Origin of the sequence: Marinobacterium arenosum, assembly GCF_019795155.1 — a bacterium.
In the GTDB taxonomy this organism is placed as follows: domain Bacteria; phylum Pseudomonadota; class Gammaproteobacteria; order Pseudomonadales; family Balneatricaceae; genus Marinobacterium_C; species Marinobacterium_C arenosum.
The window spans coordinates 115,344-173,014 of the sequence record NZ_JAILYN010000004.1 but is presented as its reverse complement, the minus strand read 5'-3'; the positions used below and the strand labels follow the sequence as shown (position 1 = coordinate 173,014).

Sequence of the window (57,671 nt, the reverse complement as noted above, 5' to 3'; positions counted from 1 at the left end):
GCTGGATCAGCCGGATATCCGGCTTGGCCAGCGGTTGCCGGGTCGGGTCGGCACGGTCGATCGAGGCGCGCACCCAGCTGCCGTCACGCAGCAGGTTGGCGAACAGTTGCAGCTGGCCGGTGGTGCGGCTCAGCTCGCCATTGATGCGCAGCTCCGGCAGCGCGGTTTCGGCGCAGGCGCGGGCGACGATCGCCTCGCGGCGCTGTTCCAGCTGTTCGGCGATGCAGTCCAGCAACAGTGCCCGCTGGCGGTCGCTCAGCTGGCTGTAGGGCAGGAAGGCGGCAGCCGCGGCCTCGGCGGCAGCGGCCACCTCCTGATCGCCGTTTTCCGGGAACAGGCCCGGCAGCGGCTGGTTAAGGCGCGGGTCCTGCGCCTGGAAGCCCTCTGGGCTGCTGATCGGCTGGCCGGCGATAAAGGCGGCGCCCGTGATGGCGGTCATGCGGATCTCCTTCTGATTTTGATTTTTTGCGGCTTATCTGGTGGTTTATTTGGCTGCTTATTTGACTTCGAAGCCGTGTGCGTAGGGATCGTCGTTATCGACCCAGATGGTGTTGTGGCCGTAGACCTGCGCCCAGCCCTGTACGCTGGGCAGGATGGCGTCGTACGCGCCAACCCGGCTGGCGGCCTCGATACGGCCCTCGAACAGGCTGCCGATAATGCTCTCGTGGACGAACGCGTCGCCGACATTCAGTTTGCCTTTGGCGTACCACTGCGCCATCCGGGCGCTGGTGCCGGTGCCGCAGGGCGAGCGGTCGATGGCGCGGTCGCCGTAGAACACCGCGTTGCGGGCGTGGGCGCCGGGCTGGCGCGGATCGCCGGTCCAGAGCACGTGGGACACGCCGCATACCGTCGGATCGTCGGGATGAATACACTCGACTGCCTGGTCGACCGCCTGGCGCACCAGCGGGCTCAACTGCAGGATCTGATCGGCGCTGTAGTGTTCCAGGCCGGCAAAGTTCCGCTGTGGGTCGACGATGGCGTAGAAGTTGCCGCCGTAGGCGACATCCACCACCAGTTCCCCCATCTGCGGCACCTCGACCACCACCTCGCTGTGGGCCAGGTAGGCGGCGACATTGAAGATCCGCACCCGCTCCACCTTGGCGCCGTTCTGCTGGTATTCGATGCGGATCTGCCCGGCCGGTACATCGAGAATCAGCTGGCCCGGGGTGCGTGGAATGATCAGTGCGTTCTCGATCGCCGCGGTGACGGTGCCGATGGTGCCGTGACCGCACATCGGCAGGCAGCCGCTGGTTTCGATAAACAGCACCGAGGCGTCGGCCTCCGCCGAGCAGGGCGGATAGAGGATCGAGCCGGACATCATCGAGTGGCCGCGCGGCTCGAACATCAACGCCTGCCGGATCCAGTCATGGTGCTGCAGGAAGTCCTGCCGCTTCTCGCTCATGGTGCGGCCCTTCAGCATCGGGTAGCCGCCGGCGACCAGTCGCACCGGGTTGCCGCAGGTGTGGGCATCGATGCAGAAAAACGTGCCTTCTCTCATTCCGATCTCCTGTTGTTCTTGTTTTCTCACGGTGATGGGCCTTGCTTGAAGTTTGTACAATTATCACTGATTGTATATTTTATACAATAATTTTGAGCGACAATGGAACCAAAAAAGATGAAACGACCGGACACGGATATAGCGGTGGTGGGGGCCGGGGTGGTCGGCCTCTGTTGTGCGATTGCGCTGCAAAGGGCCGGCTACCGGGTGGTCCTGATCGACCGGGACGGCGTCGGCGAGGGCTGCTCCAAGGGCAATGCTGGCCACTTCGCCACCGAGCAGGTGTTGCCGCTGGCGACGCCAGGGTTGCTGGGCAAGATTCCGGGCATGCTGCTCGATCCGCTGGGCCCGGTGTCGATCCGCTGGTCCTACCTGCACCGGATCGCCCCCTGGCTGATCCGCTTCATGCTGAATACCCGCCAGCGACCGTTTGCCGCCGGCGCCCAGGCGCTGCAATCGCTGAACCAGGGGGCGTTGGCGGCCTGGCAGCGGTTGCTCGAGGAGGTTGACGCTACGGATATGCTGCGGGTTGAAGGCTCGTTGCTGGTGTTCGAGCAGCAACAGACGCTGCAGGGCTACCAGCCTACGCTGGCACAACTGCGCCAACATGGCGTTCAGGCGCAGCTATTGTCTGGCGACCAGGTACGCGAACTGGAACCGCAGCTGGCGGGCCGGATCGAGCACGGGGTGCTGTTCCCCGAGACCGGCCACACCGCCAACCCCTATCGGTTGTGCCAGCGGTTGGCGAGCTATTTCCGCCAGCTGGGCGGCCAGTTTCTACAGCAGGAGGTGCAGGCGGTACAGCTGACCGACCAAGGCTGCCGGTTGCGGTTGGCCGACGGCGACTGGCAGCTGCCGCAACTGTTGCTGACCACCGGAGCCTGGTCGAAACCCTTTGTGCAGCAACTGACCGGTCGTTCTCTGCCGCTGGATACCGAACGCGGTTACCACCTGATGCTGCCGGCAGCGGCCGATCAGCTGCGGATCCCGGTAACCTCCGCCGAGCGGTGTTTCATCATGACGCCGATGGAGGAGGGCTTGCGGCTGGCCGGTACCGTCGAGTTCGGCGGCCTGCACAAGCCGGCCAATATGAAACGGGCCGAGATGCTGTTGCTGCATGCCCGTGCGCTGCTGCCAACAGTCGATGAGCGTCCCGGCGAGCGCTGGATGGGGTTTCGGCCGTCGCTACCCGACTCGCTGCCGGTGATCGACCGGGCCGGGCCGCGCGGCCAGGTGTTGCTTGCCTTCGGCCATCAGCATCTGGGGCTGACCCAGGCCGCGCTGACCGCAGAGCTGGTGCTGGCCCTGCAGCAGCAGAAGGCCCCTGCGGTCGACCTGAGCCCATTCCGGCTTGGCCGTTTTTCTTGACTAGCAGGTCAATTTTACTGTCGAGCCGATCTGCGGCTGACAGCTCTTGAGAGCTAAAAAATTTTACAAAATGTATATTGTATAAAATATACATTGGTTCTAGAGTGACAACTGTTCGAATTTCAGCCGCTGCCAACCGGTGGCGGTAACCACAACCTCCGGAGGTTTATGCGAGATGAAAAAAACAATAAAAGCGCTCTCTGCCCTGTCCCTTGGCTTTCTGCTGGCCAACCCCGCCCAGTCGGCTGATCGGCTGACCGTGGTGTCCTGGGGGGGCGCCTTCACCAAGAGTCAGGTCGAGGCCTACCACAAGCCGTTTACCGCCAAGACCGGTATTGAGATCCTGTCGGAAGATTTCAGCGGTGGCCTGGCGGAGATCAAGGCGCAGGTCGAGGCCGGTAAGGTGACCTGGGACCTGGTGTCGCTGGATAAGCCGGATATCGTGCGTGGCTGTGCCGAAGGGTTGCTGGAACCGTTCAACCCGTCGCTGCTGCTGGCTGGTGAGGACGGTACCCCGGCGAAGCAGGACTTCGTTCGTGGCGCGCTGCATGAGTGCGCCATCTCGTCGATCGTGGTATCCAATATTTTGGCCTTCGATGAGAGCCGCTTCCCGCAGGGCGCGGCCCCGAGCAAGCTGACCGACCTGTTCGACCTGAGCAAGTTTCCTGGCCGGCGGGCATTGCAGAAACAGCCGCAGGGCAACCTCGAGTGGGCGTTGATGGCCGACGGTGTTGCGCCCGAGCAGGTCTACCCGCTGCTGGAGACCCGCGAGGGGCGTGACCGAGCGTTCCGCAAGCTGGACAGCATCAAGGACAATGTCATCTGGTGGACCACCGGCGCCCAGCCGCCACAGATGTTGGCCGATGGCGAGGTGGTGATGTCGTCGGCGTTTAATGGCCGGATCTACAATGCCCAGAAGAAAGAGGGCAAGCCGTTCCGCATCATCTGGGATCATCAGATCGGTTACATGAACGGCTGGGCGATTCCGAAAGGCAGCCCCAACAAGGCCAAGGCGTTGGAGTTCATCCAGTTCTCCTCCGGCACCACTCCGCTGGCTGAACAGGCCAAGTGGACCGCCTACGGTCCGACCCGCGTCTCCTCCACCAAGATTCTGGATGCCGAGCTGGTCGCCAGCCTGCCGACCGCACCGGCCAACTTCAAAAACGCTTTCCTGTTCAATGATGAATGGTGGACCGACTACGCCGACGAGCTGAACGAAGAGTTCAACACCTGGCTGGCCAACTAAAGGACTATCGGCCGGCGCGATATGTAACGTCGATCGAGCTTCGACCGGCGTCAAGCGGGTTGCCGCCAGGCGGCAGCCCGCATTCGGCACGCCAGTGTGCCGCACGCCGGTTTTGGTGGCGTGCGGTTTTTTACTGTCTAGCCGCTTCGGCCCTCAACCCATGTCCCAATATTCAAAAAATAAGGAGAAGCAGATGCGGATTATCGATGCGCAACAGGTAGCAGGCGTGATGGCGTTCGATGGCCTGATCGGCGCCCTGCGCGAGGCCTTCGCCGGCAGCTTCGGCATGCCGCAGCGCCAGCTCTACCCGCTCGATCCGCAACATGGCCATGGCGATGCCTTCGCCGTGCTGCCGGCCTGGAACGAGCAGCTGGTCGGGGTGAAGGCGTTCACCTACTACCCGGACAATCCGGCCCGAGGTCTGCCGACTCTGGCATCAAAGATCTTGCTGTTCAAACGCGATAGTGGTGCACCGCTGGCGCTGGTGGACGGTACCGAGGTGACCTATTGGCGTACCGCCGCTGCCTCGGCCCTGGCGGCGGACTACCTGGCCCGGCCGGATACCCGCCGGCTGCTGCTGTGTGGCACCGGCAAACTGGCACCCTATATGGCGCTGGCCCACGCCCAGGTTCGCGGCATCGATGAGGTGATGATCTGGGGACGGGATGCAGAAAAGGCGAAGCTGACGCTGCAGCAGATCCAGGCCCGCCGGCCGGGTCTGCGCTGTCGTCTGGTCGAGGATCTGCCTGCCGCCACTGCCGAGGCCGATATCATCAGCTGCGCCACCGGTGCCGCTGTACCGCTGATCCTGGGGGACTGGGTACAGCCCGGCTGCCATGTGGACCTGGTCGGCAACCATGCCGCCGACCGGCGCGAATGCGACAGCACACTGGTGGAACGCAGCCGGGTGTTCGTCGACAGCCGCAGCAATGTGCTGAACGAGGCCGGCGAACTGTTGATCCCGATCGCCGAAGGACGTTTCAGCGTTGCGGGTGTGGCGGCGGAACTGGCCGAACTCTGTGCCGGCAGACGGGCTGGGCGGCAGAGCGATAACGAGATCACGCTCTATAAATCGGTCGGCACCGCGTTGGCCGATCTGGCGGCCGCGCATTGGGTGGTCCGGCAGTTGGCCGAATAGCAAAGGGATCAATCAATAGAAATCAATTAATAGACATGAAAAAGGCCGCTATGCGGCCTTTTTCCAGTGAGAGCGGGTTGGGCGGTTCAGTACAGCGCCTTCTCGTCCTTGACCACCTCTTTGAGCACCTGCAGGAACAGGCGGTCGGCATCACTGTGCTCGGCCGGGATCTTGACGCTGGTGGTGGCGGACAGCTCGTCGGCGATCTTCACATCGGCGTGGTCCTCACCGATATATTTGCGGGCGATCTCCAACGCCTTCGGAGAGATTTCCGGGTCTACCAGCACCTTGCGGATAAAGCCCATCAGCTCTTTGATAACCCGTTCTTTATTTTTAATTTCGGCAACGCTCATTATTCGTCTCCTGATAAAAATCAGCTGCGATCACTATAACCGGTTGCGGCGCTGACTGCATCAGCCAGCGATGTGGCGCGCGACTTTCGGGCGACGTCAAAGGTTATTGGTGGCAGTTTTGTTCAATTGTTGGCCGGTTGCTCAGCAAAGCCATTTGCCAAGCAGGGGTATTTGGCCGGATAAGGCGAAATATAAGGCTTTTTAATGAGTATTTACGGCCTTTACTCGGTTGATCAAATTTTATCAAGATGCGAGAATTTCGTGCTTACTTTTTCGACCTGAGGCCAGTAGGTTACCCCGAACGCCTGCGGAGCGGACATTGGAACTGTCCCGCCGTTCAGATCAGGTCTGCCGGCTGAGCGATCCTCAGCTCTGGCAAGCACCCGAACGTCAGCCGCTTTTTTGTTCATTTCCAGGAAAAGTAACGTATAGGGTCGAGTGTCACCCACACTCGGCTGCGGGCTGCGTTCACCGTTGCAGAAACTGAGAACTGTTAGGCCTCCAGTGTACTGCTGGGGCTAAATAGAGGGTTAAACAGTGGAATTACTTTCAGGCGCAGAAATGGTTATACGCGCGCTCAGAGATGAGGGCGTGAAGTACATCTATGGCTATCCGGGTGGCGCACTACTGCACGTCTACGATGCCATCTTCCAGCAGGATGATGTACAGCACATTCTGGTACGCCACGAACAGGCTGCAACTCATATGGCGGATGCTTACGCGCGTGCCACCGGCAAGGCCGGTGTTGCGCTGGTGACATCCGGACCGGGTGCGACGAACGCCGTGACAGGTATTGCCACGGCGTACATGGATTCCATCCCGATGGTGGTAATCACCGGCCAGGTTATGTCTTTCCTGATCGGTGAAGATGCGTTCCAGGAGACCGATATGATCGGTATCTCCCGGCCGATCGTGAAGCACAGCTTCAGTGTTCAGCATCCGGAAGAGATTCCGGCCACTATCAAGAAGGCGTTCCATATCGCGCAGACCGGTCGTCCTGGGCCGGTCGTGGTGGATATTCCGAAGGATATGACAACGCCGACCGAACGGTACGAATATGAGTATCCGAAGAGCGTCAAGCTGCGCTCTTACAATCCAGTCAACCGTGGCCACAGTGGTCAGATCAAGAAAGCGGTGGACCTGCTGTTGTCGGCCCGGCGGCCGGTGATCTACAGCGGCGGCGGCATCATCATGGGCGACGCCCACGAAGAGCTGACCGAGCTGGCGCAGGCGCTGAACTACCCGGTGACCAACACCCTGATGGGGCTGGGCGGTTATCCGGGCATGGACCGCCAGTTCATCGGCATGCTGGGCATGCACGGCAGCTACGAAGCCAACATGGCGATGCACCACAGCGATGTGATCCTGGCGGTGGGCGCGCGCTTCGACGACCGTGTTACCAACGCCGTCGACAAGTTCTGTCCGACCTCCAAGATCATCCATGTGGATATCGATCCGGCGTCGATCTCCAAGACCGTCTCGGTCGACATCCCGATCGTCGGGCCGGCCAAGGAAGTGCTGAAGGAGATGATCCAGCTGGTCAAATCCGCCAAGGAACAGCCGGACGCCGAGGCCAACAAGCTGTGGTGGGAGCAGATCGACGAGTGGCGCGCCCGCCACGGCGGCCGCTATCGCACCGACGACTCCGAGCTGATGAAACCGCAGCAGGTGATCGAGACGCTGTGCGACGTCACCAACGGCGATGCCTTCGTCTGCTCCGACGTCGGTCAGCACCAGATGTTCGCGGCTCAGTACTACAAGTTCAACAAACCCAAGCGTTGGATCAACTCCGGCGGCCTCGGCACCATGGGCTTCGGCCTGCCGGCGGCGATGGGCGTTAAGCTGAACTTCCCGGATGCCGACGTGGCCTGCGTCACCGGCGAGGGCAGTATCCAGATGAATATCCAGGAGCTGTCCACCTGCAGTCAGTACGACATGCCGGTGAAGATCCTCTGTCTGAACAACCAGTCGCTGGGTATGGTGCGCCAGTGGCAGGACATGAACTACGAGTCCCGCCACAGCCAGTCCTACATGCGTTCGTTGCCGGATTTCGTCAAGCTGGTGGAATCCTACGGCCATGTCGGTATGAAGGTGGACAAGTTCTCCGACCTGGAAGCGGCGATGAAGGAAGCGTTCGCGCTGAAGGATCGCCTGGTGTTCATGGATATCGCGGTCGACCCGTTCGAGCACGTCTACCCGATGCAGGTACCGCGTGGTTCCATGCGTGACATGTGGCTGACCAAGACGGAGAGAACTTAAGGATGCGCCATATCATTTCAGTTCTGATGGAAAACGAACCGGGTGCGCTGTCCCGCGTTGTGGGCCTGTTCTCCCAGCGTAACTTCAACATCGAGTCGCTGAACGTAGCGCCGACCGAAGACTCCACCCTGTCCCGTCTGACGGTAACCACCATCGGCGACGACCGGGTAGTGGAGCAGATCACCAAGCAGCTGAATAAGCTGATCGACGTGGTCAAGGTGGTCGATCTGACCGAAGGCGATCACATCGAGCGCGAGCTGATGATGATCAAGCTGAAGGCCAACAGTGGTTCGGCCCGCGAGGAGATCAAGCGTACCGCCGATATCTTCCGCGGCCAGATCATCGACGCCACGCCGAACATCTTCACGGTGCAGCTGATCGGCTCCAGCGACAAGCTGGACGCGTTTATCACCGCACTGACCGGCACCACGGTGTTGGAGGTGGTCCGCTCCGGTGTCTCCGGCATCAGCCGCGGCGAGAAGGTATTGAGCCTGTAAGGGCTACACGCTTGTCGCTACAAGCGGCACGTTCACCAAAATGCCGGTCGGGGAAACCCGCCCGGCATTTTTTATGCCCCTTCGGGGAGCTGCAAGAGTAAAGCTGCAAGCTTTACGCCGCAGACCCCACTTGGGACAGGCTTTGGTGGAAGGCGTGGTAGATTTGGTAATGGTGATCGTGGCTGAACCGGCCCGGACGGAGCCGCTTTCGGTAACTCATGTAGGAGCGGATTTATCCGCGACCAGAGGTGGTTTCCGTCAATGACATACCCGGTCGCCCGCAGCGCTCAAGGGGCATACCAAATGGGCTGCTACGAGATAGAGACTGTCGGGTAAGACTTAGAAGAAACAAAAAAACCGGAGCCACAGGCTCCGGTTTTTTCGTTTGCCAACCCCTTGGCGGGAGTTGTGATCTATTCGATCGGAGAAGGCTTAGTTCTTCTCTTTGTCGACCAGCTTGTTGGCAGCGATCCACGGCATCATGCCGCGCAGCTGTTCGCCTACCTGCTCGATACCGTGTGCCGCGTTGTTGCGACGGCGAGCGGTCATGGACGGGTAGTTGGTCTGACCTTCGGTGATGAACATCTTGGCGTATTCGCCGTCCTGGATGCGCTTCAGCGCGTTGCGCATCGCTTCGCGGGACTGTTCGTTGATCACTTCCGGACCGGTTACGTACTCACCGTACTCCGCATTGTTGGAGATCGAGTAGTTCATGTTGGCGATGCCGCCTTCGTACATCAGGTCGACGATCAGCTTCAGTTCGTGCAGACACTCGAAGTAAGCCATCTCCGGCGCGTAACCGGCTTCAACCAGGGTTTCGAAACCGGCTTTAACCAGCTCGACACAGCCGCCGCACAGGACCGCCTGCTCACCGAACAGGTCGGTTTCGGTCTCGTCCTTGAAGGTGGTCTCGATGATACCGGTACGACCACCGCCAACGCCGGAAGCGTAGGACAGGGCAACGTTCTTCGCGTTACCGGATGCGTCCTGGAAGATCGCGATCAGGTCCGGGATACCGCCGCCTTTGACGAACTCGGAGCGTACGGTGTGACCCGGCGCCTTCGGCGCGATCATGATCACGTCCAGGTCGGCACGCGGTTCGATCTGGTTGTAGTGGATGGAGAAACCGTGTGCGAATGCCAGGGTCGCGCCCTGCTTGATGTTCGGCTCGATCTCGTTCTTGTACAGCTGGCCCTGGAACTCGTCCGGAGTCAGGATCATCACCAGGTCGGCGGAAGCAACGGCTTCGGCAACGTCGGCAACTTTCAGGCCGGCGGATTCAGCTTTGGCGCGGGAGGAGGAGCCGGCACGCAGGCCGACAGTCACGTCCACGCCGGAATCCTTCAGGTTGCACGCGTGCGCGTGGCCCTGGGAGCCGTAACCGATGATGGAAACTTTCTTGCCCTGGATGATGGAGAGATCGCAATCTTTGTCGTAATAAACCTGCATGGTTCTATCCCGGATTTAAGCGTTAATAGGTGGGACCCGACGGATCGGCGCCGAGTCGATGGGCTAACGATAGGCGATCCGGGTTGTTGCGTAAAATGATATATATGCAATGTAGTGTCCCGATTTACGCATCGTAGTATTATCTGAGAAACCAGCGGTGACGAGTGGACAGTTCATAGTCAACAGTGGAGGTGCTCGGCGACTTCTCAATGTGGCTGCTGCCTTGCTGGGCCCGTGACTGTGCACTGGAAACTGTTAACTCAACACTGGTAACTCCCCTATGGATATCCGCACCCTGAAGCAGTTCCTGACCCTGGCCGACACCCTGCATTTCGGCCGTGCCAGCGAGCTGAGCCATGTCAGCTCGTCGGCGTTGAGCCGCTCGATCAAGCAGTTGGAGGAGACGCTCGGGGTGGCGCTGTTCGAACGCGACAATCGCACCGTGACGTTGACCCGCGAAGGGGAGAAATTCCAGGCCTATGCCCGTGATGCGGTGGACGGCTGGGAGGCGATCCGCAACGAGTTGATGGCCGGCACCGGCGAGCTGCATGGCGAGATCAGCATGTATTGCTCGGTAACCGCCAGCTACAGCTTCCTGTATGAGATGCTCAGCCAGTTCCGCAGTCTGTACCCGCGCATCGAGATCAAGCTGCACACCGGCGACCCGGAGCACGCCATCGCCCGGATCCAGGCCGGCCAGGAGGATATCAGCATCGCCGCCCGGCCGGAGCAGCTGGCGGCCGATATCGCCTTCAAGCCGATCGCCGAGTCGCCGCTGCTGTTTATCGCCCCACTGGCCGAGCCCACCCTGGACGCCTTGTTGAGTGGGCCTTTGACCGCCGAGTACTGGGCCCGTATCCCGATGATCCTGTCCGAGTCCGGCGTGTCGCGCCAGCGGCTGGATCGCTGGTTCCGCAGCCAGGGGATCAAGCCGACCATCTATGCCCAGGTGGCCGGCAACGAGGCGATCGTCAGCATGGTCAGCCTCGGTTTCGGTGTCGGCGTGGTGCCAAAGATCGTGCTGGACAACAGCCCGCTGGCCGAGCGGGTGCGGGTGCTGGACGTACAACCACAGCTGGAGCCGTACCAGGTTGGCCTGTTTGCGCTGGAGAAAAAACTGAAAAGCCCGCTGATCAGCGCGTTCTGGTCGCAGCTACCGGAGGGTGAGGAGGTTACCCATCGCTAGTCAACACCGGGGCCGCCGGCCCGGGATTGCTCGGTCGGCGCATGAAACGGCAACAGCAGCATGCCGTCGAGCCGGTCGACCCGGCGCGGGTCCGGCTCGTCCGGCAGGCCGATTTGCATCCCCCGGTGGCCGTCCTTCGGCTGGGCGGCATAGCTGCCGAACAGCCGGTCCCAGATACTGAGGTTGAAACCGAAGTTACGGTGCATCTCATTGAGATGGATGGAGTGGTGCACCCGGTGCATATCGGGCGTCACCAGCAGCCGTCGCAGCCCGTTATCCAGCGCTGGTGGCAGCTGCACATTGCCGTGATTGAACATCGCCATGCCGTTGAGGATCAGCTCGAACAGCAGCACCGCCAGCAGCGGTGGGCCGAGCAGCAGGATCGCCGCCGACTTGATCAGCATCGACAACAGGATCTCCAGCGGATGGAAACGCAGCCCGGTGGTCAGGTCGTAGTCCAGGTCGGCGTGGTGTACCCGGTGCAGCCGCCATAGCCAGGGCAGTTGGTGGAATAAGCGGTGCTGCCAGTAGATCAGCAGGTCCAGCGCGGTGACCGACAGCAGCAGCGCCAGCCACAGCGGCAGCTCGACATGGTTCAGCAACCCCCAGCCGTGTATTTGCGCCCAGGCGGCCACGCCGACAGCCGCCGCGGGGAATAGCAACCGCAGCAGCAGCGAGTTCAGCAACACCAGCGCCAGGTTATTGCTCCAGCGCCGCCAGCGGGTCAACCGCAGGGTTCGGCAGGGCGTACGCCACTCCCAGCCCGCCATCGCCATGAAAACGCCGAAAAACATCCCGAGGCGCAGTGTCGCCTCGTGCGCCAGTAACCACTGCTCCATCTGTTCCACCTGTTGCTTCAACCACCGGTTGGAAACCGTTTATAGAGTCATGGTTCCATCAATGTGGGCTAAAAGAAACAGCGTGCAGTAGGGGAAGCTGCAGGAACGCAGCCACAGTTGCTTGCAGCTTGGTGAGAGAATGAAGAAAAGCGCCCCGGCGGATGGCCGGGGCGTTGTCTCTATAAGATATCAAGCAGTAGCCGGGGCGTGCTCCGGATGGGTGTTGTGGACATGGTGCTTGTCGTCCACATGCTTGATACCCAGGTTGGCGAAGAACGCCACCACCAGCAGGCCCGCCATCGCGTACATGGTGGTGTTGTACAGGCTGGAGGTCGGGTCCACGGTGCCCGGCGGGGCGATCTCCATCAGTTTGCCGATAGTGACGGTGTTGGTGGCGATCAGCGTCTGTAGCTGGTCCAGCCCGGCGCCGAAGGCCTGCTGGAACTGCTGCGGGTCCACCTTGGCGGCCAGCGAGTGCAGCGCATCTTCCAGCGATAGCTGGCGCAGGTGGGTGATGGCGAACGGCCCCAGTACCCCGGCGGTGCTCCAGGCGGTCAGCAGTCGGCCGTGGATGCCGCCGACATGCAGGGTGCCGAAGATGTCGGCCAGGTAAGCGGGAATGGTGGCGAAACCGCCGCCGTACATGGTGAAGATGGTCATGGTGGCGCCGTAGAACAGCACCAGCCACATCACCGACGGGGCGACGCTGACCTGAGTGGCGACATAGGGTATCGACAGGTAGAGCAGCATCCCCAGCAGGAAGAAGCAGTGGTAGGTGTTCTTGCGGCCGATAAAGTCCGACATCGAGGCCCAGAAGAAGCGGCCGACCATGTTGAACACACTGATCATCAACACGTAGGTGGCGGCGAAGCCGGCGTCGACGATGCCCGGCAGGGTCGAACCGAAGATCTCGGTCATCATCGTCTTGGCGACCCCGATCACGCCGATGCCGGCGGTCACGTTCAGGCAGAGCACCAACCACATGCGATAGAACTGCGGGGTTCTCAGCGCCTGGTCGATATGTACGTGGTTGTCGCTGATCATCTTCTTCTTGGATTTTTCATCGGTCGGCGGGGTCCAGCCGGCCGGTGCCCAGCCGCTCGGCGGTACCCGGTAGGAGAACGCGGCGACGGTCATGATCAGGAAATAGACGATGCCCAGGGTCAGGAACACGCTGGCCACTCCGGTATCGCCGGTACCCACCACATAGACCCCCTCCGGGCCCGGAATCGGCATCTTGGCCATGTCGGCGGCGCTCGCCACCACCACTTCGACCTTCTGGCCCGCCACTTCGGCGTAGCGGCGGCCGGCCTCGGTCACCAGCCTGATATCGGCCAGCTTGCCGAGGTACTGCGGGGCTTCATAGAACACCGACAGCAGCCAGGTTTTCAGCGGCGCACCGATCATCGCGCCGCCGCCGAAGCCCATGATCGCCATGCCGGTGGCCATACCGCGCCGGTCCGGGAACCAGCGGATCAGGGTACTGACCGGTGATACGTAGGCCAGCCCGAGGCCGCAGCCGCCGATGGCGCCGTAGCCGAGATAGACCAGCCAAAGCTGGTGGTAGGCGATCCCCAGGCTGCCGATCAGGAAACCGCCGCCCCAGCAGATCGCGGCTAGGAAGCCGACCATCCGCGGACCGACCTCCTCCAGCCACTTACCGCCGATGGCGGCCGCCAGGCCGAGGAACACGATGGCGGTCGAGAAGATCCAGACCACCGAACTGAGCGTCCAGTCGTCGGCGGCGCTGGCCACCACGCCGATCTGCTTGACCAGCGGCGGGTTGAAGATGCTCCAGGCGTAGACCGATCCGATACAGAGATGGATCGCGATGGATGCGGGCGGTACCAGCCAGCGGTTGAAGCCCGGCTTGGCGACGATGCGATCCTTCATCAGAAAGGCCAAGGGCCCTGCAGACTCAGACATATGACTCCACTCCTAATCTTATTGTTGTTATCCAGGCGGCCGCGCATCGCGCACGGCCGTGGGATACCAGAGCAAGTCATGGGCCAGTCAGGAAAACTCTTTTTTTAATAAGGGGTTGGCTGGAAAGAGCGGCGTCCTACCTATTGGCAGCGGGTCAAAGTGACCCGCTGTTTTCGGCCGGTTGGGTCATTTTGGCCCGCTCGGTTTTTTGGGTTTCGTCGACTTTGTCAGCTTCGCCGGCCTGTTGCAGCCAGAGATAGAAGCAGCTGCCGTGGCCGGGCCGGGAGCGCACGTCGATCTCGGCATCCATCTGCTGCAGTAATGAGTAGCTGACCGACAGCCCCAGGCCGGTGCCGCCCTGGCTCTGGCTGTAGAAGGGGTCGAAGATCCGCTCCAGCTGCGCGGCGGCGATGCCGCAGCCGTTGTCCCGTACCGTCAGCAGCAGGCCCCGGTCGCGCCAGTTGCGACTGCGGATGGCCAAACTGCCGCCGGGCTCCATAGCATTGACCGCGTTGACGATCAGGTTGATCAGCACCTGCTGCAGCGACTGACGGTGGCCAAGCACCGGCCGCGAGGCACGCAGATCCAGTCGTAATGCGATCCGTTTTCGGGCCAGGTCATGCTTGACCAGCGCCCGGGTGTCCTCGACCACCCGGTTGGCATCCAGCGCCGACAGCGGCGCGCGGTAATCGCCGGGTCGCGAGAACTGCAGCAGGTTGTTGATGATCGCCCGGATCCGTTCCACCTGCTCGACGATCAGTTGCGCCTCCGCCGCCACCGGTTGGCCGGCCTCGCCCAGTTCGCTCATCATCAGGTCCAGGTAGCCGAGGATCACCGCGGTCGGGTTGTTGATCTCGTGGGCGATGCCGGCGGTCAGCTGGCCGATCGCCGCCAGCTTGCCTTTGGCCACCAGTTGCTCGCGGGTGCGCTGCAGCAGGGCGATATGGCGGCGCAGCTGCTCGGTGCGCTCGGCCACCTTCAGTTCCAGCTGCTCGGCCGCCGCCTGGATCTGGTCGTGCTGCCGTTCCAGCTGGTCGAGCATTTGGTTGAATTGCCGCGCCAGCATGGTCAGCTCGTCGCCGTCGGCTGGCGGCACCATTCGCAACCGGCGACCGGCGCGGATGTCGGTGATCACCGCCGCCATCGCCTCGATCGGCCGGAAGATCGCCCGGGCGCCGCGCAGCGCCAGCAGTACGCAGCCCGCCAGTAGCAGCGTGAACAGTGCCAGCAGCTGCCACAGCCAGCGGTACAGCTCCGCCTTGAACGGCGCTTCCGAGAAGCCGCTGTACAGCATGCCGACCCGCCGACCATGGACGTCGCTGATCGGCGCATAGCCGGAGATATACCAGTCGCTGACCACGAAGGCGCGGTCGAGCCAGCGTTCGCCCCGTTCCAGCACCTGGGCGCGTACCTCGGCAGAGACCCGGGTGCCCAACGCGCGCCGTTGCGGCTGCTGGCGGTGCGGCACGTTGGTGCTGATCCGTACATCGTCGAGGAACAGCGTCACGGTGCCCAGACTGCCGGCCAGCAGCGAGCCCTCGCCGTACACGGTCTCCTTCAGCCGGTCGACGAAATTGATGTTGCGGTTCATCAGCAGGCCGGCGGTCAGCAGGGCGCTGACCCGGCCACGGCTATCCAGCAGCGGATAGACAACGTGCAGCAGCATGCCACGGTCTTCGACGGTACGCCGGCTCGGTTTGGCATGTTCGGTGGCGATCAGCGGCAGCCGGGCCTGCTCGGCCAGATCAGGTGACAGTTGCTGCAGTTGGAGCTGCGAAAACAGTTCGATCCCGCTACCGCGCTCACCGCGCAGCGCCGCATCAATCAGCGGGCCGGCCGGATACCGGCAGTCGTCCGGCGCCAGCAGATCACAGCGGCGCCGGTCCAGCAGGCGGACGTAATCAAAGCCCTGCTGTTGGCGTAGCCGTTCCAGCTGGAGTGCCAGTTCGCTGACCGCCAGCGCCGAGCGGTGCTGCTGCAGCAGCGTCAGTTGCTGGCGCAGAGGTTGTGCTTCGGCCGCCAGTGCCAGTTGCAGCAGGAAACGCTCGTGGGTGGCCTGGAAACTGGACAGGGCCACCGCCAGGTCGGTGTTGGCCTTCATCAGCAGCTGGCGGTAGCCCAGTTCGCTGCTCCACAGCCAGGCCATCAGGCTGACCACCGGCAGTACCAGCAGCAGCGGCAACAGCGCCAGCCGCAGCAGCCGCTTACGGATACTGTGCGGTAGTTGCTCAGCCATCACTGCGGCGCTGCAGTTTGCGGTCCAGCGTCTTGCGGCCGATGCCGAGCTGCTCGGCGGCGCGGCTCTTGTTGCCCTGCTGCCGTGCCAATACCCGCTCGATATGGTGCCGCTCGACCTGGGACAGCGACCAGTCCGGCGGATAGCCGCTTCGCGGTTCGGCGGTCGAGCGGCTGTCAGCTTGGGGCGACAGCATCTGATGGGGCAGGCTGCCGAGCAGCATGCAGCGCTCCAGCAGGTTGCGCAGTTCGCGCACGTTGCCGGGCCAATGGTACTGCTGCAGCGCCTGGATATCCGGTTGGCTCAACGGCAGCGGCGGCAGGCCGAGTTCCTGGGCCAACTGGCCGCCCAGGTACTGCGCCAATGGGGCGATATCCTCGCATCGCTGGCGTAACGGCGGCAGTTGCAGCGGCAGCACATTGAGGCGGTAGAACAAGTCGGCGCGAAATTCGCCCTGCTCGACCGCCTGCTGTAGCGAGCGGTTGCTGGCTGCAACGATCCGCACATCCACCGTGCGGGCCTGCTCGGAGCCGACCGGACGGATCTTGCCCTCCTCCAGTACCCGCAACAGCTTGGCCTGCATCAGTAGTGGCATCTCCGCCAGTTCGTCCAGGAACAGGGTGCCGCCGTCGGCGTAGCTGAATAGCCCCTGGCGGGGTTGGCCGGCGCCGGTGAAGGCGCCCTTGGTATGGCCGAACAGCTCCGATTCGATCAATTCGGCGGCGACGGCGCCGCAGTTCAGCGGTACGAACGGTCCCTTGCGGCCGCTGAGCTGGTGCAGCGCGGCGGCGACCAGCTCCTTGCCGGTGCCGGTTTCGCCCTCGATCAGTACCGCCGAGCGGGTCGGCGCCACCCGCGCCACCAGTTCGCGCAACTGGCCGATCTGCGGGCTTTCGCCGATCATCATCCGCTGATCGGCGAGCTGCGGCAGACGGCGTCGGTAGATATAGTTCTCGCGTGCCAGTTGCAGCCGCTCGAAGCAGCGACGCACCGCCGCCAGCATCTGCTCCAGCCGGAAAGGTTTGAGAATGAAGTCGCTGGCGCCCAGGCGGACCGCTTGCAAGGCGTTGTCCAGCTCGGCGAAGCCGGTCATGAAGATCAATTCGCTGCCGACGCCCTGTTCGTCCAGAGCACGGGCCCAGTCGATGCCGGATTGCCCCGGCATGCAGATATCGACGATCAGCAGATCGAAGTGCCGTCGCCGACGCAGTTGCTCGGCCTCCTCGCTGGAGCGGGCGATCGCCACCTGGGCGTAGTGCCGGCTGAGTGCCCGGCAGAGGAAATCGCAGATGCCGGCTTCATCGTCGACGATCAGGATGGAGAACGGCGCCAGTTCCGGGTCGCCGGCGGCGACTGCGCCTTCGGGGTGCTTATCCATAGCCAATCCATATCTTAGGAACCTGCGAACAAGTCCCTTATGTTCTCTGCGGGCGCTAGAACGGCCAGATGCGCGAAAGGCAGCGTAGCGGAATGACGCGTCCTTTCCAAGCTGCCTGACAAAGCAGATGGCCGTTATAGAGCCCGCCCTCCGGGGCTTTCGGTGGTCCGGCACCCGGGCGATCAGAGCTCTGTGTTAACGATTTTCGCCGGACAACCAGTACGCCTGTAATCGTTGCCTTGATCTCTGACCGCTCCGAAAGCCAGAGGCCCAAGGGACTTGTTCGCAGGTTCCCTTATTGCTGGACTGGGCCTACTCTAACATCGGCGACGGCCATCGCCCCTGCGTCTTTTGGCGAGTTTTTTGTAAGTTTTTTGGTAACTCTTTTGCTGAAACTTATTGAATGGGGCGGTGAAGGACCGCCGTCCGGGGTGGAGCGGCGGCCATGGCGGGACGTTGCTAAGACAAGCGGTCAGTGGCTGGCGATCAGCCGCTGCACCATCGCCTCCGGGCCTTCCGGCAGGCCAGTTTCGCTGAACAGGATCCGTCCCTGTTCGTCAAGCACGACGAACTTGTTGCTGTGCGCCATCTCGCCGTTGGCGATTTTCTTGTATTTGATATCCAGCGCCATCGCCAGCGAACGCACATCCTCTGCGGAGCCGCGCAGCAGCTCCCAGCGGGACAGGTCCAGGCCGCGTTTGTCGGCGAACTGGCGCAGCACTTCGGCGCTGTCCTGTTCCGGCGTCAGCGACACCAGCACGAAGCCGACTTTGTCCTGCCAGTCTGCCGGCAGCGCTTTCTCCATCAGTTGCAGGTCGGCAACCAGCGCCGGGCAGACATGCAGGCAGTTGGTGTAGATCATCGCCACCACCTGGCGCTTGCCCTGTAGCTGGGGCAGCATGAAGTGCTGGGCGGATTCGTCCTGCCAGTGGCTGTCCAGCAGGTACAGCGAATTATCCGGCAGTTCGGCCTGAGCACCACCGCTGACCAGCAGGCCGGCGAGCAACAGTTTCTTGAACAGTTTCATCATTCGTTCTCCTTAACATCGATATCGGCTGCGCAACGGAAGCCCAGGTTCTGCAGCGTGAAGCGTGCCTGCAGGCTGGAGCGGAATCCGAAGCGCATAAAGGCGGCATAGTCGCTGGGATCGGCGGCCCCGGCGGCCCCTGCACCGCAGAAGAATTTCTGGTCGATCACGCTGTCACCGCGAGACTCGCCGGTTACCAGCGTGGCATTGAAATCCTCGGTCCACTCCCAGATCAGGCCATGCATGTCCTGGACCCCCCAGAAATTGGCCGGTTGCTGGCCCACCGGGCGTAGCCCGGCGCTGCCGGGGCGGGCGTACCAATCGAGGATGCGCTGGTTATAGCCCGGTTCTCGGCTACCGTTGGCAGCGGTCTCGCTGGCGCGAGCGGCAAACTCCCACTCGGCGACGGTCGGCAGCCGTTTATCCTGCCAGCGGCAGTAAGCCTGGGCGGCAAACCAGGACACCCGGCTGACCGGCTGTTGCAGCTGCTCAGCCGCCGGCTGCCGGCCTTGCGTGCCCGGCAGCCAGTGGGCCAGATACTGCGATTCAGCGAACAGCGACGCAATCCGCTCCGGCGCCCAGCGTGGATTCGCCTGCACGAACGTCAGGAACGCCTGGTTGGTGACCGGCCGCCGGTCCAGCTTGAACGGCGCCACCTCCACCAGCGGGCTATCGTCGCTGAGGTAGAGCGGCCGGTAACTGCCGGCCGGCAACGTTGTCATTTCGGCTGCGCTGGCCGCCATCGGCAGGGCGGCCAGGCAGAGCCACGCCAGGGCTTTCATCAGTGTTCAGCCGCGCCGGCCAACTGAACCTTGCTGCCTTCCTTGCGCCGCGTGGCGACCTGTTTCGGACTGATCTGGCCACCCTTGTTGTCCCAGCTGTTGAGCACGTAGGTCAGCACGTTGGCCACCTCGGCGTCGCTCATTCGCATTGCCGGCATCACGCTGTTGTATTTATTGCCGTTGACGGTGAGCTTGCCGCTCAGGCCATGCAATACGATGTCGATGGCGCGGGTCGGGTCGGCATTGAGGAAGTCGGAGTTGGCCAGCGGCGGGAACGCCGCCGGTACGCCAACCCCACCCGGCTGATGGCAGGCCTGGCAGTTCTGCTCGTACAGCCGTTGACCGAAGCGGATCTGTTCCGCCTTGTTGCTGGCCAGCTTCGGTGCCGGTGCGGCTTCGCTCAGCTCCTGAATGGTGGAGCCTTCCGGCAGATAGACGCTGTCGGCCTGCTTACCGGAGTAGGCGATCTTGTCCTCGGGACCATCCACTTTCATCATCCCCAGTGCGCCCTTGTTGAACGCCCGGAAGATCGAGTGGTCGACCAGGATGAAGTTGCCCGGCACATCCAGCTTGAATTCGGCGATAGCCGAACCACCGGCCGGTATCAGCGTGGTCTGCACGTTCTCGTTGACCGAGCTGCCCCCCTCCACCTGCACCTTGTCGAAGATCTCACCGATCACATGGAACGAGGACACCAGGTTCGGGCCGCCGTTGCCGACGTAGAGGCGTACGGTTTCGCCGACGTTGGCGGTCAGCGCATTGTCGCCGGTCAGGGCGCCGACCGAGCCGTTGAACACCACGTAGTCGGCGTCTTCATGGATCGCCTTCTCCATATCGAACGGCTGCAGCCCCTCTTCGCCGTACGCGCCCTTGGTGTAGAAGTCACCCTGCATCACGTAGTACTCGCGATCGACCGGTGGCAGCCCCTCCTCGGGCTCCACCAGGATCAGGCCGTACATGCCGTTGGCGATATGCATGCCGACCGGTGCGGTGGCGCAGTGGTAGACATAAAGGCCGGGATTCAGCGCCTTGAAGCTGAAGGTGGAGGTGTGGCCGGGCGCGGTGAAGGAGGAGACCGCACCACCGCCGGGGCCGGTCACCGCGTGCAGGTCGATATTGTGCGGCATCTTCGAGCTGGGGTGGTTGGACAGGTGGAATTCCACCTGGTCACCTTCCCGTACCCGGATGAATTTGCCGGGTACTGAACCGCCGAAGGTCCAGAAGTTGTACTCGACGCCATCGGACATTTTCATGACCTTTTCGACCGTCTCCAGCTTGACCACTACCTTCGCGGCATGGTCGCGGGTAATCGCCGGCGGCACCATCGGCGGGGTGGTCAGGTTGGCGTCGACAACCGGCAGATCGCCGGCAAGGGCATTAAAGGATAGCGCCAGCGACATTGCGGCACAGAGAGAGCGGAGCTTCATAGGAATCCCTCCCGATAGGAAAATTGGAAACTCCGGGGCAGTCTATGGCTCTACGACCAAGGTGCAAGATGACGATTGTCAATTAATGAATTTTAGGTACATGTTTTTTGATCCGGCGCAAATAATGGCGCCCTGATCGTCCGGCCGCTGGCAACCGTTAGTGGGCTCCCAGCAGCCAAAAAACTGGCATATGTCGTCAACGTGAAACGGGGCGGAAGGGGGGGGGCGAGCCTTCAGGCGTCGTCGAACAGTGCTTCGATCTCCGGCGACAGGTAGGGGCGGCCGCGCTCATTCAGTGCGGTGCCGATCACCAACCCCTCGACGCAGACTTTCTCGTCGGCCAGCCGGATTACCCGCTGGCGGAAGCCGAACTTCACCTTGCTGATCCGCTCCGCCTTGACCTCGACCACGAAGCGGTCGCCGCTTTTCAGTGAGGCCTTGTAGTCCAGTTCGGAACGGATCACCACCAGGTGGATCTGCTGTTCCGCCAGCGCGGCGAAATCGACGCCGCGCGACAGCAGGAACTCGTGGCGGGCATGTTCCAGGTAGTTGAAGTAGACGCCGTTATTGACGATGCCCTGCATATCCAGTTCATAGTCGCGGACTTTCTGTTCGATACGGAATACCTGGCTCATGCGTGTAGCGCTCCGGGGGCTGTGAATAACGGCTGGCAGTTATAGCACAACCGGTCGGTTCAGTCGGCCCGGAAATCGAAACCGTACTGGCGTTCGATCCAGCTCAGCGCCTCGCCGAGGCTGGTCACTTCGACGCTCGCCCGGGAGAAATCGTGGCTGCTGGCATCTGTCGAGCGCAGCGCGATGGTGGGCAGGCCGGCCGCGACGGCGGCGCTGACGCCCGCTTCGGTATCCTCCACCGCCACCGCCTGGTCGGCCGACAGCCCCATCGCCTTCAGTGCCTTCAGGTAGCCATCCGGCTGTGGCTTGTTGTGCGCTACGTCGTCACCGGTGACCACCTGCTCGAACAGTTCGCCCCAGTTATGGCCGCGGAGCGAGGCTTCCACGCAGTGGCGCTGCGAGCCGCTGACCAGCGCCAGCCGCAGCTGGCGGGCCTGCGTCCGCAGTACCCGGTCGGCGTCGGCCATCGCCGGGAAGAAGCTCTCGTTGAGGAAGCGGTCGTTCTGTTCCAGCTTGGCGGCCACCAGGGCGTCGACCGACACCGGCAGGTTGTGCATCCGGATGATTGTTTCGGCGTTCTGCTCGGCCGGTACGCCGAGCAGCTGCTGCCAGTACACCGTCTCGCTGATACTGACACCATAGGGTTCGATCGCCAGGTTCCATAGCGCCATGTGGGTGGCTTCGGAATCGACCAGGGTACCATCGTGGTCAAAGAGTATGGCCTGCAGCGACATCTCGGTATTCCTGTAGCTGATTGCGAAACGCGCACTCTACCACAGAACCGCGCCGGGCCGCCGGGCCGCCGGACCGCCGGGCCGCCGTTCAGCCGCGCAGATGGCGGTGCAGGAAACTGAGCGTGCGGGCCCAGGACAGCGCGGCGTCCTCCTGGTCATAGCGGGCGCCGGTCGGGTTGGCGAAAGCGTGGTCGGCTACGTACCAGTGCACGGTCAGCTCGGTCTTGTCGGCTTCGGCCATCGCCCGCTCGAAATCGCCCACCATGGCGGCATCGATTCGCGTGTCCAGGGTGCCGAAATGACCCAGCACCGGGCCGTACAGGCTGGTCAGTTGCTCGGCGCTGCGGCGCACGTCGCCGTAGTAGATCACCGTGGCATCGACCGGGGCGGCCAGCGCGGCATCCAGCGCCCAGCCGCCACCGAAGCACCAGCCCAGGGTCGCCACCCGGCCGTTGCTGCGCGAATGCTGGCGCAGCCAGTCGATCCAGCCGACCAGCGCTTCGGTGGCCCAGGTGGGATCCAGCGCCATGCGGAACTCGTTGGCTTTTTCGCGGCTGGTGGCCACCTTGCCCTGGTATAGATCGACCGCCAGGGCGATGAAGCCCTGCTCGGCCAGTTCGTTGGCAACCGCCTTGATCTGGTCGTTGAGTCCCCACCATTCATGGATCAACAGTACCGTCGGCGCCCGCTCGGTCGCATCGTCCGGCAGCGCCAGATAGGCCTGCGCCTGTTGGCCGGAGGGCAGCTCGATCCGGACCTGTTCGGTACGCTGGCCGGCGGCCCGGGCCAGTTGCGGGTCGGCCAGCACCACCGCCAGTGGCAGGCAGATCAACCCCTTCAGGAAATCGCGCCGGGTTTGCGACGAGAGGGTGGGGCGGGATGGTTGGTCGGACGAGCGGTTACAGGAGATCAGGTCGCACATGGTTGCGTCTCCGTGGTCTGTTCGGGCCGGTTAACAGGGGTAGTTCTGTTTCAGCACCCGGTAGAGCGTTTCGCGCAGTTCGCTGCCGTCGTCCGGTTGAGGTAGCCGATTGGCAACCTGGAGGATCAGCTCATGGCGCGACAGATGCTTGGGCAGGCAGAATTCAGCCATCGCGGTCGAATCCCAGGCGATATCCTCCTTGCCCAACCGGGTGCGGTAGACCCGCGACAGGAAGCCGGAGGGTTCGGCATCGGACGTTTTGATATTGCGCAGGATCGCGCCATTGGTGACCAGTACCCCGTCCAGGTAGCCATCGATATAGGCGTAGCAGGCCAGGCTGTCCGCTGCCACACGGCCGGATGCGGTCAGCGCCTGGCAGGATTGCAGTAATGTTGCGGGTGACTGCTGCGCTTGGGCGGTGGGGATCAGCATCCCACAGCCTGCCAGAACGGTTGCCGCGATCAGTTGCTTGGTCATGGTACTCCTCCTTTAGCTCCGTACCCGTCCTACCATAGCCTAGCAGTCCGTCGGTCTCTACCGCGACAACCTTGAACGCAGGGATTAAGATCGAGTTCGGACCGAATCAGAATAACGTCAAAGGAACCGACCATGAGCGATGTTCATCCGACCCGCTGCCACTGGGCACGTAATAACGACGAAGACTACCTGCGCTACCACGATGAGGAGTGGGGCGTGCCGGTGCATGACGACCGCAAGCACTTCGAGATGCTGATTCTGGAGGGGGCACAGGCCGGCCTGAGCTGGCAGACCATCCTCAACAAGCGGGAGGGCTATAGACGGGCGTTCAAGGCGTTCGATCCCGAGTCGGTCGCCGCAATGACGGACGAGGAGCTGGAAACGCTGCTCGGTGATGCCAGCATCGTGCGCAACCGGTTGAAGGTGTTCGGTGCCCGTAAGAATGCCCGCGCCTTCCTGGCGATCCAGCAGGAGTTCGGCAGTTTCGACACTTACGTCTGGCAGTTCGTCGGCGGCGCGCCGATTGTCAACCAGTGGCGCGAGATGGCCGAGGTACCGGCTACCACCGCCGTGAGCGATGCGTTGTCGAAGGATCTGAAGAAACGCGGCATGACCTTCGTTGGTTCCACAATCATGTATGCGTATATGCAGGCCACCGGGATGGTCAATGACCATCTGCTGGAGTGCTGGCGGTATCGTGATTGTTGTTGAGTCTTCCCCGGCCAGCTGACGGCTATCGGCAGGTGCGCATCGCGTGGTCCGGCATTCCGGCGATCCCCCTGTGTTATCTGTAACCAAGTTGGGGTTGCGCCTTCTGGCGCGTCAAGGCGGCCTTCGCCGGGCCAGGGGGGCGGCGGAAAGTTTATGACTGGCGTAGATGATTCCTGCTAAAGCGCATGAGCCGTAGAAATAAGATATCCACAGATGGCCAGTCTCGGCGGTAAACCCTCGTCCCCATGATTCGCTGCGCGGTTGATCTACAAGAGAACCACGGGGTTTTATTAAAAAGAGCTGTGGATAACTTTGTGAGTTACGGGTGTAAATCCGGGGGAGAGGCTGGGGTCAGCCTGGGATAACTTCTTCTTCAATACACCAGGCGGACATTTGTGGCCCTGCTGGTCTCTGGATGAAAATAGAATATGCCGTTCCCTCGAACTAACGGCTTGTGGGTAACTTATCGTCGTTGCTGTGCTGTGCTGTGCTGTGCTGTGCTGTGCTGTGCCGTGGCTACGTAGCAGAGTTTCAATGGCCGGTACCTCGACCGGCCATTGCGTCTGTTCAGGGTGTGAAACCTTACTGAAGCATCTGGAACAGCGCATCCTTCAACTGGACACGGCGGCGCTTCATCTGCTCAAAAGAATCGTTTGAGGTGGGGACACCGCGGGTTTCCAGACCCCGGATACTATGGTCGATGCGGTGATATTCGGCGGCCATCCGGGCGAACTCTTCGTTGCTGTGTTTCAGTTGCTGAATCCGTTCGCGATATTGCGGGAAGTCGTTGTAGAGACTGTGACTCAGCTCAGACATATGCACACTCCATCACAGTTGAGGTGAAGGGGATGTGACTGCTGAAAACGGCACGCGGGGTGCGCAGGGTTTCCAGGCACTGACCGACAGGCGGTATCCAGCTGCCGCCTGTTAAGTTTAGTTGCCAGGGCGGAGCGCTGCCATCGGGCGCTTGATGAGCCTGGCGGTAGCGCTCAGTCGTCGTATTCGCAGAACTCGATTCGACCGGTTTCCTGCAGGGCGGCTTTGCGCCACTGCTGGAATGCGGGCTGGGACAGCTGGCGCTCGACATAGCCGGTAGCTTCGGCGGACAACTCTACCGCGTAGGTGTGCAGACGACTGGCGACCGGCGCGAACATCGCATCGGCAATGCTGAACTCACCGAACAGCCAGGGGCCGTCGTAGCGGGCCAGGCAGTCGAGCCAGATCTGCTCGATCCGTCGGATATCGGCGTGGCATTGGTCGCTGACGGCGTGCTCCGCGCGCCGGCCGATCGGTCGACGCAGGTTCATCGACATCTCGCTGCGCAAGGCCGCGAAGCCGGAATGCATCTCGGCGCAGACCGCCCGGGCGTGGCCGCGTATCGCCAGGTCTGCCGGCCAGCCGCGACCGTCCAGATAGCGTTCGCTGAGGTATTCGCAGATCGCCAGTGAATCCCAGATCACGACGTCGCCGTCGTGCAGTACCGGTACCTTGCCGGACGGCGACAGCGCCGGCAGTTCAGCCGCCATCTGTGGGGTGAACAGCGCAATCGGAATCTCCTCGCAGGCCAGTCCGAAGTGCTGCATCAGCAGCCAGGGCCGCAGTGACCAGGAGGAGTAGTTCTTGTTGCCGATTACCAGTTTCAGATCAGCCATGCCAGAATCCTTCTTTGCGTTTATTTGGATGGCAGCCAGTGTCTGGCTTTTACCGCCAGGCGACAAACGAATAATCCTGAACCCTGGCTTCAATATCCTTGAACCCTCCACCGTAAAAGGAATGGACCATGAACACTGATCTGCTGCGTACCTTTATCGTGGTGGTGGATACCGGCAGCTATAACCGCGCCGCCCAACAGCTGTACCGTACGCCGTCAGCGATCAGCATGCAGATGAAACGACTGGAGGAGCAGGTCGGCAAACCGCTGTTCGAACAGCAGGGGCGTGAGCGGGTGTTGACTCGGCATGGCAAGCAGTTGGTCGGCTATGCCCGCCGCATCCTGTCACTGCAGCAGGAGGCGCTCAGCGTGCTGGAAGCCGGTGCCGGTCAGGAGCCGCTGCGACTCGGTTGCCCGGATGATTACGCGCAGGGCCTGCTGACCGATCTGCTGGAACTGATCTGGCAGCAGGCACCGGAGCTGCAGGTGCAGGTGGTCAGCGGGGCCTCAACCCAGCTGCGCCATCAACTGGATATGGGTGAGCTCGACCTGGCGCTGGTGACCCGTCGACCGGACAGCGATGAGGGTTTTCTGCTGCGTCAGGACCAGGGGGTCTGGTTGGCGGCGGCCGATTTTGACTGGTCGGCTGCCGATCCGCTGCCGCTGGCGCTGTACCCGCCGGATTGCAAGTTCATGAATGGCGCGCTGGATGGACTGGAGAAACAGGGCCGACGTTATCAGCTGAAGACCATTAGCGTCGGCTGCGGCATCCTGCTGGAGTTGGTGCGGCGCGGCATAGCGATTACGGCGATGGCTCGTATCAGTGCCCCTGCTGATCTGGTCGTGGCGCCGGCGGAGCAGCAGTTGCCGGAGCTACCGGCGATCGAGATCGTGCTGCTGGTCGGCGCCCAGCAGCACCCGTTTTTCAACAGTCACCGGTTGCAGGCACTGGCGGAGGTCGTCAATGCTGGCACCACGTAACATCCTGACCAATACTGAAAAGCCGGTTGATTGAAATGAACGTAGTAGCGGCTTTGCTAGTCAACCAGCTATGACCGGGATACCGTCGCTGGCCTGCGGCATTGTGGTCCCGGTATAAACTTCAGGTGTATCCCGCTGTACGTTGGGACCGGCGTTGTGCATATCCTGGGTATCGATTGACTTGGTCTGGAGAGGAGAACGGTGATGGAATTACGACAAGCACTGCGGACCTGGAATGGCAAAGAGCGTGCTTTCCTGCTCGAGCTGTATCGGCAGTATCGCGAGGAAGCCGATTTTATCGACCAGCTGTTGCATCTGCTGGAGCGCCATAGCGATTGCCAGCGCGCCGCCAGCTGGCTGCTGAAACATCACCTGGAGCAGAGCGCGCGCCTGGCGACCGAACAGGTGGATAGCCTGTTTCACTGTGCCGCCCGGCTGGTGGACTGGCAGAGCCGCCTGCACCTGTTGCAGATGATGCCGCGACTGGATCTGCCTGGGGCAAAGCGTGCACCGATCGAGAACTTCGTCCGCCAGTGCCTGACCGATCAGGCCCGTTTCGTGCGTGCCTGGGCTTATAACGGCTTCTATCTGCTGGCCAGCCTCTATCCGGAATTGCGGCCCGAGGTTGAGCGTTTCTGCCAGATGGCACTGCACGATGAACCGCCATCGGTAAGGGCCCGGGTCGGCGAGGTGTTGAAGCAGGGCTACTTCCAGTTCGCCTGAGCCGGTGATCCCAACATAATCTGCCGTCCAGCGTCGTTCGCATAGTTCACATACCCAGTAGGCCCGTAGGCGGCTGATCCCGCCAATGCTCGACATACCTCATTAATCGCGTTTATGGCGCAGCAATTTAATTTGCTTCCCAACTTGATTGCGTCCCGCTAATGTCGGCGCCTGCCCGATCTCCGTCCATCTTTTCTGGGAACGCCGATGTTGTCTCGAAATCTTGCCGTTGTCGGCCTGCTAATGGCGATGCTGCTGTGGGCCAGTTCTTTTATCGCCCTGAAGTTGGCCTTTCAGCACTACGATCCGATGGTGGTGATGTTCGGTCGTATGTTTGTGGCCAGCCTCTGTTTTCTGCTGTTTTTCAAGGCGATCGCCCGCTTCGAATATCGCGCCGGCGACTGGAAGTACCTGGCATTGATGGTGCTGTCGGAGCCCTGCTTCTATTTCGTCTTCGAGGCCAAGGCACTGCAGAACACCAGTGCCCAGCAGGCTGGCATGATTACCGCCTTGCTGCCGTTATTGGTGGGCATTGGTGCCTGGTTGTGGCTGAAGGAGCGGTTGAGCCGCCAGGCATGGATGGGCTTCGCATTGGCGGTGGCCGGCGCGGTTTGGCTGAGTGTGGCCGGCGAAAGTACCGCCGATGCGCCGAACCCCGTGCTGGGCAATTTCTACGAGTTCTGCGCCATGGTTTGCGCCACCGGCTATACCCTCTGCCTTAAACACCTGTCGGAGCGCTATTCGCCCTGGCTGCTGACGGCGCTGCAGTCGTTCTGCGGCAGCCTGTTCTTCCTGCCGATGATGGCGCTGCCGGATGTCAGCCTGCCCGAGGGCTGGGTACCGCAGGCACTGATCGCCATCGTCTATCTGGGCACGGTGGTCAATATCCTGGCCTACGGCCTGTACAACCTGTCGGTAGCCAGCATCCCGGCCAGCCAGGCCTCGGCTTTCGTCAATATGATTCCGGTGTTCACGCTGGGGTTGGCCTACCTGATCCTCGGCGAAACCCTGAACCTGAGCCAGTTGGCGGCGGCGGCGCTGGTCATCGGTGGCATCATCCTGAGCCAATGGCAGTTCCGCCCGGCAGAGGAGCGCGACAGCGAACTGACGGTAGCCTGACGCGGCAGGCTTAGCGGGTGTCGAGCGCCTGCAGCGCCTGTTGCAGGGTGCCGGCCACCGGGGCGTCCAGTTTCAAACTCAGCAGCGGATCTGCACGGGTCCGGCCCAGGGTCAGCGCGCAGATCGGCTTGTTCCATTCGGCGGCCCGGCGGCAGAAGCGAAAGCCGGAATAGACCATCAGTGAGGAGCCGACCACCAACAGGCCGTCGGCGCGCTGCAAGGCGTCCAGTGCCTGTTCCACCCGCAATCGTGGTACGTTGTCGCCGAAGAACACCACGTCCGGTTTCAGGATTCCGCCACAACCACTGCATACCGGTATCTGGAAGCGGCTGAAATCGATACCGTCCAGGTCGGCATCACCGTCCGGTGCGGCGGCGGCTTTCAGGCCATTGAAAGCCGGATTGAGGCGACTGGCGTGTTGCTGGATCTCATCGCGCGGATAGCAACAATCACAATCCATACAACGGACCCGGTCGGAGCGGCCATGCAGGTCGAGCACCCGTTCGCTGCCAGCCTGCTGATGCAGCCGGTCCACGTTCTGGGTGACCAGCAGCTCCACCCGCTGCAGCCGCTCCAGCTCTGCCAGCGAGTGGTGGGCCGGCCCCGGCTGCGCATCGCGGATCACCGGCCAGCCAACCAAGCTGCGGGCCCAGTAGCGCTGGCGCACCGGCGTCTGGCTCATAAAGGCCTGGTGTTGAACCGGTTGCGGGCGCTTCCAGTCGCCGTTGCGGTCACGGTAGTCGGGGATGCCGGAGTCGGTGCTGACGCCGGCACCGGTCAAAACCAGCAGGCGAGGGTGTCGGTCGATGAAGCGCGCCAGCGCCTGGCCGTCGGCCGCGGGTGAATCGGGCATCGCACAGTCCTGATAATAAATAACGTACGGGCAACTGCCTGATATTACGTCAGCCGGCGGGCACGGACCAGCGCCTCACACCTGCTCGATATCATAGAGCGCCAGTACCTGCAGTGGCCGGAAGACGATGATGTGCTGGTAATGGTGGCCCGGGTCCAATCGGTAGCTGGCGAAGCCGTCGACGCCATCTGGCAGCGTCATCTCGTTGAGTTGCTGGCAGAGGGTGTTAAGTGCACACTGGATTGGTTCCGGCCGGTGGGTGGCCAGCTGCAACAGACGATCGAAATCGGCCTTGTGCAGGATCGCCAGGTTCAGGCTCTGCTTGGGCTGGACGGTGATCAGGTAATGGCCGGGTTGATTCAGCGCCAGCGCGGGCGAGTGGCTCCACAGGCTGGTGTCGTTGCTGTAGATCCCGTGCTTGTAAAGCCGGGTTCGGCTGCCGTAGCTTTCGATCTGACCCTGCTTCAGTGCACGCTGGATCAGGGGCTCGAGTTCTGACTGTAGCGTTGCCCTGATACCCATACGTGATTCTCTTGGTACTACCCCTAACCATAGTTCAGCTGCGCTGCTTTGCGTTGGTTACTCGCGGCCGCCAGCCAGTCCGGCGGTGCCGGCTATTGTCATGGGAGCGCTCTGTTTAGGTCCATTCGGTCCCGTTACGCTGCCGCACAATTTTTTGCTATCCCAACTGATAGGTGGATGTAAACCATGAGCGGCTAGGGTTCGGAAAAGGCGGTCGAGAACTACGACATGATGGGGCCGATCAAGGCGGCGCTGGAGAGTTCCGTACGGTATTTATTCTCAGGACTGTGCGATGCCAAATTTATCAGCGGCTGGCGTCAGCACCGACTCCGGCAATGTCGAATATGTCGACGCCGGCCATCATATCGTCGCCTGAGCTAACCGTGCCCGTCTGCGCGTCCCGTATGGCGAGCAGCGCGAAGCCTGGAAGAGAACCATCAGGCAGGGGGGATCGGTAGTGGCGCGTTCGATGCCCCGCTCCCTGGGTTCACTGTTAACTTACAGCGGTTAACCGTCGACTCGGAAAAATCAAAAGGCGACCCGCAGGTCGCCTTTTTCAATACAATTTGTCAATGATAGATACAGATGGTTAATCAGATAGCCCCTGTTCCCTCGCCACGCACAGCGGCCTGAATGTACAGCAGCGCTTCCAGTTGGTTCAGTTGATCGGCGATCGCCTCGCAAGGGTCGGGTATCGCCTCTGTAGTTTCAGTCTGTTGAGCATTCGATCGTATCTGCGCCAACGTCGTTCGCAGTTCAGTTATACAATCACACATTGCCAGTTCAATGGTCGGCATCCTTATGGTGCTGTTCATCCAATCCCTCCATCGCCACCAAGCCCCACCCGCAGGCGGGGATTCGGTGGATCTGTCCTTTTGCAGCCGCAACAGGAGCTGGCTGCAGATATCAGCAAGTACAGCTTTATCCAAGGTAGGCCAGCCGTTGCCGACCTGCCAGTTGGCGGCTGATCTTTATTGTCAGCAAAGCAGCGTGGTTATTGAGGTTGCCGGCTTTTGGCGGTGATACGACAATCCACGACTGGCACTTCAGGAGGTCGCTTTGGCGCAGCATGAGGTGAGGATCTTTCAAACGCCCGTTTATGCTATCTGGCGATCGGTCAGCCGCTAGCGAAAACGCCGGCGAGGACTAAGCTGAACGGATCCCGTGTGGGCGCAGATGCGGCCGTGCGACTTCTTCAAAAGCAACAACAAGAACAAGACAAAAGGACACTATGAAGATGCAGATCTCCACCCCCCGCCCACGCCTGCTCAATGCCCTGATGCTGTCGGCGATCATCAGCGCGGCACCGATGACCCAGGCGGCCCAGGCGATCCTGGAAGGTGAACGCAGCCACCCGGTGGAAGCCCGCCAGGGGATGGTTGCCACCAGCCACCACCTGGCCACCGACGTGGCACTGGATGTATTGAAGAACGGCGGCAACGCCATCGACGCGGCGGTTACCGCCGGCTTTGCCTTGGCGGTAACCCAGCCGCGTTCCGGCAATATCGGTGGCGGCGGTTTCATGCTGGTCTCGCGTGAGCAGCAGGACGAGGTGGTCGCCATCGACTACCGTGAGAAAGCGCCGAAAGCCGCCTACGAGAAGATGTTCCAGGATGATGAGGGCAACGTGGTGCAGCAGCGCAGCCGTTTCTCCCACCTGTCGGCCGGGGTGCCGGGTACCGTAGCCGGCCTGGCGCTGGCACTGGAGAAGTACGGCACCATCAGCCTGCAGCAGGCGCTGGCGCCGGCGATCAAGCTGGCCGAAGAGGGCTTTATCGTGCCGCCGCGCTTCACCAAGGGGCTGGAAGCCAAGAAGGAGATGCTGCAGAAATGGCCGTCCAGCAAGGCGACCTTCTACAAGGCGGATGGCAGCGCCTACCAGCCGGGTGAACGGTTCAAGCAGCCGGACCTGGCTGCCACGCTGAAACGGATCTCCGAGCAGGGCGTCAAGGGCTTCTACGAGGGCAAGACCGCCCAGCTGATCGCCGATGACATGAAAAAGAACGGCGGCCTGATCACCCTGCAGGATCTGAAGGACTACCGGCCGCAGATCCGCACCCCGGTGCAGGGCAACTACCGCGGCTACGATATCTACTCGATGGCGCCGCCCAGTTCCGGCGGCACCCACGTGGTGCAGATCCTCAACACCCTGGAAGGCTACCCGATCGGCGAGTACGGCCATAATTCCGCCAAGAGCATCCACCTGATGGCCGAGGCGATGAAGCATGCCTATGCCGACCGCTCCAAGTACCTGGGCGATCCGGACTTCGTCGCGGTACCGGTCAACGGGCTGACCGACAAGAAGTATGCCGAACAGATCCGCAGTAAGATCGATCCGGCCAAGGCCACTCCGAGCGTCGAGATCCGGCCGGGCGACCCGACCGGTTACGAGAGCAACGAGACCACCCACTTCTCCATTGTGGATAAATACGGCAACGCGGTCTCCAACACCTACACCATCAACTTCAGCTACGGCTCCGGTATCGTGGTGCCGGGCGCCGGCTTCCTGCTCAACAATGAGATGGACGACTTCAGCGCCAAGCCGGGGGTACCCAACGCCTACGGCCTGATTGGCGGCGTTGCCAACAAGGTCGAGCCGGAGAAGCGGATGCTCAGCTCGATGTCGCCGACCATCGTCAAGAAGGATGGCAAGAACTTCATGGTTACCGGCAGCCCGGGTGGATCGCGGATCATCACCACCACTCTGCAGGTGGTGATGAATGTGATCGACCACGGTCTGAACATCCAGTCGGCAGTCTCGGCGCCGCGTATCCACCACCAGTGGCTGCCGGATGAGATCCGTATCGAACAGGGTGTCAGTCCGGATACCGTCAGTCTGCTGGAAGGGATGGGCCACAAGGTCAGCCGGAAACCCTCGATGGGCGCAATCCAGAGCATCCTGGTCGGTGAGGACGGGGTATTCTACGGCGCTGCCGACCCCCGCCGCAGCACCTCCTCCGCCAAGGGCCTCTAATCGCTCCTTTTATTGATAAGGCTTGAAACCCCGCATATCCGGCTGCGCGCCGGTATGCGGGGTTTCTTTTTTCAGACGGGAGCAAACAGTTTTGAGTTAACAGTGGTGCCGCTACTGCCATGAGGGGCTATATGCACAGGTTTCCACTGGCAAGCGTCACACTGTCCGGCATGATGACGATTGAACCGTAGCAGCCCACTCTGCGGGCGACCTGCTCCGGCAATCGATCAATGCTGATCGAAGCGCAGCTCGAACAGCCGATCCAGCAACCACTGGCCGCCGCTACCCAGCGAGCGGGTCTCGGTCCAGACCACATCCACCCCCTGCAGGGCCGCCACCGGCTGGTAGGCCAACTCCAGTCGTACCAGTTCACCAGCCGCCAGTTTGTCGGTGACCACTGCTTCCGGCAGCACCGACCAGCCCAACCCGGCGACCAGCAGCTCCAGGATGATATAGGGGCTTTCCGCGAACCAGCACTGCGGGCTTATCTGGTAGCGGGTATGGCTGCTGTCCTCCAGGCTGCGGCTGCGGGTGATCAGCTGGCGGTAACCACGCAGATCGGCATGGCTGACCGGTCCGCGACCTGCCAGCGGGTGGTGCCGGCTGCACACCGGCAGTAGTCGGGAGTGGCCGATACCGCGGAACATGAAGCCCTGCGGATAGTGCTCCTGCTCCATCATCAGGCCGATATCGGCCCGGTTCTCGCGCACCAGCACCGCCACATCGTTGGTGCCGGGGTCGAGCAGTTCCAGCTCGATATAGGGGAACTGATTCTCGAACTCGACCAGCAGGCCGAGCAGCGGCTGGATCGATACGCTCTGCTCGATGGCGATACAGAGCTTGGTCTCGGTGCCGGCATTGAGGGTGCCGGCCCGTGCCATGAAGGCGCGCTGGCTGCTGATCACCGCGCGGGCGGAGCTGAGCAGCGCCTCGCCCTGCGGGGTCAGTTTGGGGCTGCGGCTGCTGCGGTCGAACAACTGCACGCCGGTCTCGATCTCCAGGTTGTTGACCGCATTGCTGACCGCCGATTGCACCTTGCCCAGCCGGCGTGCCGCAGCGGAGAAGGAGCCCTGTTCGGCGGCGGCGACGAAGGCTTCCAGTTGGTCCAGACTCGACATTCAACCTATCTCCAAAATCGATAGAAACTAACTTTTATATATGCTGATTATAACTAGAATGCCCGCCATATTCTGGAGAGGGGGGGCATGAGATGGCCAACAAGATTGCTGTACGTACCAAATGGGACCGCATCCGCTACATGCTGACGTTCGAGGCGCTGCTGATTCTGATGTCGGCACCGACCATCGCCCATGTGCTGGAGCGCCAGACCCTGGATGTCGGCGCCATGGCACTGGTGCTGAGCCTCAAGGCGATGCTGATCAACCCGGTTTACAACTATCTGTTCGATATGCTCGATGTGCGCGCCGGGCGGGTCCCGACCGAGCGTTCACCGTTGGCTCGGGTAGCGCACGCGGTGGGATTCGAGAGCGTACTGACGCTGACCTCGCTGCCGATCGTGGTCTGGTGGCTGCAGGTGAGCTGGCTGCAGGCGCTGATGATGGATCTGGCGATCATCTCGTTCATCGTGGTCTACACCTACATCTTTACCTGGCTGTACGACCGGATCTTCCCGGTGGTACAGCCGGCTCGGGAAGCGGTGGATGAGCAGCAGCTCAGCGCCGCCTGAGAACGGTCGGGAAAACAAAAAACGGGCAGCCACTGGCTGCCCGTTTTTTTGAGTCCTTTTGTTTGAGGGCGCTCGCCGGAATACCGGACCATACTGTGAGCCCCGGCCGTTACCGGTTTGTGCCACCCGACGCGTGGAAGGCGCGCCCTCGCGGCGACAAGGGCAACGCCTGCGACGTTTGGTTTCGGTAGGGCCCTTACTGCGTCATATAGTTGGTCAGGAACTGGTCGAAGTCGATGGTATCGCCGGCTTCCAGTTCCGCCTGGGCTCGCAGCGAATCGCCGACCAGTCCGCTCAGGTGGGTCTGCTGTTTCTCGCTGATCTCCCGGTTCAGCAGGGTCGTGCGATGACGCTGGCTCTCGCGCAATACCAGCTCGGTATGGCTGATCCGTTCGTCGCGCAGCACGTTCAGCAGCTGGGCGGACGGGGTCTGTTCCGGGTCGGCCAGTTTGGCGCGTTGGCTAGCAACGGCGCTGCGGTAACGGTCGCAGCGGTGAACGTCGTCCAGCAGCTCCGCCACCTGTTCGGCGCGGTCGAGGATCTGGTGGCCCCAGTCCTGCAGGCTGATTTCACTATCCATTGTTTGCAGCATCAGGCCCGGTTCGCGGCCGCGGGTGGTGACCCGTTCGTGGTTTTCGCTGATCAGCTCGCACTCTTCGTTGCTGATATCACCATCTTCGTCGAACAGGCAACTGAGCAGGAACAGGTCGATGAAGTCGCTCTGCTCGCGGTCAATACCCAGCGGCAGGAACGGGTTGATATCGGTGTTGCGCACCTCGATATACTCGACGCCGCGGCTCATCAACGCGTGGATCGGTTTCTCGCCGGAGTGGGTGATCCGCTTGGGCCGGATATCGCTGTAGTACTCGTTCTCGATCTGCAGGATGTTGGCGTTCAGCTGGCGGTACTGGCCGTCCACCTTGATACCGATCCGTTCGTAACCCGGGTAGGGGGTCTGGATCGCCCGGTGCAGGCTGGCAGCGTAGGTCGGCAATTGGTTGAAGCAGATATTCAACGAGGCCTGGGCCTTGTTGGAGTATCCCAGATCGCTCATCCGTAGCGAGGTGGCGTAGGGCAGATACAGGGTATCGCTGTCCAGGGACTGCAGCTGGTGCGGCTTGTCGCCCATGAAGCTGGCGCTCAGCGCCGGCGATGCGCCGAACAGGTAGAGCAGCAGCCAGGAGTGGCGGCGGAAGTTGCGGATCAGCTTGAAGTAACCGGCGGAGCGGAAATCCTGCAGGCTGTCGTGGTTGCCGAGCCGTTGCTGGTAGAGCGGCCAGAGCGCTTCCGGCAGCGAGAAGTTGTAGTGGATGCCGGCGATGGTCTGCATCATCTTGCCGTAACGGTGTTGCAGACCGACCCGGTAGATATGTTTCATCCGGCCGATATTGGAGCTGCCGTAACGGGCGATCGGGATCGCCTCCTCACCGGGAATTGGGCAGGGCATGCTGGCGCACCAGAGCTCCTCGTCGCCCAGCTGGCGCAGCGTGAAGCTGTGCAGGTCGGCCAGGAACTCCAGCGCCTCGTCGACATGGGTAAATGCCGGCGTGATGAACTCCAGCAGCGCTTCCGAGTAGTCGGTGGTGATATGGTCGTGGGTCAGCGCCGAACCCAGTGAGATGGGATGGGGGGTCTGCGCCAGACGAGCGGAGGCGTCGACCCGCAGGCCCTCCTTCTCGATCCCGTGCAGGATCCCTTTCAACAGCGGTGCATGGCCACCATTACGCAGCCATGCCAGTGTGTTTTCGAGTGCCGCAGACAAAATACCCAATCCTTCTCTGGCGGATGTAAGGCGGCCAATTATAGAGCAGCCGCCACTAAATTACTGTGCTGAAAACGGCAACAGTGCCGTACAGAACGTCAACCGAGCCCGGCTTCCTTAAGTTTGGCAGCCAGGCTGTTGTTTGCCGGGCCCTGCCGCTCGCCTTTGGCGGCGGGCTTGCGGCCCGGTTTTGGCCGGTCCTGGCTGCGACGGTCGGCTGGCGGTCGCTCGCCATCCGATGCGGCCTTTTTCATGGTCAGGCTGATGCGGCGGCGGTTCTGGTCTACTTCCAGCACCCGCACCTGGACGATATCGCCGGCCTTGACCAGCTCGCGTGGATCGCTGACGAAGCGGTCGGCCAGCTGTGATATATGCACCAGACCGTCCTGGTGTACGCCGATATCGACGAAGGCGCCGAAGTTGGTGACGTTGGTGACCACCCCCTCCAGCGCCATGCCCGGCGCCAGGTCAGCCAGGGTCTCGACGCCGTCGGCGAATTGCGCCGCCCGGAACTCCGGGCGCGGGTCGCGGCCCGGCTTCTCCAGTTCGTTAAGCACATCCGTGACGGTGTACTGGCCGAATTGTTCCGCCAGGGCCAGCTTCAGTGCCTGCTGGACTTGCTGCAACCGCTGCCGGTCGCCGACCAGCTCGGCCAGGGTACAGTTCAGTTGCTCGGCCAGCCGCGCCACCAGCGGGTAGGATTCCGGGTGTACCGCCGAGTTGTCGAGCGGGTTGTCGCCGTCCTGAATGCGCAGGAAGCCGGCGCACTGCTCGAATGCCTTGGGGCCGAGCCGGGCCACTTTCAGCAGCTGCTTGCGATCTTGGAAACGGCCGTGCTGGTCGCGGTAGGCGACAATATTGGCGGCGGTGGCGCGGTTCAGCCCGGCCACCTGGCTGAGCAGTTCTGCCGAAGCGGTGTTGACGTCCACGCCGACATGGTTGACGCAATCCTCGACCACCGCCGCCAGGCTGTCCGCCAGCCGATTCTGGTCGACATCGTGCTGGTACTGGCCGACCCCGATCGCCTTGGCCTCGATCTTGACCAGCTCGGCCAGCGGATCCTGCAGCCGGCGGGCGATCGAGACCGCGCCGCGCAGGCTGACGTCCAGTTGCGGGAACTCGGCGGCGGCGGTCTCCGAGGCGGAGTAGACCGAGGCGCCGGCCTCGCTGACCATCACCGCGGTCAGCTGCTGCGCCGGCAGCTGTTTGACCAGTTCGCGGGCCAGCTGTTCGGTCTCCCGCGAGGCGGTGCCGTTGCCGATGCTGATCAGTTCGACCCGGTGCTTCTTGGTCAGCGCCGTCAGCGTGGCCAGCGACTGGTCCCACTGTTTCTTCGGCACGTGTGGATAGATGGTGGCGGTATCGAGCAGTTTGCCGGTGGCATCCACCACCGCCACCTTGACACCGGTGCGCAGGCCGGGGTCCAGCCCCAGGGTGGCGCGCGGGCCGGCCGGCGCAGCCAGTAGCAGGTCCTTCAGGTTATCGGCGAACACTTTGATCGCCTCCTGTTCAGCCTGCTCGCGCAACTGCTTGATCAGGTCGTTTTCCAGCTGCGGTTGCAGCTTCTGTTTCCAGCACTGCTCAGCGCAGTCCAGCAACCAGCGACCCTGCAATCGCCAGTGACGGCCGATCCGCGTACTGCCCTCCTGCTCCAGCCCCTCCGGCGGCAGCAGGCTGTAGCGCAGGATCCCCTCCTGGTGGCCGCGCAGAATCGCCAATGCCCGATGCGACGGTACCTTGCGCAGTGGCTCGCGGTAGTCGAAATAGTCGCGGAACTTGCTGTTGTCGTCCGCCTTGCCGCGTGCTGCGCGCACCTGCAGCTCGCCTTGCTGTTGCAGCCAGCGGCGCAGGTTGCCGAGCAGTTCGGCATCTTCGGCGAACCGCTCGATCAGGATCTGGCGGGCACCCTCCAGTGCGTCTTCCGTGCTGGCGATATCGCCTTGCACGAACGGCTTGGCCACCTGCTGCGGGTTGGCTGACGGCTCCTGGAGCAGCCGTTCTGCCAGCGGTTCCAGCCCGGCCTCGCGGGCCTTTTCGGCTTTGCTGCGCCGCTTCGGTCGGTAGGGCAGGTAGAGATCCTCCAGCCGGCCCTTGCTGTCGGCAGCCAGGATCTGCTGTTCCAACTGGGTGGTCAGCTTACCCTGTTCGCGAATGCTGTTGAGCACCGTGTCGCGTCGGGCATTCAGCTCGCGCAGGTAGCCGAGCCGCTCGGCCAGGGTGCGCAGCTGGCCATCATCCAGTGCGCCGGTAACCTCTTTGCGGTAACGGGCGATGAACGGCACGCTGGCGCCCTCGTCGAGCAGCCGGATAGTGGCTTCGACCTGCTGCGGTCGGACCTGCAGCTCGCTGGCGATCTGGTGTTCGATAGACATGGAAACTCCGGAACAGACGGCGGGAAATGATGGCAACGCTAGATCTGTGCTGATGGTAGCACAGCGTTGCCTTGGCGCCGAAAAGCGTCCATCGCGGCGCACGGTCCGGCGGTCAGCCGGGGCTTGGCGGGTTCTTCTGCTGCTGCCAGGCCAGGGCCTTGGCGTACTGGTCGCGCAGGTACTCGATCAGTTGGTCGAGGGTGGTGCTGGCCACTTCGATCTGCTGTGCCTCTATGGCGTCATACAGCTGTTGATGCAGTTCGACGATCTGCTGCCGGTCGCGGAAGCGGTTGGCCACCATATTGGTCAGTGGCTGCAGCGCTTCGATCACGGTGTACATGTTGAACTGCAGGATCGGGTTGCCGCAGCCGTCGACGATGGCGCGGTGGAAGCGGATATCGGAGGCGCAGAACGCCTCGTCGCTGATCTCGCTGCGCTGGTTGTCCAGTTCCTCTTGCATGATCGCCAACTGTTCCGGTGTACGCCGCTGCACCGCCAGTTTCAGGCAGAGCTGCTCCATCTCGCGGCGTGCCTCGACGATCGCCGCCAGATCGAATTCGCCCAGGGTCACCATCAGCGTGGCGGCATTGGTCAGCGCGCTGCTCAGCTCCTCGCGCGACGGCTTCTTGACGAAGGTGCCGCCGGTGGGGCCGCGCTGCGAGCGGATCAGGTTCTGCGCCGCCAACCGTTTCAGTGCCTCGCGAATGGTCGGCCGGGATACCGAGAAGCGCTGGGCGAGCTCCTCCTCGGTGGGTAGCCGTTCATCCACTTTCAGTCGCCCCTGCAGGATCGCGTCGCGGATGTTTTCCGAGATCTGCTTGGCCAGGCTCTGGGTGACCAGTTTCTCGTATTTGATAGCCATAGGTCGGGACACTGCGCTCTGGAAATTCGGGTGAGCGTTAACTCTACCACAGCCTGTGATCTATCGATAAATATATATTTGTTTGACAAATATGGAATTTGCCCGTTAGTTTAAAAAACGAACAATGGCAGGGCCATATCAACCTGCTGCCCAGACCTTAGCGAAACCGCAGGAGAAGCAAGCGTGACTCAACAGACTTTTAAAGCGTTACTGCTGCGCCAGGACGAGCAGAACCAGACCCAGGCCGCCATCGAACAACTGACCCTGGCCGACCTGCCGGACGAGGAGGTGCTGGTGGCGGTCGATTACTCCAGTCTCAATTACAAGGATGGCCTGGCGGTGACCGGCACCGGCAAGATCGTGTTGAACTGGCCGATGGTGCCAGGCATCGATCTGACCGGCAGCGTACTGGAATCGGCCAATCCGGAGTTCAAGGCCGGCGACAAGGTGGTGCTGACCGGCTGGAGCGTCGGCGAGAAATACTGGGGCGGTTACAGCCAGCGTCAGCGGCTGAAGGCGGACTGGCTGGTGCCGCTGCCGGAGGGGCTGGACGGCCGCCAGGCGATGGCGATCGGTACCGCCGGGCTGACCGCCATGCTGTGCGTGATGGCGCTGGAAGAGGGCGGCGTCCGCCCGGACAGCGGGCCGGTGGTGGTCACCGGCGCCGCCGGCGGGGTCGGCTCGGTGGCGGTGGCCTTGCTGGCCCGGTTGGGTTACCAGGTGGCGGCGGTGACCGGCCGCGAATCGACCCACGCCTATCTGCGTGAGCTGGGTGCCGGCGAGATCCTCAGCCGCGAGGAGATGGCCGCCAAACCGCGCCCGCTGGAGAAACAGCGCTGGGCCGGCGCGATCGATACCGTCGGCGGCGAGATGCTGGCCCGGTTGCTGGCCGAAACCAACTACGGCGGCACGGTGGCCGCCTGCGGCCTGGCCGGTGACTTCCGCCTGCCGAGCACGGTGATGCCGTTCATCCTGCGCAATGTGCGGCTGCAGGGGGTGGATTCGGTGCTCTGTCCGAAACCGCGCCGCATCGAGGCCTGGAACCGGCTGGCCAAGCAGCTGCCATTGGCGATGCTGGAGCAGATCACCCAGGTGGTGCCGCTGGAGCAGGTGCCGCAGCAGGCCCGGCAGATCATCGACGGCCAGGTGCAGGGCCGGGTGGTGGTGGATTTGAAGTGATGAGTTATGAGTGAACAGAGTATTGAGGGGACAGTTAACAGATAAAAGTTAACAGAGGGATCATACCCCGCTGCTATTCGCAGGCTTTGCGCCTCGCGTGGTGATGGCGGGACAGCGGATAGTTTTAAGTAATCGGTTAACAGAGGTGGCGTTTTGCGCGCTGCCCGTTGCTGGCTGCTGATCCTTGCAAAGCTATTTGCATAGATGCGTTGGATCCTGAACGACAGTTAGGACGGTCAGCGGGCTAGGTAGCCCGCTGTACACTGTCAACTTCCCACTGTTAACTGCAAAACTGTTAACTCACCTCTAGCACTTGCATCGAGTTGGTGCCGCCTTCGTTGCCCAGTGAGGCGCCGCGGGTAAGCAGCACCCGGTCGCCGCTGTCCAGCTGGCCCTGGTCCTTCAGCATGCTGAGCACCGCCTCGTTGAGCTGCTTTTCGTCCACCGAGGTGGCGTCGAAGAACAGCGGCTCGACACCGCGATACAGCGCCATTCGGCGCAGCGTGCGTTCGTTGCGGGTCAATGCGTAGATCGGCAGGCCGGAGCGGATACGGGACATCCACAGCGGAGTGGAGCCGGATTCGGTCAGGCAGATGATCGCCTTGACGCCGACCAGGTGGTTGGCGGTGTACATCGCCGAGCGGGCGATGGTTTCGTCGATCCGCTCGCAGCGTTGGGTGATGCCGGTCGGGGCCGGCCGCGACAGCAGGTGTTTCTCGGCGCCCTGGCAGATCCGGGTCATCGCCTGTACCACCTCGACCGGGTGGTTGCCGGCGGCGGTTTCGGCCGACAGCATCACCGCGTCGGTGCCGTCGAGAATCGCATTGGCGACGTCGAACACCTCGGCGCGGGTCGGCATCGGGTTCTGGATCATGGTCTCCATCATCTGGGTGGCGGTGATCACTACCCGGTTCAGCTCGCGGGCGCGCTTGATGATGTGCTTCTGCACACCGATCAATTCGGCGTCGCCGATCTCCACCCCGAGATCGCCGCGGGCCACCATCACCCCGTCACAGGCCCGGATGATCTCATCCAGCGCCTCCGGGCTGGCGACCGTCTCGGCGCGCTCTACCTTGGCGATGATCTCGGCCCGGCTACCGGCGGCGTCCAGCAGCGCGCGGGCTTCCTGCAGGTCGGCGGCGGTGCGCGGGAAGGAGACCGCCACGTAATCCATGTCCAGTTCGGCGGCGACCAGGATGTCGCGCCGGTCCTTGTCGGTCAGCGCGGCGGCGGACAGGCCGCCGCCCTGCTTGTTGATCCCCTTGTTGTTGGACAACGGGCCGCCGATCACCACTTCGGTGTCGACCTTGCTACCGCTGACCGCCAGCACCCGCAGCTGTACCCGGCCGTCGTCGAGCAATAGCAGGTCGCCCGGCTCGCAGTCGCGGGCCAGGTCCTTGTAATCGAGGCCGACCTGGTGCTGATCGCCGGCTTCGGTGGCCAGCTCGCCGTCCAGCGTGAAACGGTCGCCGGCTGCCAGCTGGATCGGGCCATCCTTGAAGCGGGCAATGCGGATCTTCGGCCCCTGTAGGTCGCCCAATACCGCCACGGCCAGGCCCCGTCGGCGGGCGATCTCGCGTACCTCGGTGGCGCGCCGGCGGTGGTCGTCGGCGCTGCCGTGCGAGAAGTTCAGCCGCACGGTGTTGACGCCGCTGCACAGCAGCTGCTCCAGGGTTTCGGGTTGGTCGGTGGCCGGGCCGAGGGTGGCTACGATCTTGGTGCGTTTCAGCATTGTTGGTGGGTCCCATGACAAAGGTGAGGGCATCGGTTGCGCGGAGCGCAAGTCCGCTACCAAAGTATGATGCCGGCGCGGGTATTTCAAGATCCGTACCGGCGGCGCATAATGGAAAGGCGCTGCGGCGCCTAATCGTCAAGTATCCAGCGAGAGTCCCTGTTGAACCTTTCACAACGCACCCGGCTGTTGACCGGTGTCCTGCTGGCACTGGTATTCCTGCTGTTGATCGGCCAGACCGCGTCGCTGAGCCGCAACCAGGCACTGGCGGAGTTGCAGCAGCGTTCGCAGACCAACCTCAACCGCTATATGCTGGCGCTGGATCAGAAGCTGGATCGCTACCGTGACCTGCCCAATCTGCTGGCCACCCATTCCGATCTGGTCAACCTGCTGCTCGCCCCCGACGACCCCGAACGGCGCCGGCGGGCCAGTGTCTATCTGCGGCAGGTCAACGCCATTATCGGGGCTGCCGATGTCTATCTGATGGCGGCGGACGGGGTGACCGTGGCGGCCAGCAACTGGCTTGAACCGCGCACCTTCATCGGCCGCAATTTCAGCTTCCGGCCCTACTTCCAGGACGCCATTCAGGGCCGGCCCGGCCGCTACTCGGCGCTGGGCACCACCTCCAAGAAGCGCGGTTACTACTTCTCCTACCCGGTGCAGAGAGCCGGCAAGATTCTCGGCGTGGTGGTGTTGAAGATCGACTTGCATGATATCGAGGAGGACTGGAACGATCCGCTGATGGATATCCTAGTCACCGACGAGGACGGGGTGGTGTTCATCTCCACCCGGCCGGATTGGAAGTTCCGCGCCCTGAAGCCGCTGTCATCGTCCGAAATGCAGCGGATCGTCGGCAGCCTGCGCTACGGTGACCATCCGATCGAGGCGTTGGAGATCATCGAGCGGCAGCAGCGCGGTGACGGCAGTACGCTGATCACCCTGATGGAGGGCGAACGGATCGCCAACCAGGCGCTGGACGGTATCCGGGCGCGCCAATACCTGATGCAATCGGCGGCACTGCCGGACAGTGGCCTGCTGGTACAGATACTGGCCAACACCAAGGTGGTCTCCGAGGCGGTGTTCGAGACGGTGACACTGGTGGCGTTCGGGTACGTGACGCTGGTGCTGCTGGTTATGTTCCTGCTGACCCGCCAGAAGGCGCAGCGCGAGCGGGCCCGCTTCAAGCAGCAGCGTACCGAGGCGCTGGAGGAGAACGAAGCCCGTATCCGCGCCATTATCGATAATACCCATGCCGGCCTGATCACCCTGGACAGCCAGGGCCGGATCGACTCTTTCAACACCACCGCTGAGAAGCTGTTCGGGGCGCGGGAACAACAGTTGCGCGGCGAGTATTTCAGCCGCCTGCTGGCCCAGCAGGACCGGCCGGTCTGCTGGCAGCATATCACTGCCGACGAGTCGCAGCGTCCGGCCGAGCTGTTGATCGAGGCGCACGGTCGGCGTGAGGACGGCAGTCTGTTCCCGATCGAGTTGATCATCGGCCAGATGATGGTGGGCGGCGTGCAACGCTTTATCGTCACCATTCACGACATCACCGAGCGCAAGCTGTATGAGCAGCAGCTGCAGCAGGCCCATGACGAGCTGGAGAGCCGGGTTCAGGCGCGCACCGTCGACCTGACCCGGGCCAATACCAAATTGCGTGACGAGGTGACTCAGCACCAGAAAACCCAGAACGAGCTGATCCAGACCGCCAAGCTGGCGGTTCTCGGCCAGATGTCGGCGGGCATCAACCACGAACTGAACCAGCCTTTGACCGCGATCCGCTCTTATGCGGACAATGCCCGCGCCTTCCTGCAGATGGGCAAGCTGGAGACCGCTCAGGCCAACCTGGCGGAGATCGGTGGCCTGACCGAGCGGATGGCCAAGATCATCCACCCGCTAAAGGAGTTCTCCCGCAACAGCAGTGGCCAGCCGCAACCGGTCTGCCTGAAGGCGGTGCGCGACGGCGCGATGTCGATCATGTATGGCCGGCTGGATAAGGAACGCGCCAATATCTGCTGGCCGGACCAACTGGAGCGCTATTACGTGCTGGGCGACACGGTGCGGCTGGAGCAGGTGCTGGTCAACCTGATCGGCAACGCGCTACAGGCGATGGAGGCGCGCGCCGAGAAACCGATCGAGATCAACATCGAGCAGCAGGGCAAGTGGCTGAAGCTGCATCTGCGTGACAACGGTCCCGGTATCCCCGAGCAGGAGCTGGAGCGGGTGTTCGAACCGTTCTATACCACCAAAAAGGCCGGTCAGGGGCTGGGGCTTGGATTGTCGATCTCGCACCGCATTATTGAAAGCCTGGGTGGCGAGCTCAGCGCCGCCAACCATCCGCTCGGCGGCGCGGTGTTCACCCTGACATTGCCGGTTTGCCCGGCGCCGCAACCGGACCAAACCCGATAACAGGACAGAGTATGCAACGGGCTGACGAGATCCCCATCATTCTGGTGGATGACGAGAAACATATCCGCCTGGCCGCCGGCCAGACGCTGGAACTGGGTGGCTACGGGGTGACCGCGCTGGAGCGGGCCGAGCCGGCACTGGAACTGTTGACCGAGCAGTGCCCAGGGGTGCTGGTGACCGATATCAACCTGCCCGGCATCGATGGCCTGGAGCTGATGAAGCGGGCCCAGGCGATCGACCCCGATCTGCCGGTGATCCTGATTACCGGTCATGGCGATATCTCGATGGCGGTCAACGCGATGCGCGATGGCGCCTACGACTTTATCGAGAAACCGTTCTCCTCCGAGTTGCTGCTGGACGTGGTGCGCCGGGCGGCGGAGAAGCGGGCGCTGACGCTGGAGAACCGCCGCCTGCGCGAAGATCTGGCGGCGCAGAGCGCGCCCGGCCCGCGGGTGATCGGCAACACTCCGGCGGTCACCCAGATGCGCCGGCTGGTGCAATCGATCGCCGAAGCGCCGGCGGATATCCTGCTGATGGGTGAGACCGGTACCGGTAAGGATCTGCTGGCGCGCTATATCCATGAGCACAGCCAGCGGCGCGATCACAACTTCGTCGCCATCAACTGCGGCGCGGTGCCGGAGAACCTGATCGAGTCGGAGCTGTTCGGCCACGAGAAGGGCGCCTTCACCGATGCCAAGGCACGGCGGATCGGCAAGTTCGAACACGCCAACGGCGGCACCCTGTTCCTCGACGAGATCGAGAGCATGCCGATGTCGTTGCAGGTCAAGCTGCTGCGGGTACTGGAGGAGCGGGAGATCGAACGGCTCGGTTCCAACCAGCTGATTCCACTCGATCTGCGGGTGGTGGCCGCCTCCAAGGCCGACCTGAAGGAGCGTGCCGAAGCCGGTGAGTTCCGTGAGGACCTGTACTACCGGCTCAACGTGGTGCGGATCGATATCCCGCCGCTGCGTGAACGGCGCGATGATATCCCGTTGCTGTTCCAGCACTTCGCACTGATCGCTTCCAACCAGTATGGCCGCGAGGTGCCGCCGTTGTCGGCCGAGCGGCTGCACAGCCTGATGGCGCACGGCTGGCCGGGTAACGTGCGTGAACTGCGCAACCTGGCCGAGCGTTACGTGCTATTGGGTGAGGCCTGCACTTTCGACTTCGAAAACCGGCCGATCACCGACAGCAACGCCTCGGGGATGACCCTGCCCGATCAGGTGGCGCGGTTCGAGAAGATGCTGATCCACACCGAACTGGGCCGCCATGGCGGCTCGATCAACGACACCCTGCAAAGCCTCGGCCTGCCGCGCAAGACGCTGTACGACAAGATGAAAAAGTTCGGGCTGGATAAGAACGACTATAAGTCGTGAGGCGTGAGTTAACAGCTATGAGTTGACAGTGAACAGTGAGCGCGGTGCTCTAACTGTCCACTGTCCACTGTCCACTGTCCACTGTCCACTGTCCACTCAGAAAAGCTCCTCGGTAACCCCGCCGGCGGTGCTGCCCGGAGCGCCCGGTGTGCTGGCCACTCGGGTCGGTGCATTGTCCTCGCGGAACACCTCGAAGATCGCATCCTCCTGTCCCGGGTAGGCCAGCAGGCCGGTTTTCGGATCGATCTTGACGGTGACGATGCCGTCCGGCGGTACCGGGGCGTTTTCAGGTGCGCCATCCAACGCCACCCGCATGAAGTCGACCCAGATCGGCAGTGCGGCACGGCTGCCGTATTCGCTGCGGCCCAAGGTTTGCGGCTGGTCGAAACCGACCCAGGTGGTCGCCACCAAGTCGCCGTTGAAACCGGAGAACCAGGCGTCCTTCTGGTCGTTGGTGGTGCCGGTCTTGCCGGCCAGGTCGTTGCGCTTGAGCACCTTGGCGCGGCGGCCGGTGCCTCGCTTGATCACGTCTTGCATGATGTTGTAGATCAGGTAGCCGACCTGCTTGTCGAGAATCCGTTCGGCCAGTGGATAGGGGCTGACCTGCTGGCCGTCGGCCACGGCCGGTGTTGCGCCGTCCGCCTGTTCGCCCAAATAGACGCAGTCTTCGCAGACGGTGGCCGGTTTGCTGGCAGTGATCAGCTTGCCGTAGGCATCTTCCACCCGGCTGATGAAGTGCGGATTGACCTTGAAGCCGCCGTTGGCGAACACCGCATAGCCGGTGGCGATCTCCAGCGGTGTGACGTCGGCGCTGCCCAGTGATAGCGACAGGTTGCTCGGCAACCGCTCGGCATCGAAGCCGAACTTGGTCAGGAACGACCGCGCGTTGTTGATGCCGACACCCTGCAGGATGCGGATCGATACCATATTGCGCGAACGGTACAGGGCTTCCCGCAGCCGGGTCGGGCCGAAGAACTTCTTGCTGTAGTTCTGTGGCCGCCAGCTGGCTTCCAGCTTGTCGTCGTGGAACACCACCGGTGCGTCGTTGATCAGCGTGGCCGGGGTGTAGCCCTGGTTTAGCGCGGCGGTGTAGATGAACGGCTTGAAATTGGAGCCCGGCTGGCGGTTGGCCTGCACCGCCCGGTTGAACTTGTTGTGGTGGAAGTTGAAACCGCCCAGCAGTGCCCGGATGGCGCCGTTCTTCGGATCCAGCGCGACGAACGCGCCCTGTACCTGTGGCAGCTGGGTCAGCTGCCAGTCGGTGGCTGTTGCGGCGGTCTGGGCCGGTTGGTCCTGCTTCTGGTCCGGCTGGCGTGGCCGGATCCGGACGATATCGCCGGCGGTGAGGACATCGGCGGCGGTTTTCGGTCGCGGCCCCATGCCGTTGACGCTGAGGTATTTGCGCGCCCAGGACAAGGCGTCCCAGTCCAGGCTGACCCGCTCGCCGCTCTTGCGCACCAACTCGGCGCTACGCTCGGCGACCGACAACACCAGCGCCGGCTCGACATCGCCATAGCTGGCAAATTTCTGTAGCTCTGCGAATGCCTTCTCCTGGCCGATCGACGCCAGCTGCAGTTGTTTCTCCGGTCCGCGGTAGCCGTGTCGCTCGGTATAGGCCAGCAGACCGTTCTGTAAGGCGGTATAGGCGGCATTCTGCATCCGGCTGTCCAGCGTGGTATAGACCCGGTAGCCGTCGGTGTAGAGGTTGTCGCCGTACTGGGCATAGAGTTCGGCCCGCACCATCTCGGCGATATAAGGGGCCTGCAGTTCGATATCGCTGCCATGATAGCGGGCGGTGACCGGCGACTGGCGGGCGATCTCGTAGCTTTCGTCATCGATATAGGCCAGCGCGTGCATCCGCTGCAGGATCCAGTTACGGCGCTCCAGCGCCCGCTCCGGGTTGGTGATCGGGTTGTAGGCCGACGGTGCCTTCGGCAGGCCGGCGATCATCGCCAGCTGGGCCAGGCTGAGCTGGTCGATGGTGGTACCGTAATAGACCGTGGCGGCGGCCTGGATACCGTAGGCGCGGTGGCCGAGGTAGATCTTGTTGACATACAACTCGAGGATCTCGTCCTTGCTCAGCTCCTGCTCGATCCGCAGCGCCAGCAGGATCTCCATGAACTTGCGCTTGAAGGTTCGTTCACGGGTCAGGAAGAAGTTCTTGGCCACCTGCATGGTGATGGTCGAGCCGCCGCTCTGGATATGGCCGGTGGTCGCCAGCTGTACCGCCGCTCGCAGTAAGCCTTTGATATCAATGCCAACATGCTTGTAGAAGCGGCTGTCCTCCGCCGCCAGCAACGCCTGTACGTATTGTTCCGGAATCTGATCTACGCTAATTGGAGTTCGGCGCTTTTCGCCGAACTCGGCGATCAGCTTCTGGTCGGCCGAGTAAACCCGCAGCGGCGTCTGGAATTGCACGTCGCGCAGGGTTTCCACCGGCGGAAGTTGCGGAGAAAAGTAGACATAGGCTCCGATTATTGAAATAACACTAAAAAAACCAGCCAACAGGCCGATCTTAAACAGGATTTTGAAAAGCGAAGAGAAAGCGCGCATGCTAGTGCTACAACACGTTGGTTTGGCGATAGGTCATTATATAGGCATGATCTGAGAAGCCCATAGCCCAACGCGGCCACGGTAAAAAAAAGGCCCCGATATAGCAGTAAGCTGCGGCAATCCTCCGCCAGCATTTAAGGAACTGACTTTGTGTTTGGTTTATTCGGGAAAAAATCGGTAGGCTGGGTCGGTGTCGATATCGGCTCCTCCTCGGTCAAGGTGGTAGCGCTGACCGGTCAAGGCGAGCAGCTGAGACTGGACAGCTATGCCGTTGTCTCTTTGCCATCCGGGGTAGTGACCGACGGTGCCATTCAGGACGCAGCCGCGGTTGCTAACGCAGTCGAGCAGGCCGTGCGGATCAGCGGCACCGCGCTGAAGCGCGGTATCGTTGCGGTGCCCGCCTCCTCGGTAATCACCAAGCGCCTCGAACTCAGTGATGCCTTCACGGAGATGGAACTGGAAGACCAGATCCGGGTCGAGGCCGATCAATTCATCCCCTATGCCCTGGACGAGGTGGCCCTTGATTTCGAAGTGCTCGGGCCGGCCAACGGCCACGCCGGACTGAACGATATCCTGCTGGTAGCCTGTCGGCGCGACCAGGTCGATCAGCGCGAGGACGCGCTGGCCGGCAGCGGGCTGAAATGCGACGTGGTCGACGTCGACAGCTACGCCATCGAACGGGTGATGCCGCTGCTAACTCGGGAGGTGCCCGAGAATGCCCTGGTCGGCCTGGTCGACATCGGTGCTACCACCCTCACCCTCAACGTATTTCGCGGCAACCAGATCGTCTATTCACGCGAGCAGGCGTTCGGTGGCGCCGAACTGGTGCGGGCCATCCAGCTGCAGTACAACATCGAAGAGGACGAAGTGGTGAACGCGCTGCGCCGCAATGAGGTCAGCGACGAGATTCGCGAGATGGTACTGCTGCCGTTTCGCGGCACAGTGGTGCAGCAGATCTCCCGGGCACTGCAGTTCTTCTACTCGTCCGAGGCACACAGCCAGCTGGACCAGCTTCTGCTGATGGGCGGCACGGCATTGCTGGATGGGGTGGCCGATCAGCTGCAGGAGGAGGAGGGGGTGCCGACCCTGCTGGCCAATCCTTTCGCGGCGATGAACTGCAATCCGAAATACAGCACCGATCAGATTCAACGCGATGCGCCTTCGCTGGTGAAAGCCTGCGGCCTGGCACTGCGCGCCACCAGTTGAGTAAGGGGAGACGATGGCGAACATCAACCTGAGGCCCTGGCGAGAGGAGCGCACTGCGCAACGCCAGAAGCAGTTTGTCTCCAACATGCTGGCGGTGGTGATATTGGCGGCGTTGGTGGTACTGGGTATCGGCTACTACTACGACTACCAGAAGTCCCGCCAGCTGGCACGCAACAGCTACCTGCAGCAGGAACTGGTCAAGCTGGAACAGCTGATCCGGGAGATTGAGGAGCTGAAAAATACCCGTACCCGCCTGCTGGAACGCCTGAATGCGATTCAGGAGCTGCAGGGCAACCGACCGATCATCGTGCGTAACTTCGACGAACTGGTGCGGGTACTGCCGGATGAGGTGCATTACAACTCGCTGATTCGCAAGGGTGAGCAGGTGGCGATCGAAGGGCTGGCCCGGGACAGCCTGATGGTCTCCAGCCTGATGCGAAACCTGGATGGTTCGGTCTGGTTTGGCGAGCCCAATCTCAGCAAGGTTGGCAGTGAAGGGGGCGGCAAGAGCTTTTATCTGGCCGTACCGCTGAAAAAACCGGATGCGGATAAGCAGGAGGCGGCGCAATGAATGCGGATTCGTTTAAGAACGCCTTCAAGGGGTTCGATCCCAACAACCTGGACCTGAGCACCGCCGGCAACTGGCCGATCGGGGTTAAATTGATCGCTTACCTGCTGGTGTTCGGTGCACTGGTGGCGGCGGGCATCAACTACTACACGGTGGACAAGTACCGTGCTTTAGAGCATGAGATGCGTAAGGAGCTGGAACTGAAGCAGCTCTATGAGGCGAAATCCTTCCAGGTTGCCAACCTGCCGGCGCTGCGCCAGCAGATGATGGATGTGGAGGAGCGGTTCGCCGAACTGCTCAAACAGCTGCCTACCGATAAGGAGGTGCCCGGGCTGCTGGACGATATCACCAATATCGGCCGGGAAAGCGGCTTGCAGATCGAAGAGATCGCACTGGGCGAGGAGCGTAAGGCGGAGTTTTACGTGGAGCTGCCGATCAATATCAAGGTGCGCGGCAATTATCATGAGATGGGTGAGTTTGTTAGTGGAATCGCGGCGATTCCGCGAATCGTTACGCTGCATGATTTCAGCATCGTGCCGAGTAGCGGCAAGCTCCTAATGACAATCGATGCCAGGACCTATCGTTATGATGATGAATACTGATCGACGTCATCTTTGGCGGGTCGGGCAAAGCCTGATACTGTCGCTGGGGCTGGCTCTGGGCGGTTGTGTCTGGGTCGAAGATGTCAGTGATCTGGAGCTGTTCGTGCAGCAGGCGCGGGCGAAGCCGCGCGGCGCGATCGAACCGCTGCCGGAGTTCAAGCCCTATCACAGCTTCGTCTATGAGGGCTCCAGTCTGCGCGACCCGTTCAAGCCGCTGGCGGCGCTGGCCGCGCAGACCGAGAATGAGCGGCAGGGGACCGTTGCCGATACCATCAAACCCGATCTGGAACGCCGGCGCCAAGCCCTGGAAGCCTTCGCGCTGGACCGGTTGCAGATGGTCGGGACCATCCGGGCCGGTGCCGAGCGGCCGTTACGGGCGCTGGTCAGGGATGAGCTGGGCCAGGTGCATATGGTTTCAGAAGGGCATTATATGGGTCTGGATCACGGTCGCGTTATGGCGATCAAACAGGACCGGCTCGAGCTGGTCGAGATTATCTCCAACGGGCGCGGAGGGTGGATGAAGCGTCCACGTAACCTGATGCTGCAAGTGAAGGACAATATTTAAGGAACAACACCATGATGATCAGCACGTTGCGAAAATTCGACTGGCTCAGGGCGTTGCTTACCGGCGTTGTCCTGATGCTGCTGGCCGGGCTGGCCAGCGCCCAGCAAGTGATGTTGAAAGATGTCACCTTCATCTCGTTGCCCAACAATAAACTTGAGGTCAAGTTCGACTTCGACGCCCCGCCGCCGCTGCCGAAGAGCTACGGCATCAACCAGCCGCCTCGTCTGGTACTGGATTTCTGGGGTGTCAGCAATGAACTGGGCCGCAAGAAGCTGGATATCAAAACCGGCCAGCTGGATACCCTGAACTTTGCCCAGACTGAAGGCCGGCTACGGGTGGTGGCCAACCTGTATGAGCTGATCGAGCACCGTCTGTACAGCGAAGGCAACAGTCTCTATCTGGAGATGGCGCCGGAGCTGCAGCAGCGTGCCCAGGCCAAGGCGATGCCGGCCAAGGCGACTACCGCAGCAGCCGGTTTGCCGGAGCGTACCCAGATCAAGGGGATCGATTTCGAGCGCACCGGCAATGCGGGACGGGTGGTGATCACCCTGTCCGACGACCGGGCCGGGGTCGATATTATCGAGGAGGGCAACAATGTACTGGTCAACCTGCTCGGTGCAGAGCTGTCACGGGCCCTGGAGCAACGGGTCGACGTACAGGATTTTGCCACCCCGGTGATGTTCATCGACTCGATGAGCAGCGGCCCCAACGCATCGGTACTGGTTAAGCCGGGCCCGGAACCCTACGAATACATGGCCTATCAGACCGGCACCCAACTGGTGCTGGATTTCAAGCCGGTCAGCCTACGCGAGAAAGAGGAGCTGGAGAAGGACCGGTTCCCCTATAGCGGCGATCCGATCGACCTGGATTTCCAGAACGTCAACCTGCGAGCGGTGTTGCAGATCATCGCCGAGGTGGCTGATCTGAACCTGGTGGTCAGCGATGCCGTGGAGGGCAACATTACCCTGCGGTTGAAACACGTACCCTGGGACCAGGCGCTGGATATCGTGTTGAAGACCCATGCCCTGGACAAACGGGTGATGGGCAATGTACTGCTGGTGGCGCCGGCCGAGGAGATCGCCGAGCGCGAGAAGCTTGAGCTGGAGAGCAGCAAGCAGGTTGAGGAGCTGGCGCCGCTGCGCACCGAGTTCATCCAGGTGGATTACCGCAAGGCCTCGGATATGATGGAGCGCCTGAAGGAGGCGAGCCTGGTCAGCGAACGGGGCTTCGTGATGGCCGACGACGAAACCAACGTGTTGATGGTGCGCGAAACCGACAAGGGGTTGGAGGAGATCCGCAAGACCCTGCGCCGCTTCGACGTCGAGGTGGAGCAGGTGCTGATCGAAGCCCGGCTGGTAACGGCCCGTTCGACCGTGACCAAGGATCTGGGCATCCGGTGGGGCTTCGGCTACCAGGATGTGGATAACTCCGGCTTCAAGCTGGGCAGCACCATCGGCGGATTGGGATCGGTGGCCGATTCCAGCATTCCGGATGACCTGTTCGTCGACCTGGGGGCCACGGTGACCAATCCGACCTCGGTGGCGATCGGTTTCCGGCCCGGCTCCAGTTCGTTGCTGCAGCTGGAGTTGTCCGCGCTGCAGACCGACGGCAAGGCGGAGATCATCTCGCAGCCGAAGATCGTCACCACCAACGGCAAGGCGGCCAAGATCGAATCCGGCCGCGAGATTCCGTTCCAGACCGTCGAGGACGGCGAGGTCAGTATCGAGTTCAAGGATGTGGTGCTGTCGCTGGATGTGACGCCGCGGATCAACCCGGGTGACCGGATCGCGATGGAACTGAAGATCAAGCAGGACTCTCTTGGCGAGGTGTTGCCGAACGGTGATATCAGTATCGATAACAACGAACTGGAGACCTCGGTGGTGGTGCCAGACGGCCAAACTATCGTGTTGGGCGGGGTGTTCAAGAACGAAGTCAACGCCAATGTGAACAAGACACCGCTGTTGGGTGACCTGCCGGTACTTGGCAATCTGTTCAGGAATACCGAAAATAGCACCGACAAAACGGAGCTCCTGATCTTCATCACACCGAAGTTGATACGGGGCTCCCTGACTTTAAACTGATCGGGGTTGCCTCATTTGAATATCTTCCTGGTGGGGCCGATGGGTGCGGGTAAGACCACCATCGGCCGCCTGTTGGCGCAGGAACTGAAACTCTCCTTCATCGATTCCGACCGCGAGATCGAGGAACGGGCCGGAGCCAATATTCCCTGGATCTTCGATGTCGAAGGGGAAGAGGGTTTCCGTAATCGCGAGCAGGCGGTGATCGCTGAACTGGCGACGCGAGACAACCAGGTGATGGCCACCGGTGGTGGCGCGGTGCTGCGTGAGGCTAACCGCCAGGCGCTGGCCGCCGGTGGTTTCGTGGTCTATCTGCAGACCTCGGTCGAGCAGCAGCTCGACCGCACCTCCCGCGACAAGAACCGGCCGCTGCTGCAGAACGACAATCCCCGTGCGGTACTGGAGAAACTGATGGCCGAGCGTGACCCGCTCTACCAGGCGGTTTGCGATCTGCTGATCCGCACTGATAAGCGCCACCCCCGCGGGGTGGTGTCCACCATCGTTCGCCAGCTGGCGCGCAATAACGTGATCAAACCCTGAGCCGAGAGCTAAGAGAACCTGAATGATGCAAACGCTGAACGTGGATCTGGGCGAGCGTAGTTACCCTATTTTTATCGGTGGCGGCCTGCTGTCGCAGCAGCTGCTGAAGCCCTATATCCGCGGCCGTCAGGTGATGATCGTCAGCAATGAGACGGTGGCGCCGCTCTACCTGGATGCTTTGATCGCCTCGCTTGGCGATGGCTATCAGGTGGACCGGGTGATCCTGCCGGACGGTGAGCAGTACAAGGATCTGGAACACGTCAATCGGATCTTCGACCAACTGCTGGCCAAGCGCCATAACCGTACCACCACGCTGATCGCCTTGGGTGGCGGGGTGGTCGGCGATATGACCGGCTTTGCCGCGGCCAGCTATCAGCGTGGGGTCAATTTTATCCAGGTGCCGACCACCCTGCTGTCGCAGGTCGACTCCTCGGTCGGCGGCAAGACCGGGGTCAACCACCCGCTCGGCAAGAACATGATCGGTGCCTTCCACCAGCCGCAGGCGGTGTTGATCGATACCGATGTGCTGGCCACGCTGCCGGACCGTGAACTGGCGGCCGGCATGGCCGAGGTGATCAAGTACGGCCTGATCTACGACGCCGAGTTCCTCGGCTGGCTCGAACAGCACATGGCGCAGCTCAACGGCCGCGATGCCTCGCTGCTGGCCCAGGCGATCCACCGCTCCTGCGCCATCAAGGCGGAGGTTGTTGCCCAGGACGAGAAGGAAGCCGGTATCCGCGCATTACTGAACCTGGGCCACACCTTCGGCCACGCGATCGAAGCCAGCCAGGGCTACGGCAACTGGCTGCACGGTGAAGCGGTGGCCGCCGGCACCCTGATGGCGGCCGACCTGTCGGCCCGGTTGGGCTGGCTGGATGCTGACGATCTGGCGCGGGTCAGGAACATCCTCAGCGCGGCCAAACTACCGCTGCTGCCGCCGGCGGAGATGACCGCCGATGAGTTCAAATCGCTGATGGCGGTCGACAAGAAGGTGCTCGATGGCCAGCTGCGGCTGGTGCTGCTGAAGCAGCTCGGCCAGGCGCTGGTGACCGATCAGTTCGATCCGTCGCTGCTGGACCAGACCCTCAGTGCCGGCCCCCAGCTGGGTCAGCTCTGATCTGTCATCCTGCGAATCCAACCTGAGCCTGGCGTATGAAGCGAAGCGGTCACCTCGGACTTTCTGCACAGAGCGGCGATGGCCTGTACATCGAACCCGCTTCGCGCGTGCAGTGGGTGGAGAAGCTGATCCACCTGACCCGCTTCTCCGATTTCATGCTGGTGCTGGAGGGCCCGCTGGGCAGCGGCAAGTCCACCCTGCTGCGCCAGCTGCGACCGTCCGCCGGTGATAACACCTTCGCCGTCACCGAGTTGACCCTGAATACACCGACCGACCTGAGCGAGCTGTTGAGCCAGTTGGTGGCCACGCTGCCGGAGCACAGCCGGGTGGTGGAAGACGATCGCAGCCGGTTGCAGGCGATCCATAGCCATGGCGAGGCATTGCGCAATGCTGGTCAGCGCTGGCTGGTGATGATCGACGAGGCGCATCAGCTGACCGCCGGCGCGCTGGATCTGTTGCTGAACTTCATCGCCGCCAGCCAGGGGGAGGGCCAGCCACCGCAACTGCTGCTGGCCGGTGATGCCGGTCTCGGGCGGATGCTCGACAGCAGCGATCTGGCCGCCAGCCTGTCCGGTCGGATACATCGGCTGCAGTTGCTGCCGTTGAGCAATGAAGAATCGCACCAATATCTGAAACAGAAGCTGCCGCAGCTCCTGCAGCAGCCGGTCAAGTTGCAGCAGAAGCTGATCCGGGAGGCGGCCGGTCTGCCCGGTGAGCTGGACCGGTTGGCCAATATCCTGATCCGCACCGGTAAGCTGGCCAGTGGCCGCAAGCCGGAGCCGGTTGAGCTACCGACTGCAGCAATTCCGCCGACGGCGGCAGAGGCCCGTCAGACTGTCGAAACGACTCCCACCGTGGAGAGTGCAAAAGCGCACCACACCCCGGATCGCCGTTCGACGGAGCGCCGCCCGACACGCGCCTTCCCGCTGCCACCGCTGCAGATGACGCTGATCGCGCTGGTGCTGTTCGGTATCACCGGCCTGGCCGCCTGGCAGTTCTTTCCCGAATCGGACGGGACCGGCGAACCGGCCCTGGCCGACAGCGCTGAGCGGGTGTCGTTGCCGCTGAATCTGGCGCTGGATGAGGGGATGGATGAGGAAGCCGGTGTCGGCGGTGAGCGGCCAGCGGCCGACCCTTATCAGAGCAGTGCCCGTCGCGAGCTGGAGCAGCGGTTGCGTGCCTATGAGGAGCGCCAGAAAGCGACGCGTCAGCCTGAATCGTCCGCACCGAGCGAGCCGGAAGCCGTGATCGTTCGGCAAGTCGAGCCGACAACCCCCGCAGCCGCGGCGGTTGAACCGGCGACCGCTAAGCCAGCTGCGCCGAATAAGGCGGTAGCGCCTGTTGCCGAAACCGCGGCAGCCTCGGCAGAGGTCGCGCCGGGCTCCAAGCCGGCAGCTGCCAGCTACGAAACGCCAGACAAACCGGTGGTGGCTGCAGCCAAGCCGGCTGTGCCGGCGGCTAAATCTGAGCCGTCCGCAACGGCTGATCTCAAGCTGAGCGCCAGCGAGCGTGAGCTGCTGAGCTGGCCGAGCCGCAGCTATACCTTGCAGATGTTGGGCGCGCGGGCCGAGAAAAGTGCCCGTGATTTCCTGGCTGATCAGGCCGACCGCTCGGAATTCCACTACTTCTCCACCATCTACAAAGGCAAGCCTTGGCACGTGGTGGTTTACGGCCACTATCCCTCCCGCGACGCCGCCAATGCGGCGCTCAATAAGCTGCCGAAAGCGCTGCGCCAACTGAAACCCTGGGTCCGTTCAGTGGCCGGTGTTCAGTCCGATATCCGCAAGAAAACCCAATAAATATCAGCCTGTTAGTGACAGAAGGCGGCACGTTCCTGGCAGTTCGCCTGTCTCGCTGCTGGCTAATATTTGTCCCGGCTGGGGTTGACGTGTATAGTAATTCTCCCTTTTTGCCCGCAGGTAACAGCGGAGCCATAAGAAGGGCTATAACATATTGATTATAAAGATTATTTGAGTGAGATTGGCTTATGAGTACAGGTCTGTATCGCCCAGGCGAGTTTAAGGATAACTGTGGCTTTGGCCTTATGGCACATATGCAGGGCCAGGCCAGCCACGGCCTGCTGGAGAAAGCGATCGAGGCACTGGCATGCATGACTCACCGTGGTGGTATCGCAGCCGACGGTAAGACCGGT

The 57,671-nt window shown here is 62.1% G+C and carries 50 protein-coding genes (2 of these 50 cut by a window edge); 24 read left to right on the top strand and 26 right to left on the bottom strand.

What is annotated here, in order from left to right:
• Both K6T12_RS03370 and K6T12_RS03365 read right to left on the bottom strand, forming a co-directional pair.
• Positions 1-439: the 5' portion of an aldehyde dehydrogenase (NADP(+)) gene (locus K6T12_RS03370; RefSeq protein ID WP_222219471.1), read on the bottom strand. Its footprint begins 1,145 nt before the window's first position; 439 of the gene's 1,584 nt are visible here — the first part of the coding sequence; it begins with the start codon at positions 437-439; the stop codon falls past the left edge of the window.
• Between the two features lie 57 nt (positions 440-496).
• A complete protein-coding gene (locus K6T12_RS03365; protein ID WP_222219469.1) occupies positions 497-1,498 on the bottom strand; it encodes a 4-hydroxyproline epimerase in 1,002 nt (333 codons plus the stop codon).
• A gap of 117 nt (positions 1,499-1,615) precedes the next feature.
• Between K6T12_RS03365 and K6T12_RS03360 the strand changes: the two genes are divergently transcribed.
• The 3 genes from K6T12_RS03360 (at position 1,616) to K6T12_RS03350 (ending at position 5,250) form a co-directional block, all read left to right on the top strand.
• Positions 1,616-2,866 (top strand): NAD(P)/FAD-dependent oxidoreductase, encoded by a 1,251-nt coding sequence (locus K6T12_RS03360; protein WP_222219467.1) that lies wholly within the window; start codon positions 1,616-1,618, stop codon positions 2,864-2,866.
• Between the two features lie 175 nt (positions 2,867-3,041).
• Positions 3,042-4,112: a polyamine ABC transporter substrate-binding protein gene (locus K6T12_RS03355; RefSeq protein WP_222219465.1), complete on the top strand. Its 1,071-nt coding sequence runs from the start codon at positions 3,042-3,044 to the stop codon at positions 4,110-4,112.
• 193 nt (positions 4,113-4,305) lie between these two features.
• Complete coding sequence (locus K6T12_RS03350; protein ID WP_222219463.1) at positions 4,306-5,250, top strand: ornithine cyclodeaminase family protein; 945 nt, start codon at positions 4,306-4,308, stop codon at positions 5,248-5,250.
• Between the two features lie 86 nt (positions 5,251-5,336).
• Here K6T12_RS03350 and K6T12_RS03345 read toward each other — a convergent pair whose 3' ends face one another.
• Positions 5,337-5,603: a hypothetical protein gene (locus tag K6T12_RS03345; RefSeq protein WP_222219461.1), complete on the bottom strand. Its 267-nt coding sequence runs from the start codon at positions 5,601-5,603 to the stop codon at positions 5,337-5,339.
• A 537-nt stretch (positions 5,604-6,140) separates the two neighbouring features.
• Here K6T12_RS03345 and K6T12_RS03340 point away from each other — a divergent pair.
• Positions 6,141-7,862, top strand: coding sequence for an acetolactate synthase 3 large subunit (locus tag K6T12_RS03340; RefSeq protein WP_222219459.1), 1,722 nt, complete (start codon positions 6,141-6,143; stop codon positions 7,860-7,862).
• A gap of 2 nt (positions 7,863-7,864) precedes the next feature.
• A complete protein-coding gene (ilvN, locus tag K6T12_RS03335; RefSeq protein ID WP_222219457.1) occupies positions 7,865-8,359 on the top strand; it encodes an acetolactate synthase small subunit in 495 nt (164 codons plus the stop codon).
• Positions 8,360-8,791: 432 nt separating this feature from the next.
• Here the strand turns inward: ilvN and ilvC are convergent, their stop codons facing one another.
• Positions 8,792-9,808, bottom strand: a complete 1,017-nt coding sequence (gene ilvC, locus K6T12_RS03330; RefSeq protein WP_222219455.1) for a ketol-acid reductoisomerase — start codon at positions 9,806-9,808, stop codon at positions 8,792-8,794.
• A 280-nt stretch (positions 9,809-10,088) separates the two neighbouring features.
• Between ilvC and ilvY the strand changes: the two genes are divergently transcribed.
• On the top strand, positions 10,089-10,994 hold the full coding sequence (ilvY, locus tag K6T12_RS03325) for an HTH-type transcriptional activator IlvY (protein ID WP_222219453.1): 906 nt from the start codon (positions 10,089-10,091) through the stop codon (positions 10,992-10,994).
• On the opposite strand, the gene K6T12_RS03320 is transcribed toward ilvY, so the two are convergent.
• From K6T12_RS03320 to K6T12_RS03270, 11 genes are all read right to left on the bottom strand, one after another.
• Positions 10,991-11,833 carry a sterol desaturase family protein gene (locus K6T12_RS03320; protein ID WP_222219451.1) on the bottom strand — a complete coding sequence of 281 codons (843 nt, stop codon included), beginning with the start codon at positions 11,831-11,833 and terminating at the stop codon, positions 10,991-10,993. The genes ilvY and K6T12_RS03320 overlap by 4 nt on opposite strands.
• A gap of 189 nt (positions 11,834-12,022) precedes the next feature.
• On the bottom strand, positions 12,023-13,759 hold the full coding sequence (locus tag K6T12_RS03315) for an OFA family MFS transporter (protein WP_222219450.1): 1,737 nt from the start codon (positions 13,757-13,759) through the stop codon (positions 12,023-12,025).
• A gap of 154 nt (positions 13,760-13,913) precedes the next feature.
• On the bottom strand, positions 13,914-15,995 hold the full coding sequence (locus K6T12_RS03310) for a sensor histidine kinase (RefSeq protein WP_222219448.1): 2,082 nt from the start codon (positions 15,993-15,995) through the stop codon (positions 13,914-13,916).
• On the bottom strand, positions 15,988-17,373 hold the full coding sequence (locus K6T12_RS03305; RefSeq protein ID WP_222219446.1) for a sigma-54-dependent transcriptional regulator: 1,386 nt from the start codon (positions 17,371-17,373) through the stop codon (positions 15,988-15,990). Before K6T12_RS03305 ends, K6T12_RS03310 begins: the two co-directional genes overlap by 8 nt.
• A gap of 472 nt (positions 17,374-17,845) precedes the next feature.
• Entirely contained in the window at positions 17,846-18,403 is a 558-nt protein-coding gene (locus tag K6T12_RS03300; RefSeq protein WP_255611509.1) for an SCO family protein, read from the bottom strand.
• Entirely contained in the window at positions 18,400-19,182 is a 783-nt protein-coding gene (locus tag K6T12_RS03295; RefSeq protein WP_222219444.1) for a formylglycine-generating enzyme family protein, read from the bottom strand. Before K6T12_RS03295 ends, K6T12_RS03300 begins: the two co-directional genes overlap by 4 nt.
• Positions 19,182-20,609, bottom strand: a complete 1,428-nt coding sequence (nirK, locus tag K6T12_RS03290; RefSeq protein WP_222219442.1) for a copper-containing nitrite reductase — start codon at positions 20,607-20,609, stop codon at positions 19,182-19,184. Before nirK ends, K6T12_RS03295 begins: the two co-directional genes overlap by 1 nt.
• Positions 20,610-20,842: 233 nt before the next feature.
• Positions 20,843-21,244 (bottom strand): acyl-CoA thioesterase, encoded by a 402-nt coding sequence (locus K6T12_RS03285; protein WP_222219440.1) that lies wholly within the window; start codon positions 21,242-21,244, stop codon positions 20,843-20,845.
• Between the two features lie 59 nt (positions 21,245-21,303).
• Positions 21,304-21,978, bottom strand: coding sequence for an HAD family hydrolase (locus tag K6T12_RS03280; RefSeq protein WP_222219438.1), 675 nt, complete (start codon positions 21,976-21,978; stop codon positions 21,304-21,306).
• Between the two features lie 88 nt (positions 21,979-22,066).
• Positions 22,067-22,900: a dienelactone hydrolase family protein gene (locus tag K6T12_RS03275; RefSeq protein ID WP_222219436.1), complete on the bottom strand. Its 834-nt coding sequence runs from the start codon at positions 22,898-22,900 to the stop codon at positions 22,067-22,069.
• Between the two features lie 30 nt (positions 22,901-22,930).
• On the bottom strand, positions 22,931-23,377 hold the full coding sequence (locus K6T12_RS03270; RefSeq protein ID WP_222219434.1) for a Rap1a/Tai family immunity protein: 447 nt from the start codon (positions 23,375-23,377) through the stop codon (positions 22,931-22,933).
• 132 nt (positions 23,378-23,509) lie between these two features.
• On the opposite strand from K6T12_RS03270, the gene K6T12_RS03265 reads away from it, so the two are divergent.
• A complete protein-coding gene (locus K6T12_RS03265; RefSeq protein ID WP_222219432.1) occupies positions 23,510-24,088 on the top strand; it encodes a DNA-3-methyladenine glycosylase I in 579 nt (192 codons plus the stop codon).
• 582 nt (positions 24,089-24,670) lie between these two features.
• Here K6T12_RS03265 and K6T12_RS03260 read toward each other — a convergent pair.
• A complete protein-coding gene (locus K6T12_RS03260) occupies positions 24,671-24,904 on the bottom strand; it encodes a YdcH family protein (protein ID WP_222219430.1) in 234 nt (77 codons plus the stop codon).
• Between the two features lie 173 nt (positions 24,905-25,077).
• A complete protein-coding gene (locus K6T12_RS03255) occupies positions 25,078-25,740 on the bottom strand; it encodes a glutathione S-transferase family protein (RefSeq protein ID WP_255611508.1) in 663 nt (220 codons plus the stop codon).
• 128 nt (positions 25,741-25,868) lie between these two features.
• Between K6T12_RS03255 and K6T12_RS03250 the strand changes: the two genes are divergently transcribed.
• From K6T12_RS03250 to K6T12_RS03240, 3 genes are all read left to right on the top strand, one after another.
• Complete coding sequence (locus K6T12_RS03250; RefSeq protein WP_222219428.1) at positions 25,869-26,720, top strand: LysR family transcriptional regulator; 852 nt, start codon at positions 25,869-25,871, stop codon at positions 26,718-26,720.
• 204 nt (positions 26,721-26,924) lie between these two features.
• A complete protein-coding gene (locus K6T12_RS03245; protein ID WP_222219426.1) occupies positions 26,925-27,443 on the top strand; it encodes a hypothetical protein in 519 nt (172 codons plus the stop codon).
• Between the two features lie 207 nt (positions 27,444-27,650).
• Positions 27,651-28,562: a DMT family transporter gene (locus K6T12_RS03240; RefSeq protein WP_222219423.1), complete on the top strand. Its 912-nt coding sequence runs from the start codon at positions 27,651-27,653 to the stop codon at positions 28,560-28,562.
• A gap of 10 nt (positions 28,563-28,572) precedes the next feature.
• On the opposite strand, the gene K6T12_RS03235 is transcribed toward K6T12_RS03240, so the two are convergent.
• The 3 genes from K6T12_RS03235 to K6T12_RS03225 all read right to left on the bottom strand — a co-directional run bounded on the left by K6T12_RS03235 (position 28,573) and on the right by K6T12_RS03225 (position 30,752).
• The gene (locus K6T12_RS03235; RefSeq protein ID WP_222219421.1) at positions 28,573-29,415 is read right to left on the bottom strand and encodes an NAD-dependent protein deacetylase; all 843 of its coding nucleotides are present in this window, start codon (positions 29,413-29,415) and stop codon (positions 28,573-28,575) included.
• Between the two features lie 75 nt (positions 29,416-29,490).
• On the bottom strand, positions 29,491-29,937 hold the full coding sequence (locus K6T12_RS03230; RefSeq protein WP_222219419.1) for a hypothetical protein: 447 nt from the start codon (positions 29,935-29,937) through the stop codon (positions 29,491-29,493).
• 593 nt (positions 29,938-30,530) lie between these two features.
• On the bottom strand, positions 30,531-30,752 hold the full coding sequence (locus K6T12_RS03225) for a hypothetical protein (RefSeq protein ID WP_222219417.1): 222 nt from the start codon (positions 30,750-30,752) through the stop codon (positions 30,531-30,533).
• A 416-nt stretch (positions 30,753-31,168) separates the two neighbouring features.
• Between K6T12_RS03225 and ggt the strand changes: the two genes are divergently transcribed.
• The gene (gene ggt / locus K6T12_RS03220; protein ID WP_222219415.1) at positions 31,169-32,911 is read left to right on the top strand and encodes a gamma-glutamyltransferase; all 1,743 of its coding nucleotides are present in this window, start codon (positions 31,169-31,171) and stop codon (positions 32,909-32,911) included.
• 227 nt (positions 32,912-33,138) lie between these two features.
• Here the strand turns inward: ggt and K6T12_RS03215 are convergent, their stop codons facing one another.
• A complete protein-coding gene (locus K6T12_RS03215) occupies positions 33,139-34,029 on the bottom strand; it encodes a LysR family transcriptional regulator (protein WP_222219413.1) in 891 nt (296 codons plus the stop codon).
• A gap of 92 nt (positions 34,030-34,121) precedes the next feature.
• Between K6T12_RS03215 and K6T12_RS03210 the strand changes: the two genes are divergently transcribed.
• Complete coding sequence (locus tag K6T12_RS03210; RefSeq protein ID WP_222219411.1) at positions 34,122-34,598, top strand: PACE efflux transporter; 477 nt, start codon at positions 34,122-34,124, stop codon at positions 34,596-34,598.
• Positions 34,599-34,794: 196 nt separating this feature from the next.
• Here K6T12_RS03210 and gshA read toward each other — a convergent pair whose 3' ends face one another.
• The 3 genes from gshA to K6T12_RS03195 form a co-directional block, all read right to left on the bottom strand.
• Entirely contained in the window at positions 34,795-36,360 is a 1,566-nt protein-coding gene (gene gshA, locus K6T12_RS03205) for a glutamate--cysteine ligase (protein ID WP_222219409.1), read from the bottom strand.
• A gap of 98 nt (positions 36,361-36,458) precedes the next feature.
• Positions 36,459-38,732 carry a Tex family protein gene (locus K6T12_RS03200; protein ID WP_222219407.1) on the bottom strand — a complete coding sequence of 758 codons (2,274 nt, stop codon included), beginning with the start codon at positions 38,730-38,732 and terminating at the stop codon, positions 36,459-36,461.
• Positions 38,733-38,844: 112 nt separating this feature from the next.
• Positions 38,845-39,594: a FadR/GntR family transcriptional regulator gene (locus tag K6T12_RS03195; protein ID WP_222219405.1), complete on the bottom strand. Its 750-nt coding sequence runs from the start codon at positions 39,592-39,594 to the stop codon at positions 38,845-38,847.
• A 183-nt stretch (positions 39,595-39,777) separates the two neighbouring features.
• Between K6T12_RS03195 and acuI the strand changes: the two genes are divergently transcribed.
• The gene (gene acuI / locus K6T12_RS03190; protein WP_222219403.1) at positions 39,778-40,773 is read left to right on the top strand and encodes an acrylyl-CoA reductase (NADPH); all 996 of its coding nucleotides are present in this window, start codon (positions 39,778-39,780) and stop codon (positions 40,771-40,773) included.
• 295 nt (positions 40,774-41,068) lie between these two features.
• Here acuI and pyk read toward each other — a convergent pair whose 3' ends face one another.
• Positions 41,069-42,505, bottom strand: coding sequence for a pyruvate kinase (gene pyk / locus K6T12_RS03185; protein WP_222219401.1), 1,437 nt, complete (start codon positions 42,503-42,505; stop codon positions 41,069-41,071).
• A 162-nt stretch (positions 42,506-42,667) separates the two neighbouring features.
• On the opposite strand from pyk, the gene K6T12_RS03180 reads away from it, so the two are divergent.
• Together K6T12_RS03180 and K6T12_RS03175 are read left to right on the top strand one after the other, a co-directional pair.
• The gene (locus K6T12_RS03180; RefSeq protein ID WP_255611507.1) at positions 42,668-44,914 is read left to right on the top strand and encodes a sensor histidine kinase; all 2,247 of its coding nucleotides are present in this window, start codon (positions 42,668-42,670) and stop codon (positions 44,912-44,914) included.
• A gap of 11 nt (positions 44,915-44,925) precedes the next feature.
• A complete protein-coding gene (locus K6T12_RS03175) occupies positions 44,926-46,290 on the top strand; it encodes a sigma-54-dependent transcriptional regulator (protein ID WP_222219399.1) in 1,365 nt (454 codons plus the stop codon).
• Positions 46,291-46,386: 96 nt separating this feature from the next.
• Here the strand turns inward: K6T12_RS03175 and K6T12_RS03170 are convergent, their stop codons facing one another.
• Complete coding sequence (locus K6T12_RS03170) at positions 46,387-48,726, bottom strand: penicillin-binding protein 1A (protein ID WP_315853556.1); 2,340 nt, start codon at positions 48,724-48,726, stop codon at positions 46,387-46,389.
• Between the two features lie 267 nt (positions 48,727-48,993).
• Here K6T12_RS03170 and pilM point away from each other — a divergent pair, with 267 nt between their 5' ends.
• The 9 genes from pilM to gltB form a co-directional block, all read left to right on the top strand.
• Positions 48,994-50,049, top strand: a complete 1,056-nt coding sequence (pilM, locus tag K6T12_RS03165) for a type IV pilus assembly protein PilM (protein WP_222219394.1) — start codon at positions 48,994-48,996, stop codon at positions 50,047-50,049.
• Positions 50,050-50,062: 13 nt separating this feature from the next.
• A complete protein-coding gene (locus K6T12_RS03160) occupies positions 50,063-50,620 on the top strand; it encodes a PilN domain-containing protein (RefSeq protein ID WP_222219392.1) in 558 nt (185 codons plus the stop codon).
• Positions 50,617-51,219 carry a type IV pilus inner membrane component PilO gene (gene pilO, locus K6T12_RS03155; RefSeq protein WP_222219390.1) on the top strand — a complete coding sequence of 201 codons (603 nt, stop codon included), beginning with the start codon at positions 50,617-50,619 and terminating at the stop codon, positions 51,217-51,219. The genes K6T12_RS03160 and pilO overlap by 4 nt, the downstream gene beginning before the upstream one ends.
• Positions 51,203-51,784: a pilus assembly protein PilP gene (locus K6T12_RS03150; RefSeq protein WP_255611506.1), complete on the top strand. Its 582-nt coding sequence runs from the start codon at positions 51,203-51,205 to the stop codon at positions 51,782-51,784. Before pilO ends, K6T12_RS03150 begins: the two co-directional genes overlap by 17 nt.
• Positions 51,785-51,795: 11 nt before the next feature.
• A complete protein-coding gene (locus K6T12_RS03145; RefSeq protein ID WP_222219388.1) occupies positions 51,796-53,865 on the top strand; it encodes a type IV pilus secretin PilQ in 2,070 nt (689 codons plus the stop codon).
• 39 nt (positions 53,866-53,904) lie between these two features.
• On the top strand, positions 53,905-54,402 hold the full coding sequence (gene aroK / locus K6T12_RS03140; protein ID WP_255611513.1) for a shikimate kinase AroK: 498 nt from the start codon (positions 53,905-53,907) through the stop codon (positions 54,400-54,402).
• Between the two features lie 25 nt (positions 54,403-54,427).
• Positions 54,428-55,519 (top strand): 3-dehydroquinate synthase, encoded by a 1,092-nt coding sequence (gene aroB, locus K6T12_RS03135; protein ID WP_222219487.1) that lies wholly within the window; start codon positions 54,428-54,430, stop codon positions 55,517-55,519.
• Positions 55,520-55,554: 35 nt separating this feature from the next.
• Positions 55,555-57,318 (top strand): SPOR domain-containing protein, encoded by a 1,764-nt coding sequence (locus tag K6T12_RS03130; RefSeq protein WP_222219384.1) that lies wholly within the window; start codon positions 55,555-55,557, stop codon positions 57,316-57,318.
• A gap of 188 nt (positions 57,319-57,506) precedes the next feature.
• Positions 57,507-57,671, top strand: partial view of a glutamate synthase large subunit gene (gene gltB, locus K6T12_RS03125; protein ID WP_222219382.1) — the 5' end (the start) only. 4,293 nt of this gene lie beyond the right edge of the window; only the first 165 of its 4,458 coding nucleotides appear in the window; the start codon lies at positions 57,507-57,509; the stop codon falls past the right edge of the window.

Bases quoted from the DNA above. Each gene is read 5' to 3' on its own strand.
- K6T12_RS03365 (WP_222219469.1), bottom strand. From the start codon at position 1,498: ATGAGAGAAGGCACGTTTTTCTGCATCGATGCCCACACCTGCGGCAAC.
- K6T12_RS03360 (WP_222219467.1), top strand. From the start codon at position 1,616: ATGAAACGACCGGACACGGATATAGCGGTGGTGGGGGCCGGGGTGGTC.
- K6T12_RS03355 (WP_222219465.1), top strand. From the start codon at position 3,042: ATGAAAAAAACAATAAAAGCGCTCTCTGCCCTGTCCCTTGGCTTTCTG.
- K6T12_RS03350 (WP_222219463.1), top strand. From the start codon at position 4,306: ATGCGGATTATCGATGCGCAACAGGTAGCAGGCGTGATGGCGTTCGAT.
- K6T12_RS03345 (WP_222219461.1), bottom strand. From the start codon at position 5,603: ATGAGCGTTGCCGAAATTAAAAATAAAGAACGGGTTATCAAAGAGCTG.
- ilvN (WP_222219457.1), top strand. From the start codon at position 7,865: ATGCGCCATATCATTTCAGTTCTGATGGAAAACGAACCGGGTGCGCTG.
- ilvC (WP_222219455.1), bottom strand. From the start codon at position 9,808: ATGCAGGTTTATTACGACAAAGATTGCGATCTCTCCATCATCCAGGGC.
- ilvY (WP_222219453.1), top strand. From the start codon at position 10,089: ATGGATATCCGCACCCTGAAGCAGTTCCTGACCCTGGCCGACACCCTG.
- K6T12_RS03320 (WP_222219451.1), bottom strand. From the start codon at position 11,833: ATGGAGCAGTGGTTACTGGCGCACGAGGCGACACTGCGCCTCGGGATG.
- K6T12_RS03315 (WP_222219450.1), bottom strand. From the start codon at position 13,759: ATGTCTGAGTCTGCAGGGCCCTTGGCCTTTCTGATGAAGGATCGCATC.
- K6T12_RS03310 (WP_222219448.1), bottom strand. From the start codon at position 15,995: ATGGCTGAGCAACTACCGCACAGTATCCGTAAGCGGCTGCTGCGGCTG.
- K6T12_RS03305 (WP_222219446.1), bottom strand. From the start codon at position 17,373: ATGGATAAGCACCCCGAAGGCGCAGTCGCCGCCGGCGACCCGGAACTG.
- K6T12_RS03300 (WP_255611509.1), bottom strand. From the start codon at position 18,403: ATGATGAAACTGTTCAAGAAACTGTTGCTCGCCGGCCTGCTGGTCAGC.
- K6T12_RS03295 (WP_222219444.1), bottom strand. From the start codon at position 19,182: ATGAAAGCCCTGGCGTGGCTCTGCCTGGCCGCCCTGCCGATGGCGGCC.
- nirK (WP_222219442.1), bottom strand. From the start codon at position 20,609: ATGAAGCTCCGCTCTCTCTGTGCCGCAATGTCGCTGGCGCTATCCTTT.
- K6T12_RS03285 (WP_222219440.1), bottom strand. From the start codon at position 21,244: ATGAGCCAGGTATTCCGTATCGAACAGAAAGTCCGCGACTATGAACTG.
- K6T12_RS03280 (WP_222219438.1), bottom strand. From the start codon at position 21,978: ATGTCGCTGCAGGCCATACTCTTTGACCACGATGGTACCCTGGTCGAT.
- K6T12_RS03275 (WP_222219436.1), bottom strand. From the start codon at position 22,900: ATGTGCGACCTGATCTCCTGTAACCGCTCGTCCGACCAACCATCCCGC.
- K6T12_RS03270 (WP_222219434.1), bottom strand. From the start codon at position 23,377: ATGACCAAGCAACTGATCGCGGCAACCGTTCTGGCAGGCTGTGGGATG.
- K6T12_RS03265 (WP_222219432.1), top strand. From the start codon at position 23,510: ATGAGCGATGTTCATCCGACCCGCTGCCACTGGGCACGTAATAACGAC.
- K6T12_RS03260 (WP_222219430.1), bottom strand. From the start codon at position 24,904: ATGTCTGAGCTGAGTCACAGTCTCTACAACGACTTCCCGCAATATCGC.
- K6T12_RS03255 (WP_255611508.1), bottom strand. From the start codon at position 25,740: ATGGCTGATCTGAAACTGGTAATCGGCAACAAGAACTACTCCTCCTGG.
- K6T12_RS03250 (WP_222219428.1), top strand. From the start codon at position 25,869: ATGAACACTGATCTGCTGCGTACCTTTATCGTGGTGGTGGATACCGGC.
- K6T12_RS03245 (WP_222219426.1), top strand. From the start codon at position 26,925: ATGGAATTACGACAAGCACTGCGGACCTGGAATGGCAAAGAGCGTGCT.
- K6T12_RS03240 (WP_222219423.1), top strand. From the start codon at position 27,651: ATGTTGTCTCGAAATCTTGCCGTTGTCGGCCTGCTAATGGCGATGCTG.
- K6T12_RS03235 (WP_222219421.1), bottom strand. From the start codon at position 29,415: ATGCCCGATTCACCCGCGGCCGACGGCCAGGCGCTGGCGCGCTTCATC.
- K6T12_RS03230 (WP_222219419.1), bottom strand. From the start codon at position 29,937: ATGGGTATCAGGGCAACGCTACAGTCAGAACTCGAGCCCCTGATCCAG.
- K6T12_RS03225 (WP_222219417.1), bottom strand. From the start codon at position 30,752: ATGAACAGCACCATAAGGATGCCGACCATTGAACTGGCAATGTGTGAT.
- ggt (WP_222219415.1), top strand. From the start codon at position 31,169: ATGAAGATGCAGATCTCCACCCCCCGCCCACGCCTGCTCAATGCCCTG.
- K6T12_RS03215 (WP_222219413.1), bottom strand. From the start codon at position 34,029: ATGTCGAGTCTGGACCAACTGGAAGCCTTCGTCGCCGCCGCCGAACAG.
- K6T12_RS03210 (WP_222219411.1), top strand. From the start codon at position 34,122: ATGGCCAACAAGATTGCTGTACGTACCAAATGGGACCGCATCCGCTAC.
- K6T12_RS03200 (WP_222219407.1), bottom strand. From the start codon at position 38,732: ATGTCTATCGAACACCAGATCGCCAGCGAGCTGCAGGTCCGACCGCAG.
- K6T12_RS03195 (WP_222219405.1), bottom strand. From the start codon at position 39,594: ATGGCTATCAAATACGAGAAACTGGTCACCCAGAGCCTGGCCAAGCAG.
- pyk (WP_222219401.1), bottom strand. From the start codon at position 42,505: ATGCTGAAACGCACCAAGATCGTAGCCACCCTCGGCCCGGCCACCGAC.
- K6T12_RS03175 (WP_222219399.1), top strand. From the start codon at position 44,926: ATGCAACGGGCTGACGAGATCCCCATCATTCTGGTGGATGACGAGAAA.
- K6T12_RS03160 (WP_222219392.1), top strand. From the start codon at position 50,063: ATGGCGAACATCAACCTGAGGCCCTGGCGAGAGGAGCGCACTGCGCAA.
- pilO (WP_222219390.1), top strand. From the start codon at position 50,617: ATGAATGCGGATTCGTTTAAGAACGCCTTCAAGGGGTTCGATCCCAAC.
- K6T12_RS03150 (WP_255611506.1), top strand. From the start codon at position 51,203: ATGATGATGAATACTGATCGACGTCATCTTTGGCGGGTCGGGCAAAGC.
- K6T12_RS03145 (WP_222219388.1), top strand. From the start codon at position 51,796: ATGATGATCAGCACGTTGCGAAAATTCGACTGGCTCAGGGCGTTGCTT.
- aroK (WP_255611513.1), top strand. From the start codon at position 53,905: ATGGGTGCGGGTAAGACCACCATCGGCCGCCTGTTGGCGCAGGAACTG.
- aroB (WP_222219487.1), top strand. From the start codon at position 54,428: ATGCAAACGCTGAACGTGGATCTGGGCGAGCGTAGTTACCCTATTTTT.
- K6T12_RS03130 (WP_222219384.1), top strand. From the start codon at position 55,555: ATGAAGCGAAGCGGTCACCTCGGACTTTCTGCACAGAGCGGCGATGGC.